The organism is Ancylobacter dichloromethanicus, from assembly GCF_018390645.1.
Taxonomy (GTDB): Bacteria; Pseudomonadota; Alphaproteobacteria; order Rhizobiales; family Xanthobacteraceae; genus Ancylobacter; species Ancylobacter dichloromethanicus.
This window is the reverse complement of sequence record NZ_JAHBGC010000038.1, coordinates 393,645-447,477: the sequence shown is the minus strand read 5'-3', so window position 1 is coordinate 447,477 and position 53,833 is coordinate 393,645. Positions and strand designations below refer to the sequence as shown.

Here is a 53,833-nt window from a genome sequence, read left to right as displayed (position 1 = left end):
CCGAGACGCCGGCGGCGCGGGCCTTCGGCTCCAGCGCGGCGACGCAGCGGCTGAAATTCGCCTCGTCGCGGGCGAGAGCGCGCGGAGTCATGTCGGGATGGCCGGCGGTTGTCGCCGGGGCGGCGGGGCGTGTCTGCGGGCGGGCCCGCGCCACGGTGTGCGGCGCGCTGACGCGGGTTTCGGTCGGCGGCGCGGAAAACGCCCCGGTGATGTCATCCGAGCTTGCGCAGCCGGCAAGACCGACGCAGACAATGGCAACGCCGGCAAAGACGCCGGCATGCCCCCGGGCGGAGGCCGTGCGATAATTCATGACGCAACCCTAACGCATTTCCGGGTGATGATTAGGCAGGCCCCATGGTTTCGAGACCCTTAACGTGACGGCAGTTTCCGTTTCGTCATTCACCTGCCCCTTGAAAATTGAACGGGATCAGCGGACCTATTCCACCACCTCCGCGTTATCCGGCCGGTGCATTGCCGGGAGCGAAGCGCTAGGCTCGTTTTCGTACCAATTTCGCTCTTTCTTCCTGACCCAACGTCATCACAAGTGGCTTAATTCCCCGATGGTAAAACCAATCCGCAAAGCGATCCTCCCCGTCGCCGGCCTCGGCACGCGCTTTCTTCCCGCCACCAAGGCCGTTCCGAAGGAGATGCTCACCGTGGTGGATCGTCCCGTCGTCCAGCACGTGGTCGACGAGGCCCGCGCCGCCGGAATCGAGCACATCGTCTTCGTGACCGGACGCAACAAGGGCGTGATCGAGGACCATTTCGACCGCCAGTACGAGCTGGAAGACACACTGCAGGAGCGCGGCAAGACCCATATGCTGAAGATGCTGCGCGAGGAGACCATGGGTCCCGGCGCCACCAGCTTCACCCGCCAGCAACTCCCGCTCGGCCTCGGCCATGCGGTGTGGTGCGCGCGCGACATCATCGGCAACGAGCCCTTCGCGCTGCTGCTGCCGGACATGCTGCACAAGCCGACCAACGGCAAGGGCTGCCTCGGCCAGATGGCCGAAGCCTACCGGCGGACCGGCGGCGGCAACCATCTGGCGGTCTATGAGGTGCCGCACGAGCAGACCGACCAGTACGGCATTGTCGGCCTCGGCGACGAGATGGCCGACGGGGTGCACAAGATCGCCCGCATGGTCGAGAAGCCGAACAAGGACGTCGCGCCTTCCAACCTCGCCATTTCCGGCCGCTATATCCTGCAGCCGGAGATCTTCGACCTGCTCGCCACCCAGGAGCGCGGTGCCGGCAACGAGATCCAACTCACCGACTCGATGCTGAAGCTCGCCCAGACGCAGGATTTCTACAGCGTCACCTTCGACGGCGCGATCTATGACTGCGGCTCGAAGCTCGGCTTCCTGATGGCCAATGTCGCCTACGCGCTCGACAATCCGGAAATCTCCGGCTCCTTCCGCCCGGAACTGGACGCGCTGCTGGCCAAGAGCTGAGCCGGCTCGTGGCTTGGTCCTGACCAATGAAAAGGGCGCCCCACGGCGCCCTTTCGCTTTTTGCCGGTCGGAGACGGTCAGGCCGCCTCGTCCACGCTGCGGGCGCGGGTGTCGAACAGCAGTTCGTTGGCCCCGCGCTCGACCCGCACGATATCGCCGTCCTTCACCGTGCCGGCGAGGATGCGGCCGGCCAGCGGGTCCTGCAGCAGCTTCTGGATCACCCGCTTGAGCGGGCGCGCGCCATAGGCGGGGTCGTAGCCCTTCTCGGCGAGGAAGTCCCGCGCCTCCGGGGTGATCTCCAGAGCGATCTTGCGCTCCTCCAGCAGCTTGTCGAGCCGCTTGACCTGGATGTCGACGATGGCGCCCATCTGGTCGCGGCGCAGCCGGTGGAACAGCACGATCTCGTCGACGCGGTTGAGGAATTCCGGGCGGAAGTGCGCACGCACCACCGCCATCACCTCCTCGCGCACCGCCTCGCTGTCCTGTCCCTCGGGCTGGTTCACCAGATATTCGGCGCCGAGATTCGAGGTCATGATGATCAGCGTGTTGCGGAAGTCGACCGTGCGGCCCTGCCCGTCGGTCAGGCGCCCGTCGTCGAGCACCTGCAGAAGGACGTTGAACACATCCGGATGCGCCTTCTCGATCTCGTCGAACAGCACCACCTGATAGGGCCGGCGCCGCACCGCCTCGGTGAGCGCCCCGCCCTCCTCATAGCCGACATAGCCGGGAGGCGCGCCGATCAGCCGGGCGACCGAGTGCTTCTCCATGTATTCCGACATGTCGAGGCGCACCAGCGCGGTGTCGTCGTCGAACAGGAACGACGCCAGCGCCTTGGTCAGCTCGGTCTTGCCGACGCCCGTGGGGCCGAGGAAGATGAAAGAGCCGATCGGCCGGTGCGGGTCCTGCAGCCCGGCCCGGGCGCGGCGCACCGCGGTCGAGACGGCCTCCACAGCCTCCCTCTGGCCGACCACGCGGGAGGAGAGCACGTCCTCCATGCGCAGCAGCTTCTCCTTCTCGCCGGTCAGCATCTTGTCGACGGGAACGCCGGTCCAGCGCGAGACCACGCCGGCGATGTGGTCGGGCGTCACCGCCTCCTCCATCATCGTGCCGGCCTTCACCTCGCCGGCCGCGTCCTTGGCCTCGATGGTGGCGAGTTTCTTCTCCAGCGCCGGGATGGTGCCATAGGCGAGTTCGCCCGCCTTCTGGTACTCGCCCGAGCGCTGGGCAATGGCGAGGTCGGCGCGGGCCTTCTCCAGGTCGCTCTTGATCTTCTGGGCGTCGCCGAGCTTCTCCTTCTCCGCCTTCCAGCGCGAGGTGATGGAGGCCGACTGCTCCTCGAGATTGGCGAGTTCCTTCTCCAGCTTCTTCAGCCGGTCCTTGGAGCCGGTGTCGCTCTCCTTCTTCAGCGCCTCCTGCTCGATGCGCAGGCGCACGATCTCGCGGTCGATGCTGTCGAGTTCCTCAGGCTTGGAATCGACCTGCATGCGCAGGCGCGAGGACGCCTCGTCGACAAGGTCGATCGCCTTGTCGGGCAGGAAGCGGTCGGTGATGTAGCGGTTGGACAGCGTCGCCGCCGCCACCAGCGCGGAATCGGTGATCCGCACGCCGTGGTGCAGCTCGTACTTCTCCTTGATGCCGCGCAGGATGGAGATGGTGTCCTCCACCGTCGGCTCGGCGACGAAGACCGGCTGGAAGCGGCGGGCGAGCGCGGCGTCCTTCTCGATATATTTGCGGTACTCGTCGAGCGTGGTGGCGCCGACGCAGTGCAGTTCGCCGCGCGCCAGCGCCGGCTTGAGCAGGTTGGAGGCGTCCATCGCGCCCTCGGTCTTGCCGGCGCCGACGAGGGTGTGCAACTCGTCGATGAACAGGATGATGCCGCCCTCGGCCGATTCCACCTCGGACAGCACGCTCTTCAGCCGCTCCTCGAACTCGCCGCGATATTTCGCGCCGGCGATGAGCGAGCCCATGTCGAGCGCGAGAAGCTGCTTGTCCTTCAGGCTCTCCGGCACGTCGCCATCGACGATGCGCAAAGCGAGACCCTCGACGATCGCCGTCTTGCCGACGCCGGGCTCGCCGATCAGCACCGGGTTGTTCTTGGTGCGGCGGGAGAGAACCTGGATGGTGCGGCGGATTTCCTCGTCGCGGCCGATGACCGGGTCGAGCTTGCCCTCGCGCGCCGCCTCGGTGAGGTCGCGGGAATATTTCTTCAGCGCGTCATAGGCGTTCTCCGCCGTGGCGCTGTCGGCGGTGCGGCCCTTGCGCAGCGCCTCGATGGCGGTGTTGATCTTCTGCGGCGTGGCGCCGGCCTTGGCGAGTATCCTGCCGGCCTCGCTGTCCTTCTCCAGCGCCAGCGCGAGCAGCAGCCGCTCGACGGTGACATAGCCGTCGCCGGCCTTCTTCGCCGCCTGCTCGGCGGCCTCGAACACCCGCGCGGTGCCGGGGGCCAGATAAACCTGGCCGGCGCCGGAACCCTGCACCTTGGGCAGCTTCTTCAGCGCCGCCTCGGTGTCGGCGAGCACGATGCGGGGATCGCCGCCGGTGCGGGCGATCAAGCCGGCACACAGACCCTCCGGATCGTCGAGCAGCACCTTGAGCAGGTGCTCGGGGGTAAACTGCTGGTTGCCCTCACGCAGGGCCAGCGACTGGGCGGACTGGACGAATCCGCGCGCGCGCTCGGTGTAGATCTCGAAATTCATTTCGCGTTGCCTCCTGGCCCGCCGTCCGCCCTGTCGGCACGAACGGTCTCTCGGGACGACGGCGCCCGTATCCCGGCCGCCGTAACGGACCCCGTTGCGGCGATCCGTCGGTCCTCATGTAGTGTGGCGAAACGGCAACGGAAGGGCGTTGCGCAGGATCAAAAGCGGATTTTCCTCAGGCCCCTGCCGGCTTCGCCGCAGCAGCTGCCCGCGCGGAACCGGTGCCGCCCGGGCAGCCGCCGATCACATAGGCGCCGGCCGCCAGCAGCGCCACCGCCCCCAGCACGAGGAAGGCGGAGGGATAGCCGAACTGCTGCGCCACCAACCCGCCGAGCAGGGTGGACAGCGAGGCGCCGATGCCCTGCGCCGTCATCGCGAAGCCGAGGCCGAGATTGAAGCGGCCCGACCCGGCGAGGATGCGCGCCACGAGGCCGGGAGTCGCCACCCCGAGCAGGCCGGCGCCGACGCCGTCGAGAACCTGCACCGGAATGAGCGCCCAGAACGCCCCGTAATGCACCGCCGCCGCCGCGATCGCCCCGCGAACCGGCAGCGCCGCGAGGGCAAGGAGCAGCACCAGACGATAGCCCCGGCGCGCGCCCAGCCACGCGGCGACCAGCGCCATCGGAATCATCGTGCCCTGCGCCACCACCACCGTGGTCGCGGTCAGCGCGCTGGGGTCCGCCCCGGCGGTCGCCACCATGGCCTGCCCGAACAGCGGCAGCATCGCCGCATTGCCGAGATGGAACAGGGCGAAGGTGATCGCCGCCGTGACCAGCGCCGGCTCGCGCAGCAGCCGGCCGATGCTCTCGCGGGCCCTGCCCGCCCCGGCCGGGGCGGCGGTGGCACCGCGCGCCGCCTCATGGTCGATGGCGTCGGCCGGAATGGCCAGCACGGACAGGGCGCCGAGAACCGCCATCGCGCCCAGCAGCGCGAACACCGCCGGCAGCCCGAACCACCAGCCCAGCACGCCCGCCAGCACCGCGGCGAGGATGTTGCCGGCGTGGTTGAACGCCTCGTTGCGCCCCAGTTGCCGGTCGAAGCCGTTCGGCCCGACAAGGCCGAGGGTGAGCCCGGCAATGGCCGGCAGCAGGGCGGCGGCGGCGATGCCGTTGACCGCCTGCGCCACCGCCACCGTCGCGAAATGGGGCACGGCGAGGATGGTCAGCGAGGCCGCGAGGATGGCGAGCGAACCGAACACGATGATCGCCCGCTTGGCGCGGCTCGCATCGACCAGCGCCCCCATCGGCATGGTCGCGAGCATGGCGACGAGCCCGCCCAGCGTCATGACGAGGCCGATCTCGGACGGGCTCCAGGCCTTTTCCTGAAGAAACACGCCGAGAAATGGCCCGAGCCCGTCGCGCACATCGGCGAGGAACAGGTTCAGTGCGGCAAGCGCCGCGAGCGGGGAGAGCAACGCGGCGGTGGGTATGGAGGCGGAGGCGCGCATGAAGGGGGTTCCGGCGGTGGCATCGCACCGATAAGCCGCCGGCGGCCGGGTGGTTCCGGCGGCCCGCGCGATCCTTGCCGGGAGGGCGATGCTAGGCGGCCGCGCGCCGCTCCGCCAGCATCATGTAGTTGACCGAGAGGTCGCTGGAGCGCCGCCATTCATCCGCCAGCGGGTTGAACACCACGCCCTCGCGGTCGATCATTTCGAGCCCGCCCGCCTCCAGCGCCGCCTGGAGTTCCTCCGGGGTGACGAAGCGGTTCCAGTCATGGGTGCCCCTAGGAAGCCAGCCCAGCACATATTCGGCGCCGACGATGGCGAGGGCGAAGGAGCGCTTGGTGCGGTTCAGCGTCGCCGCCACCATGAGGCCGCCCGGCGTCACCATCTCGGCCGCGCGGGCGAGGAACAGGCCCACATCGGCGACATGCTCCACCACTTCCATCGCCATCACCACGTCGAATCGCTCGCCGGCATCGGCCAGCGCCTCGGCGGTGGTGGCGCGGTAGTCGACGGCAATGCCGCTCTCCTGCGCGTGCAGCGCGGCGATGCGCACATTGCGCTCGGCCGGGTCGATGCCGACCACGCGGGCCCCCATGCGCGCCAGCGGCTCGCTGAGCAGGCCGCCGCCGCAGCCGATGTCGAGGATGCGCAATCCCTCCAGCGACCGGATGTCGCGCGGGTCGCGGCCGAAATGGGCAGTGATCTTCTCCCGCAGATAGGCCAGCCGGACCGGGTTGAACCGGTGCAGCACCCGCATCTTGCCGCGCGGGTTCCACCATTCGACGGCGAGCGCGGCGAAGCGTTCGACTTCGCGGGGATCGACGGTAGTGGCGGTTGCAGACATCGACGCCTCATCTTCGCCCGGCGGTGCCGAGAGGGATTCCAAGCTCGCGCAGCGGCGTTGCGGGCGCGGCGCGAGGTGGATATGTATACGCGCCTTTTGGGCCGGGAGCCCACTTTCTCCCGCCCGGCCCCACAGAAGAACACGGTACGGTTTCCCGCAATGGCACGTCTGGTGATGAAGTTCGGCGGCACCTCGGTCGCCAACATTGAGCGCATTCGCATCGTCGCGCGGCACGTCAAACGGGAAGTGGAAGCCGGCCACCAGGTCGCCGTCGTCGTCTCCGCCATGTCCGGCAAGACCAATGAGCTGGTCGGCTGGTGCCGCGAGGCGGCAATGCTGCACGACGCGCGCGAATATGACTCCATCGTCGCCTCCGGCGAGCAGGTGACCTCCGGCCTGCTGGCCATCGTGCTGCAGGACATGGGCATTTCCGCCCGCTCCTGGCTCGGCTGGCAGCTTCCCATCTCGACCGACGACGCCCATGGCGCGGCGCGCATCCTCGACGTCAATGGCGACGAGATCGTCGCCCGCTTCGCCCGGGGCGAGGTGGCGGTGATCGCCGGCTTCCAGGGCATCCACCTGCCGACCGGCCGGCTCACCACGCTCGGCCGCGGCGGCTCGGACACCAGCGCGGTGGCGGTCGCCGCCGGCATCAAGGCCGACCGCTGCGACATCTACACCGATGTCGACGGCGTCTACACCACCGACCCGCGCATCGTGCCCAAGGCGCGCCGGCTGGAGAAGGTCGCCTTCGAGGAAATGCTGGAAATGGCGTCGCTCGGCGCCAAGGTGCTTCAGGTGCGCTCGGTCGAGCTAGCCATGGTACACAAGGTGCGCACCTTCGTGCGCTCCAGCTTCACCGATCCGGACGCCCCGGAACTCAAGACCGCCGGCGACCCGCCCGGCACACTGATTTGCGACGAGGAGGAAATCGTGGAGAGTGAAGTCGTCACCGGCATCGCCTTCGCCCGGGACGAAGCCCAGGTCAGCATCCGCCATGTGCCGGACCAGCCCGGCATCGCGGCCAACGTGTTCGTGCCGCTGGCGGACGCCAACATCAATGTCGACATGATCGTGCAGAACATCTCGGCCGAGGGCTTCACCGACATCACCTTCACCGTGCCGACCGCCGATTTCGAGCGCGCCAAGGCGGCGCTGGCCGATGTGCGCGGCGAGATCGGCTTCCAGAGCATCGAGGGCGCCACCGATGTGGTGAAGGTCTCGATCATCGGCATCGGCATGCGCTCGCACGCGGGTGTCGCGGCCCGCGCCTTCAAGGCGCTTTCCGAGCGCGGGATCAACATCCGCGCCATCTCGACCTCCGAGATCAAGATCTCGGTGCTGATCGACGCGGCCTATACCGAGCTTGCCGTGCGAACGCTGCATTCGGTATACGGGCTCGACGCCTGAAGTCAGGCAACGGCGCGGCGCGAGTCGCGTCGCCTTAAGTGACGCTCCGGGATCGCGGCTCCCGGAAACCGAGGACGGCCAATGCGTGGCGCGCTCGGCGGCCCGCGCGTGCTTTTGAGGCGTCTCCGCGAGGTCATGGCGGAGCCGGTGAGCGCGCAGGACCGCCTCGACAAGATCGTGGTGCTGATCGCGGCCAACATGGTGGCCGAGGTGTGCTCGGTCTATGTGCTGCGCGTGGACGGCACGCTGGAGCTCTACGCCACCGAGGGCCTGAACCGCACCGCCGTCCATCTGACCGTGATGCGCATCGACGAGGGCCTCGTCGGCACCGTCGCCCGCGAGGCCGAGCCGATCAGCCTTTCCAACGCGCAGGCGCACCCGGCCTTCTCCTACCGGCCGGAAACGGGCGAGGAAATCTACCACTCCTTCCTCGGCGTGCCGATCCTGCGCGCCGGCAACACGCTCGGCGTGCTGGTGGTGCAGAACCGCGCCCACCGCTCCTATACCGAGGAGGAGATCGAGGCGCTGCAGACCACGGCCATGGTGCTGGCCGAGATCATCGCCTCGGGCGAACTCACCGCCATGGCGCTGCCCGGCGCCGAGCCCGCCGCCCGCCGCCCGCTGCACCTCAAGGGCCTGTCCCTGTCGGAAGGCATCGGGCTCGGCCATGTGGTGCTGCACGAGCCGCGCATCGAGGTCACCAAGGTCATCGCCGACGACCTGCCCGCCGAGCTGAAGCGGCTCGACGGCGCGGTGGAGACGCTGCGCGCCTCGATCGACATCATGCTGGAGGACGAGGGCGTCGCCCGCGTCGGCGAGCACCGCGAGATTCTCGAAGCCTACCGCATGTTCGCCCATGACCGCGGCTGGATCGGGCGCATGCGCGAGGCGGTGATGACCGGCCTCACAGCCGAGGGCGCGGTCGAGCGCGTGCAGTCGGACACCCGCGCACGCATGCTGCGCATGACCGACCCTTACCTGCGCGAGCGGATGCACGATCTCGACGATCTGGCCAACCGCCTGCTGCGCCAGCTCACCGGCCGCGCCGCCGGCTCGGAACACGCCCGGCTGCCGGACAACGCCGTCATCGTCGCCCGCAACATGAGCCCGGCGGCGCTGCTCGACTATGACCGCACCCGCATACGCGGCCTGGTGCTCGAAGAAGGCGCGGCCACCAGCCATCTCACCATCGTGGCGCGGGCGCTCGGCATCTCCGCCGTCGGCCACATGGAAAACGTGGTCGGCCAGGTCGACGCCGGCGACGCGGTGATCGTCGACGGCGTCAGCGGCGAGGTGCATATCCGCCCGCCCGCCGATGTCGAGGCCGCCTATGTCGACAAGGTGCGCTTCCGGGCCAAGCGGCTGGAGCGCTACGCCGCCCTGCGCGACGTGCCGACCGTCACCAAGGACGGCATCCCCATCGAGCTGCACCTCAATGCCGGCCTGCTGGTCGACCTGCCGCATATCGAGGAGACCGGCGCCACCGGCATCGGCCTGTTCCGCACCGAACTGCAGTTCATGATCGCCTCCGCCTTCCCGCGCACCAACGAGCAGCTCAAGCTCTACCGCTCGGTGCTGGATGCCGCCGGCGAGCGCCCGGTGGTGTTCCGCACGCTCGACATCGGCGGCGACAAGGTGCTGCCCTATATGCGGGCGATCGAGGAGGAGAACCCGGCGCTGGGCTGGCGCGCGATCCGCCTCGGGCTCGACCGGCCGGGGCTGCTGCGCAGCCAGATCCGCGCCCTGCTGCGCGCCGCCACCGGACGCGAATTGCGGCTGATCTTCCCGATGGTGTCGGCGGTTGACGAGTTCGACCGCGCCCACCACATCGTCGAGCGCGAGCTGACCCATCTGCGCCGGCATGGCCACGGCCTGCCCGAACGGGTGCTGGTGGGGGTGATGCTGGAGGTGCCGGCGCTGCTGTTCCAGCTCGACCTGCTGTTCAGCCGGGTCGACTTCGCCTCGGTCGGCTCGAACGATCTGGTGCAGTTCCTCTATGCCGCCGATCGCGGCAATCCGCGCGTCGCCGACCGCTTCGATGCGCTGGCCCCGGCGGCGCTCAGGGCGCTGAAGATGATCATCGACAAGGCGGCCGAATACGGCAAGCCGGTCACGCTCTGCGGCGAACTGGCCTCGCGCCCGCTGGAGGCGCTGGCGCTTGCCGCCATCGGCTACCGCAAGCTTTCCGTCTCCCCCGCCTCCTATGGCCCGGTGAAGGCCATGCTGCTGGAGCTCGACCTGGCGGCCGCGTCCGCCTTCGTCGAACCGCTTCTGGGCCTTCGCGGCGAGGTGGCGTCGCTGCGCCCGCAGCTCGCCGCCTTTGCCGAGAAGGCCGGCCTGCCGTTGTGAGTACCGCCGCGTGACCACCCTGCCCGATGCCCGGCTCGACCAGTTGCTCGCCCGCCATGCCGAGATCGAGCACGCCCTGTCGGGCAGCCCGGAGGCGGAGACCTATGTCCGCCTGTCGCGCGAGTTCGCCGATCTCTCGCCGCTGGTCGACAGCGTGAAGGCGTTGCGCCGCGCCGAGCGCCAGCTCTCCGAGGCCCGCGCCCTCGCCACCGACGCCCGCGGCGACCGCGAGATGGCGGCGCTGGCGCAGGAAGAGGCGGACACGCTGGAGGAGGAGGTGGAAGCCCTCTCCCGCGCCGTGCGGCTCGCTTTGCTGCCAAAGGACGCGATGGACGAGCGCGGCGTCATCCTGGAGGTGCGCGCCGGCACCGGCGGCGACGAGGCCGCCCTGTTCGCCGGCGACCTGTTCCGCATGTATGAGCGCTTCGCCGCGCTGAATGGCTGGTCGGTGGAGGTGCTGTCGCTGACCGAAGGCGCCGCCGGCGGCTTCCGGGAAATCGTCGCCGCGCTGCATGGCAACGGCGCCTATGCCAGGCTGAAGTTCGAATCGGGCGTCCACCGCGTGCAGCGCGTGCCGGACACCGAGGCCTCGGGCCGCATCCACACCTCCGCCGCCACCGTCGCGGTGCTGCCGGAGGTGGAGGAAGTGGATGTCGACATCAACGAGAACGACCTGCGCATCGACGTGTTCCGCGCCTCCGGCGCCGGCGGGCAGCATGTCAACAAGACCGAAAGCGCGGTGCGCATCACCCATATTCCCACCGGCACCGTCGTCGCCGTGCAGGACGAGCGTTCCCAGCACAAGAACAAGGCCCGCGCCATGGGCATGCTGCGCGCGAAGATCTACGAGGCCGAGCGCGAGAAACGCGACAGCGCCCGCGCCAGCGAGCGCAAGGTGCAGGTCGGCTCCGGCGACCGCTCCGAGCGCATCCGCACCTATAATTTCCCGCAGGCGCGGGTGACCGACCACCGCATCGGTCTCACCCTGCACAAGCTGCCGGAGATTCTCGCCGGCGACGCGCTGGGCGAACTGGTCGACGCGCTGACCACCGAATATCAGGCGGCGCTGCTCGCCGAGGCGGAAAGCTCCGGCTGGGGCGAGCGGTGAGGGCGACGCGATGATCCCGCGTGCCGCCCTGCTGCGCGAGATTGCCGCAGGCTTCGCGGCGGCGGGGCTGGAGGCGCCCGAGCGGGAGGCGCGGGCGCTGCTCAGGGCCGGGCTCGGCCTCACCGATCTCGACCTCGTCGCCCGCGCCGACATGGCCCTGCCGGCGGAGGACGCCGCCCGCCTGCGCGCCCTCGCCAGCCGCCGCGCCGCCGGCGAGCCGCTCGCCCGGCTGGTCGGCCGTCGCGAATTCTGGAGCCTCGATTTCGCCCTCTCCCCCGAGACGCTGGTGCCGCGCCCGGAGACCGAGACGCTGGTCGAGGCCGCGCTCGCGCTGTTTCCGGAACGGCATGCCGCGCTGCGCATCCTCGACCTCGGCACCGGCAGCGGCGCCCTGCTGGCGGCGCTGCTGGGCGAATATCCGGCCGCTGTCGGCATCGGCGTCGACCTGTCGCACGGCGCCGCCCGGCAGGCGCGGCAAAACCTTGCGGCGCTTGGGTTTGGCGCCCGCGCGGCAGTGGTGGTCGGGCACTGGGCGGAGGCGCTTGGCGGCGGCTTCGACCTCGTGGTCTCCAATCCGCCTTATATTCCAAGCACCGATATCGCCGCGCTCGACCGCGAGGTTCGCCACCACGACCCGCATCTGGCGCTGGACGGCGGCCCTCAGGGGCTCGATGCCTATCGTGCGCTCGCGCACGCCCTGCCCGGCCTGCTCGCCCCCGGCGGGCGCGCCGTGCTGGAACTCGGGATTGGCCAGGAGGACGACGTCGCCGCGCTTCTTGCCGCCGCCGGGCTGCCGGCCGATGGTGCGGCGCGGCGCGATCTTGCCGGAATCGCACGCGCCATCGTGACCCGACCGGCCAGGGTTTGATGGCATTGCAGCAAAAAAGGGCTTGGAACGAGATACCGAACCGATTAGTGTCGTTTGCAGGAATCGTCCTGAGACATCATCTGCCTTTTAGTGATTTGACTGCCGGTCGCTCCTCGATCCGAGAGACCGTGCTCATCGCTGGCAGTGGCATTCGGGCCCTTGCGGAAGGCCGGGATGCAACCCGTTTCAAAGGGGCGAACGCTCCAAGAGTTTATCGGCGCGGCTTCGGTTGCGCGATGAAACATGGGGTCGGCTGCTGCGCAAAAGCGCGCGCCGGGTCCGGGCCGGAGAAATGCGGTCAGGACGGATCGTTGTCGGCATGGCCGGCGGCGAGGCATCTTTGAGATGCGCTCCCATGGAAGAAGCCTGATGGTCGACGGCGACCTGTGGCACGACTGGAACCTCGCGGTTCCGGCCTGCGGCAGCCTTTCCCCGACTGACGGCGAGATTTCCCGCCGTGCCGTTGCCGATGGCCCCAGGCCGAAGGAGCGGAACTGCGGACCCAATGGTGATTGACCCGCCTGCACGGCACCGAACGGGGCTCGCCCCGCCGCTGTCGACCGGCACCAGAGACCCAGCTCGATGCGAAATAATAATCAGCAGAAGCGTATGCGTAGCCGCAACAACAACAATAACAACAGCGGCAATCGTCGCAGCCAGAACCCGCTCACGCGGGTCTATGAGTCCAACGGCCCGGATGTGAAGGTGCGTGGCTCCGCGCAACATGTCGTCGAGAAATACCAGCAGCTCGCGCGTGATGCCCAGGCCACCGGCGACCATGTGGCGGCGGAAAACTACCTCCAGCATGCCGAGCATTATTATCGCATCATCGCCGCCGCTCAGGCGCAGTTCGGCGTGCAGGGGCAGCCCTACCAGCGCAACGCCGACGAGGAAGATTTCGACGACGACATGGAGGAGGGCGGCGCCGAGGGCCAGCAGCCGGCCTTCCAGGCCCGCGAGCAGCAGGCCCCGCGTGACGGCGGACAACGCGACAACGGCGCGCGGGACAATGGTCCGCGCGAGGGCGGCCAGCGCGAAGGCGGGCCGCGCGAAGGCCAGCGCGACTTCTTTCGCGACCGCGACAGCCGCCGCGATCGCGGCCAGGATCGCAATCAGGACCGCACCCAGGACCGCGACCGTGGCGAACGGCAGGACCGCGACCGGCCCGACCAGCCGCGCGAGGGCCGCTGGGCGCGTGACAACCGTCCCTATCGCGACAATCGCGCCCCCCGCGAAGGCGGCGAGGCCGGCTACCGCGACCCCGCCCAGCAGCCGCAGCCGCGCCTCGGGCCGGATGTGGAGGCCGAGATCGGCCTGCCCGCCTTCATCACCCAGAGCGGCAGCGCCCAGACCGGCAGCACGACGCCGGTGAGCCCCGCTCCGGCGCGCAAGGCGGAAGCCCCCGCCGAAGCGCCGGAGGCCAGCGAGGCCAGGCCGGCCGAGGTTTCACCGGCCGCCGATCCTGCGCCGGCGCAGGCCGCGCCGGTCGCAGAGGCGCCGGCGCCCGCCCCCAAGCCAAGCCGCTCCCGCGCGGCGAAGCCGCCGGCGGCCGCGCCGGAGGAAGCCGCGGCCGAGGACGGCGAGGCACGCGCCCCGCGCACCCGCCGCCGCCGCTACCGTCGCAGCGAGACCGAAGGCGAAGGCGGCGAGCCGGCCCCGGCGGAAGTCGCCGAATAGGCCCCGCGTTCGCCATCACACGAAAAAGGCCCGGCTCAGCCGGGCCTTTTTTGTCGATGAGTAAAAACGTGCGCCGGCCGGGCGCGCCGGCATGGCGCTTCAGACGGTGATCCGCACCGAATCGCCATCGGCGATCAGCCCGCCCTGCTCGATCTCGGCGAAGATGCCGCAATCGGTGTGACCGAAGGTGCGCATCAGCGTCCCCGGCAGGTCCAGGTCGCGCCGGGCCGTCGCCGGATCGACATTGGTGGCGGCGCAGCGGAAGATGCGCTGGGTGATCTTGAGCCGCACCTGATTGCCGACCTCGATCGTATGGCCGACGAGGTCGAACTCCTCCCAGGGCTCCATGCCGTCAAGATAAAGGTTGCCACGGAAGCGCAGCGGGTCGACCGGCTGCCCGACAATCTCGCCCAGCGCCCGGCAGCTCGCCAGATTGATCAGCGACACATAGCCTTCGGTGGTGTCGACGAAGCGGAAGCCCTGAGGTGCCACCAGCACCTGCGGCGCGCCGCGCAGCTCGTAGCGCGAATAGCGCTGGAAGAACGCCTCGATCGCCTCCCGCCCTTCCGCGGTGTCGAGCTTTCCGCGCACGACCTCGGTGCCCTCGTGGCGGATCACCAGCTCGGCGCTGGCATCGTCGAAGCGGGCGTCGAGCGCGGCGAGGCGCTCATTGCGCATCAGCATCAGAAACTTGATCTTCGGCTGGAACGCCGGCGCCTCGGCGATGAAGCCGGAAGGGCCGTTCTCGATGGCGAAGAGCCGGTCGCCGGGAAAATACTTCCCCGCCTCCAGCTCGACCAGTTCGAGCCGCTCGGGCGTCAGCCCCTTGACGGGGTAACGGTAGATCGAATCGACGCTGGCGAAGCTGAGAGACTTCGCCGGCTCCGCGCCAGGGGTCGAAAGTTCGGGATCGTCGGTCGATTCGCTCATCATGCCTCACCATATCGGCTTGAGGTGCCCGCGTCAGCCGGAGACGAGCGCTTGCGCACCGCCTGAAAGCGCACGCGCCCAGCCGCAAGCCGCGTGGGCGGGCTCGTGTTCTGTCTGTCGTATTTTTGGCTTTTCCTCGACGTACGAATCCGTCTCAATCAGCGACGGGTTCCCTTGTCGGCAACATACAGGAGGGGGCATGCCGCGGCTTTTCACCGCCCTCGAAATTCCGAGCGACGTCGCCGAGCATTTGTCGATGCTGCGCGGCGGCCTGCCAGGCGCCCGCTGGATCAGCCCGGATTTCTACCATGTCACGCTGCGCTTCATCGGCGATGTCGACCATGTGGTCGCCCGCGACGCCGCCGCCTCGCTCGACGAAATCGAGCGTTTCGGCTTCGATCTCACGCTGTCGGGCGTGGACCAGTTCGGCAATCACAAGCCGCATTCGGTCTTCGTCGGGGTGAAGGCCAACCAGGCGCTGAACGAGCTTCAGGCCGAGCACGAACGGGCCATGAAGCGGATCGGCCTGCCGCCGGAGGGGCGCAATTTCCGCCCGCACGTCACCCTCGCCCGGCTGCGCGACGCCGCGCCGCGTCAGGTGGCGGACTATCTCGCCTTGCGGGGTTATTTCCGCAGCGCCACCTTCCAGGTCTCGCGCTTCGTGCTCTATTCCTCGCGCGACTCGGTCGGCGGCGGCCCCTATCGGGTGGAAGCCGCCTACCCGCTGATGTGACGGCCGGGATGTTGAAATGAGCCCCGTCGGCAACCATCTGACGGGGAGACCGGTCATTTGGCGCCGCCACCTTGCGGGGGCGTTCCGGGACGCTCCGGAGAGCTGAGACGATGTATCGATCCGACCCTTCTTTCGATGTCGATGTCGATTTCGATGTCGACGACATTGAGCGCCTCGGCGCCAGTGCCGAGGACGAGGCCCGCGTAAGGACCCGTTTCTGGCCGAAGCTGGCGGCGACGCTGTCGCGCATCCCGTTCGCAGAGGATGCCGCGGCCGCCTATTACTGCGCGCTCGACCGCCACACCCCGACCCGGGTGCGCGCGCTGCTGTTCGGCGCCCTCGCCTATTTCCTGCTCCCGACCGACGCGGTACCCGATGTTTTCCTCGGCCTCGGCTTCACCGACGATGCGGCGGTGCTCGCCACCGCGCTCAACCTTCTCGCCAGCCATATCGGCGCCGATCACCGGGAGGCCGCCCGGGCGGCCATCGCGCGGCTGCGCCAGAGCTGAGCCGATGCCCGGGCCGACGGTGTCGCGCGAGGTGGGATTGTGTGGGACAGCTTCCGCCCTGCCATCAATTTGCCGCCCGTCTTCAGCCATTTAAGCGGCGAAGTCGCCCCATCGGAATGCCAAGGGTTCACAGCCGCGGCACGCGCGGATATCCCTGAGGCGGCCGATACGGAGAATCACGGGGCCGCTCCGGCGGCCGACGATACGGAGGACAGAGACCATGGCACGACGCACCGTGCGCGCGGCGCTCGCCGGCTTGGCGCTGGCAGCGATCGGAATAGGCGGCGCCACAGCCCAGGGTGCGCCCAAGCTCGTCGGACAGTTCGGCGACTGGGGGGTTTATGTGGACACCAGCGGCAGCGGCAAGATCTGCTACGCCCTGTCCCAGCCCAAATCCCGCCTGCCTTCCGGCCTCAAGCGCGACCCGGCCTATTTCTTCATTTCCACCCGCACGGCGGAGAATGTGAAGGGCGAGGTCAGCGTGGTGATGGGCTTCCCGCTGAAGGAGGGCACCGACGCCACCCTCACCATCGGCCCGGCCAATTTCGAGCTGTATACCCGCGGCACCGGCGCCTGGGTCCGCAATGTCGCCGAGGAGACGCGACTGGTGGACGCCATGCGCAAGGGCCGGGACGTGGTGGTGAAGAGCACCTCGCTGCGTGGAAATGTCACGACCGACGCCTATTCTCTGAGTGGCGTGTCCGCAGCGGTGGACCGCGCGGCGCAGGAATGCCGCTGACGCGACGGCGGCTGACGCTGCCCGCGCGCCTGGACTAGAGTGTCGGCGGCGGCCCGCTGCCCCGCCACTTCCGTAGCGCCAATCTTCGAGGTCATCATGCCCGCCGAACTGCGGCTCATCCCCTGCCTCGCCGACAATTACGCGGTGCTGCTGCGCGACCCGGTGACGGAGGCGACCGCCGTCGTCGACGTGCCGGAGGTGGCGCCGGTGCTCGCCGCGCTGGAGCGCGAGGACTGGACTCTCACGCATATTCTCGTCACCCACCACCACACCGACCATATCGCCGGCGTCGAGGCGCTGAAGGAGCGCTTCGGCGCCACCGTCATCGGGCCGAAGGCCGAGCAGGACACCATTCCCGGGCTCGATTTCGCGGTGGTGGACGGCGACCCGGTGGCGGTTGGCGGGCTGGTGGGACGGGTGCTGGAAACGCCCGGCCACACCAAGGGCCACATCGTCTTCCTGTTCGAGGGCGAACGCCTGCTGTTCTCCGGCGACACGCTGTTCGTCATGGGCTGCGGCCGTCCGTTCGAGTGCGCCCCGCCGGTCCTGTGGGAATCGCTCGCCCGGTTGCGCACCCTGCCGGACGACATCTCGGTCTATTGCGGGCACGAATACACGCTCGCCAACGCCCGCTTCGCGCGCAGCGTCGACCCCGACAACGCGGCGGTCGCCGCCCGGCTGGAGGAGATCGAGGCGCTGCGGGCCGCGGGCCAGCCGACGCTGCCGACCACCATCGGCGCGGAGAAGGCCACCAACCCGTTCATGCGCGCCGACGACCCCGAGCTTGCCGCCCGCATCGGCCTGGCCGGCGCCGAGCCGGGCGCGGTGTTCACCGAACTGCGCGCTCTCAAGAACAATTTTCGCGGCTGAGGTGCCCATGCGGCTGGACGGACTTTCCGCGCAGGACGTGATCGCTTTCCTGGCGCTCGCGCCGCATCCGGAGGGTGGACATTTTCGCGAGACGTTTCGCGATGTGCGCCGCTCGGCCGAAGGCCGCTCCGTCTCGACCGCGATCTATTATCTGCTGGCCGCCGGCGAGGTGTCGCACTGGCACCGCGTCGATGCCGCCGAGATCTGGCACTGGTATGGCGGGGCGCCGCTGGAACTGCGCATCGCGCGGGACAGCGCCGGACCGGTCGTCCCCCATATTCTGGGACCGGGCGTCGGGGCGGGCGAGGAGCCGCAGCGCATCGTGCCGCGCGACGCCTGGCAGTCCGCCCGCAGCCTCGGCGGCTGGACGCTGATCGGCTGCACGGTGGCGCCGGCGTTCGAATTCGCCGGCTTCGAACTGGCCCCGCCCGGCTGGTCGCCGGGCTGAGGCCTCGGTGGGGGCGTGTTCCGATCAGTTGGCGCGTCGCAAGTGATCGGCACGTGCTCTAGCGCCGCGCCAGCAGCGTCGCCACGCCGGCGCCGCCGACAATGAGCGCGCAGGCAAGGCCAAGCGACCAGCTCAGCGCGGCGAAGCCCGCCAGCACCAGCAGCAGCGTCGACAGCACCGGCGCGGCATAGGACAGGACGCCGAGCAGGCGCATGTCGCCGCGCTTCATGCCGATGTCCCAGGTGTAGAAGGCGATACCGACCGGCCCGATGCCAAGCGCCAGCACCGCCAGCCACTCCCCCGCCCCGGCCGGCCACACCGCGGGCTCGAACAGCGCGTGGCAGAGTGCGGAGAGCGCCGCCGTGGCGAGGCAGAATCCCGCCACCACCTCGGTCGGCACCGTGGCGAAGCGGCGCGAGGCCACCGAATAGACCGACCAGATCACCGCGCACAGCGCCGCGGCGAGATAGCCCGGCACGAATTCCGGCGCGAAGCCGAAGCCGCCGGCGCGCCCGCCGAGCAGCACCACCGTGCCGGCGAGCCCCATCAGCGCCCCGGCAATATGCGCCGGACGCAGCCTCTCGCCGGGCAGGAAGGCGGAGAACAGCACGATCAGCAGCGGCCAGAGATAGGCGATGAGGCCGGCCTCGGCCGGCGGCGCCAGCTTCAGCGCCGAGAAATAGAAGAAATGATAGCCGAACAGCCCGCCGACGCCGTGCAGCCACACCGGCCAGGGCTGGCGCAGCACGGAGAGCCCGACGCCGCGCACCAGTGCCGTGGCCAGCCCCACCGCGCCGCCGATGGCGAAGGTCAGCGCCGTCAGCAGGAAGGGCGGCACCGCGCCGGTCGAGGACGTGGCCAGCGCCAGCGTCGACCACAGCAGGATGGCGGTGAAGCCGATGAGCGTGGCGGTACGGCGGGCGAGCGGGCGGGGGGTCGAGTGGGCGGTCGAAAGCGACATGGGGACACCTTGGATGGGGAACCCGTTATGGCCGGCACGGACGGTGGAGCCAAGGGTCTTGGCGCATGCCCGCGGCTTCGGCAGCAGCACTCGACCGATGAGGGAACCAATCGGGCCGCGACGGATTGCCCCAGAGCACGCGCCGACCCGATGGCGGCGCAGGCCGATCGGGTCGCCTCCGGCGTCACCACCGCGCTTCAGGAGTTCCCCATGACGTCGCCGACTCGCTTCCTCGCCATTGCCATCCTGCCGCTTTTCGCCTTCGCCGCCACCCCGGCGCCGGCGCAGACCCCGACGATCGGCATTGAGGAGGCGACACGCATCGCCCACGACAATGGAATGGCAACCATTGCCGAAATCGAGATGGACGATGGGAAATGGGAGGTCGAAGGCGCGAACGCCGCCGGCCGGAAGGTCGGGATGAACATCGATCCCACCAGCGGCAAGGTTCTCAAGACCGAGAGCGACTGAACCCGTCCGCTCCCCGGGCGCACAGCCTGCGCCCGGCGGCGGCGAACCGCGTCTCAGGCGAGATACTGGCCGCCATTGGCCGCCAGCGTCGAGCCGGTGATGAAGCCGGCGTCGTCGGCGGCGAGGAACACCACGCAGCGGGCGATTTCCTCCGCCTCGCCGAGCCGGCCGACCGGAATCTGCGGAAGGATGCTCTTCTCCAGCACCTCCTTGGGCACCGCCAGCACCATTTCGGTGGCGATATAGCCCGGGCAGATGGCGTTGACGGTGATGCCCTTGCGGGCGACCTCCTGGGCCAGCGCCCTGGTGAAGCCGATCTCGCCCGCCTTGGCGGCGGAATAGTTGGTCTGGCCCATCTGGCCCTTCTGGCCGTTGATCGACGAGATATTGACGATGCGGCCGAAACTGCGCTCGCGCATGCCCTCGATCACGTTGCGGCACATGTTGAACACCGAGGTGAGGTTGGTGTCGATCACCGCGTGCCAGTTCTCGGGCGTCATCTTGTGCAGCATGCCGTCGCGGGTGATGCCGGCATTGTTGACCAGCACCTCGACCGGACCGAGCGCGGCGGTCACCTCGGCGATGCCGGCCTTGCAGGCCGCGAAGTCGGCAACGTCCCATTTGAAGGCGGGAATGCCGGTCTCCGCGGTGAACGCGGCGGCCGCCGCGTCATTGCCGGCATAGCTGGCGGCCACCTCGTAGCCGGCCGCCTTCAGTGCCTTGCAGACGGCCGCGCCGATGCCGCGCGTACCCCCTGTGACCAACGCAACGCGAGCCATATATCCCCCTCTGGCGTCCCTTCCCCAGGGAACCCTCGACGTTTTGTACGTCGATTCTTGATGGCGGCAAGGCGGCGAAGCCGCCAAGCCGTCGCGCCGGTTCACGGACTGCGCGGCCTGTGCCCGATCCGCATCAGTCACGTTCCGGACGCTCAGTCGCGTTCCAGGCACATGGCGATGCCCATGCCGCCGCCGATGCACAGCGTGGCCAGCGCCTTCCTGGCATCGCGCTTTTCCATCTCGTAGAGCAGCGTGGTGAGGATGCGGGCGCCGGAGGCGCCGATCGGGTGGCCGATGGCGATGGCGCCGCCATTCACATTGACCTTCGAGGTGTCCCAGCCGAGATCCTTGTTCACCGCGCAAGCCTGCGCCGCGAAGGCCTCGTTGGCCTCGATCAGGTCGAGATCGGCGGCGCTCCAGCCGGCCTTTTCCAGCGCGCGGCGCGAGGCGGGGATCGGGCCCGAGCCCATGATCGCCGGATCGACGCCCGCCTGCGCCCAGGAGACGATGCGCGCCAGCGGCTTCTTGCCCGCCTCGGCCGCACGGGAGGCGCTCATCAGCACGATGGCGGCGGCGCCGTCATTGATGCCGGAGGCGTTGCCGGCGGTCACCGTGCCATCCTTGGAGAAGGCGGGGCGCAGCCGGGTCATGGAATCGAGGGTCGCGCCGTGGCGGGGATATTCGTCGTCGCTGACGACGACCTCCCCCTTGCGGGTGGAGATGGTGACCGGGACGATCTCATCCTTGAAGCGGCCGGCCTTCTGCGCCGCCTCGGCCTTGTTCTGCGAGCGGACGGCGAACTCGTCCTGCTCGTCGCGGGTGATCTGCCACTGGCGGGCGACGTTCTCGGCGGTGGTGCCCATGTGATAGCCGTTGAAGGCGTCCCACAGGCCATCCTTGATCATGGTGTCGACCATTTCGAGATTGCCCATCTTGGTGCCGTTGCGCAGATGCGCGCAATGCGGCGCCTGGCTCATCGACTCCTGGCCGCCCGCCACCACGATCTCGCTGTCGCCATTGGCGATCGCCTGATAGCCGAGCGCGACGGCGCGCAGGCCGGAACCGCAGAGCTGGTTCACGCCCCAGGCCGGGCTCGCCACCGGGATGCCGGCCGCCACCGAGGCCTGGCGCGCCGGGTTCTGGCCCGCGCCGGCGGTGAGGATCTGCCCCATGATGGTCTCGCTCACCGCGTCCGGCGCGACGCCGGCCCGCTCCAGCGCCGCCATGATCGCGATCTTGCCGAGCTCATGCGCCGGCAGCGAGGAAAGCGCGCCGTTGAACGCGCCCACAGCCGTGCGCGCGGCGCCGACGATGACGATGCCGTCTTTCATGAATGACGTCCTCCGGTACGTTCCGTTTATCCGGCACAGCCAGCGAGCCGATGCCGCACCTTCGTGGCTAGGTGTGACAGCATCGTGGTGGGCTCCCGTGATCCATGTCAATGGCAGGCGGCTTTTCTTGCGTCAGGTCGGCACCGCGCCGCACCATGCCGGGGCCACGCCCGCAAGCGGCCACAATTCCTGTAGCCGGGCGTCGGGAAACGTCCTAGAGTTTTCAATGGGAAACGATCAAGGCGACTGGATCACAATGGCAAAATCCAACGAACCCGTCACCATCAAGAAATACGCGAACCGCCGCCTCTACAATACCGGCACGAGCACCTATGTAACGCTGGAAGACCTCGCGCAGATGGTCAAGAACGGCGAGGATTTCGTCGTCTACGACGCGAAATCCTCCGACGACATCACCCACTCCGTCCTGACCCAGATCATCTTCGAGCAGGAAGGCAAGGGGCAGAACCTGCTGCCGATCAATTTCCTGCGCCAGATCATCCGTTTCTACGGCGACAGCATGCAGATGCTGGTGCCGCGCTATCTCGACATGACGATCGAGAATTTCAGCAAGGAACAGAACAGCCTGCGGGAGAACTTCTCCAAGACGCTGGGCATTGGCGGCTTCGGCATATTGGACGAGCATGTCCGCCGGAACATGGAAATGTTCGACCGCACCTTCAAGATGTTCCTGCCGAACGGCCGCGCCGAGGACACCCCGGCCGCGCCCGCCGGCCCGCAGCCGGACGATTTCGACGAGTTGCGCCGGCAGGTGGCCGACATGCAGAAGCGCCTCGACAAGCTCGGCGACGGCGGCAAGCCGGACTGAGGTTCAAGCCCCGAGGCGCTCGGGGAGCCGGCGCGGCCGAGAGGGGGCGCCGGCCACGCCCGGCCGATCCGCTGGAAGGCCTGCCGCCGGGCCGGCATCGGCGTGTGCGGTCTCGTCGGCCCGGTGCGCGGACGCGGACCATCTCCCCGCGCCTCAGGGCCGCGCCACGGCACCCGCGCTGACGATCGAGGTCGCTGTATCGACGACCGGGTCGTTCTGATGGGTTTCGCCGGCACTCGATTGCGAATGGGCGGGAAGCCCCGCCGCGACCTGCGCGGCCCTCATCCTGTCGAGGCCGGAAAACTGGATGCCCGCGACCTCGACCGGGGTGCCGCCATTCGATTGCGCGGCGCGCGCCAGCATGCCGCGAAGCTGCGGCGCCAGTTCGGCCAGTTGGGCGAATTTGGCGTGATTGAATCCATCGGTCGACTTCACCTTGGACATGTCGATCACCACCGCGCCGAGTTCGACCAGCTCGGTGTCGTGGGTGTACGCCCCGAGGCGCGGCTTGTCGCCGGCGATGAAGTCGGAGAAGGCCAGCGCCTTGTCGTCGCTCGAGACGATGACGATGAAGGGCTTGGGCGGCTTGCCCATGCGCTTGAGCTGGCTCTTGAACACGTCGACGTCGATGTCAGGCGCCGCCAGAATGATGTTGCCGAGCTTGTTCAGCGGCAGCGGCCTGCCGGAAATCTGGATCTGCCGCAGCGCCTCCACCGTGACCCAGTTGCCCATCGAATGGGCGAAGATGGTCACCTGGTCGGCGCCGCTGTCGAAGACGAGACGGATCGTCTCCTCTAGCCGGTCGCGGGCGGCGGTGGCGCTGTTGGTGTCATAGACATAATCGGCGATTTCGCCGCGCGAGGCCCAGGTGAACAGCACCGGCACGCCCGGCGCCTTGGAATCCTCCACCATCTGCGTCAGGCGATAGAGCGCTTCCGAGAACAGCGTGTTGTAGCCGTGCACGAAGATGACCGCCTGCCGCTTGCCGGCCGGGTACTTCGCCAGCTCGCTCTTCAGGTCGGCGGAAAACTGCTTGGGCGTGTCGCGATACTCGGCCTCGAGCACCACCATGTCCGTGGCCGGATTGGGCGGCGATCTCGTCGGCGCCTCCACCATGCCGGGCTTGTGGGTCGGCGGCACGCCGATCTCGACCTTGGCGAAGCTCAGCTCCGGGGTCCGCTCGCCATTGTAGAACACGCCGGGACGCGGGTCGCGGGCGCGGGCGGAAGCGACGAGGATGGTGTGTTCGCTGATGCTGACCGGGTCGACCTCGATGACCGAGAGCGCGTCGTCGCCGGGGCGCGAGGCGCAACCGGCCAGAGCGGGCGCCAGCACGGCGGCCACAAACAGCCAGGCGACGCCCCGGCGCGATCCACGGCTTGCTCCACGCAACACGACAGGCTCCCCGTTCGACGCGCAACACCTATCACCGTCGCCGCGCGCTGGTAAGCAACCATGCGCGCCGACGCGAGATGATACGCCTGCGATGGCTTCCGGATCGTTACCGTTGCGGGCGTCTCGAAGGCCGCACCCGGCAGGCGGCCCGGACGCGCAAAAGCCGGCCCTCGGGGCCGGCTTCAGAAACCACCGCCGAAAGGCCGGCCGGAGCCGATCAGGCCTCGGCCTTGACCTTGAGAACCTGACGGCCCTTGTACATGCCGGTCTTCAGGTCGAGATGGTGCGGACGGCGCAGCTCGCCCGAATCCTTGTCCTCGATATAGGTCGGCTTGGCGAGAGCGTCGGCGGAGCGGCGCATGCCGCGACGCGACGGGCTGGTTTTCTTCTTCGGAACTGCCATGGTCTTCTCCTGTCCCGGCCTGGCTCACGCCCAGTCGGAAGGGCCGGCGCCGGATCGTGCGTAATTCGAGTGGCGGCTTATACAGACTCATGCGCACGAGTGAAAGAGGCAGACGCAAATCTGTCGCAGAGGTTGAGCGGCGCCCGCCCGCCGCCTCCGCCCGCGCTTCAAAGGCAGGCGGTCAGCTCCGCCCCCTCGCGCGGAATGCGCGCCTGCAGATTGGCGGCCAGCCGGCTCAGCCCCCTGCCCGGCTTGCCGGCATCGCGCCGGTGCGGGTTGGGCAGCATGACCGCGAGCAGCGCCGCCTGCCGCGCCGTGAGGTCGCCGGCCCCGCGCCTGAAGGCCCGCCGCGCGCCCGCCTCGACGCCGAACTGGCCGTCGGGCCCCCATTCGGCAAGATTGAGATAGAGTTCGAGCTGGCGCCGCTTCGGCATCACCACGTTGAGATACAGCGCCAGCGGCAGTTCCAGGCCCTTGCGGATGAAGCTGCGCCCATTCCACAGGAACAGGTTCTTCACCAGTTGCATGGTGATGGTCGACGCCCCGCGCGGCGCGTTCAGCCCGTCCGATTCGTCGATCACGCCCTGCAGTTCCACCATGTCGACCCCCGAATGGGTGCAGAAGCGCGCATCCTCCGAGGCCAGCACGGAGCGGATCAGGTTCGGCGAGATGTCGTCGAGCGGCAGCCAGACGCGCTCGACCGGCTGGCCGCCCGCCCAGCGGGCCAGCATCAGCGTCGATGGCGCGGGCACCACATTATAGAGCAGGCCGAGCACCAGCGGCGTCGCCACCGCCACCAGCGCGATCTTCCACACCCAACGCCACACCCGACCCATGCTCTCTCCCCGGCCCGGCCACTCTAGCCGGGCTCACCGCGGCGGTCGACCGGCCGGCGCGTGAACCGGACCCTCGCTTGACCGCGCCGTCCACCTCGGGCACGGAACGCGCAGTTCCGGCTGCGCCAACCCTACGGACACCATGCCCGCTTCTGAGAACCTCCCCCCGCCCCTTGCCGCCGCACTCGCCCGCACCGCCGAGGCGGTGACCGCCCATATTGACGGGGCGATCGCGGAGAGCGGCGCGCCGGGCGAGAGGCTGGCGGCGGCGATGCGCCATGCGACGCTCGCCGGCGGCAAGCGGCTGCGCCCGTTCCTGGTGCTGGAGACCGCCGCGCTGTTCGGCGTGCGCGCAGACGCGGCGATGCCGGCGGCGGCGGCGCTTGAATGCATCCATTGCTATTCGCTGGTCCATGACGACCTGCCGGCGATGGACGACGACGAGCTGCGGCGCGGCCAGCCGACCGTGCACCGCGCCTTTGACGAGGCGACCGCCATCCTCGCCGGCGACGGGTTGCTGACCCTCGCCTTCGAGATCCTCGCCCGCGAGGACACCGGCCCCTATGGCGACGTTGACGCGCGCGTGCGCCTCGCCCTCGTCGCCAGCCTCGCCCGGGCGGCCGGCGTCGCCGGCATGATCGGCGGCCAGATGCTCGATCTCGCCGCCGAGGGGCGATTCGGCGAGGGGGGGCTCGACCCCGCGCCGCTCGACCTTCCGGCAGAGGCCATCATCGAGTTGCAGGCGATGAAGACCGGCGCGCTGCTGCGCCAGGCGTGCGAGGCCGGGGCGCTGCTCGGCGGCGCCAGCCCGGCCGAGCGCGCCAGCCTCGACCGCTACGCCCGCGCGGTCGGGCGCGCCTTCCAGATCGCCGACGACCTGCTCGATGTCGAGGGCGAGGCGGCTCTGGTGGGCAAGGCATTGGGCAAGGACGCCGCCGCCGGCAAGGCCACGCTGGTCGGCAGGCTCGGCATTGACGGGGCGCGTTCGGAGCTCGCCCGGCTGGTGGGCGAGGCCGAGGCGGCGCTTTCCGGCTTCGGCACGGCGGCCACACTTCTGGTGGAAGCGGCATATTTCGTCGCCTACCGGCGCAATTAGTACTTCCCTCATCTCGACGGAACGATAAGTTGCGGGCAATGTTGTACCTGACGAGACCGTTCGCGCCATGCGACGCGACCGTTGCCTGGAGGTTGAGATGCGTGTCGCTCTGTTTGCCCTTGCCGCTCTCGTAGCTGGCTCCGCCGTCGTCGCCACGGCGCCCGCCAACGCGCAGGACTCCACCCGCATCATCATCCGCAAGCTGCCGCCGCGCTCCTATCTCGATCCCGGCCCGGTAGTGAAGCCCGGCACCTCGCGCGACCTCAACTATGTCTACGTCGCCCAGCCGCTCTATCCGCAATATGGCGACGATGGCGGCATCACCGGCATTCGCTGGCCGCTGCCGAGCCGCTTCGACCTGCCGGGCTACTGATTCGCGCCTTCGCCGGTTGCCCTGACGACGTCGAAGCCCGGCCTTTGCCGGGCTTTTTCATGAGCTCTTACCAGCCCACGACAACAGAAAGCCCGGCCGAAGCCGGGCTCTCTCGTCACGAAGAACGGGTCGTCGCCGCTCAGGCCGCCTTGTCGAGCTCGGCGAGGATGGCATCGCCCATGCCTGCTGTGCCGACGCGGGTCTTGCCCTCGGAATAGATGTCCGCCGTGCGCACACCACCGGCCAGCACCCCGGCGATCGCCGCCTCGATGCGGTCGGCCGCTTCCAGCTCGCCGAAGGAATAGCGCAGCGCCATGGCGAGCGAGCCAACCATGGCGATCGGATTGGCCAGCCCCTTGCCGGCGATGTCGGGGGCCGCACCGTGCACCGGCTCATAGAGCGCGCGGCGGCGGCCGGAGACCTCCTCCACCCCGCCGAGCGAGGCGGAGGGCAGCATGCCGAGCGAGCCGGTGAGCATCGCCGCCACGTCGGAAAGGATGTCGCCGAACAGATTGTCGGTGACGATGACGTCGAACTGCTTGGGCGCGCGCACCAGCTGCATGCCGCAGGAATCGGCGAGCTGGTGCTCCAGCGCCACGTCCTCGAAGCTAGAACCGTGCACCTCGCTCACCACCTGCTTCCACAGCAGGCCGGTCTTCATCACATTGTGCTTCTCGGTCGACACCACCTTGTTGCGGCGGGTGCGGGCGAGTTCGAAGGCGACGCGGGCGATGCGCTCGATCTCGTAGGATTCGTAGATCTGCGTGTCGATGGCGCGCTTCTGCCCGTCACTGAGATCGGTGATGGTCTTGGGCTCGCCGAAATAGACGCCGCCGGTCAGTTCGCGCACGATCAGCACGTCGAGCCCCTCTACCAGCTCGCGCTTGAGGCTGGAGGCATCGGCGAGCGCCGGGTAGCACACGGCGGGGCGCAGATTGGCGAACAGCTGCAGGTCCTTGCGCAGGCGCAGCAGGCCGGCCTCCGGGCGCACCTCATAGTTCACATGCGCCCATTTGGCGCCGCCCACGGCGCCGAGCAGGATGGCGTCGGCGGCGAACGCCTTGGCCATCGCCTCCTCGGAGATCGGCAGGCCGCAGGAATCATAGGCGGCGCCGCCGACGAGGTCCTCCTCGATGGCGAAGGAGGCGACGCCGCGCCTGTCGAGCCAGTCGATGACCCGCTTCACCTCGGCCATCACTTCGGGGCCGATGCCGTCGCCGGGGAGAAGAAGAAGCTTGTGGGTGGCCATGATATGCCTCGCAGGCGCTGTGGGGAGAGCGTCTTTGCCGGGCGGCCGCCCGGCGAGCGAGTGCTAATCGCTGGCGCCCTTGCTGGCAAGCGGTGCGCGGTCGGCGGCGGGACAACCGGCAAGGAAAAGCCGCCGGCAGGGCGCCGGCGGCGGAGGGAGGGAGGCGGCCTTCATCGGCCGGACCGTGGAGGGCCGGGAAAGGCCCGGCCCTGACAGGAGGCAGGCGTTTCTCAGATGGTCTTTCGCGTCATCTCGCCGGCGATGAAATCGGCCTGCCGCAGCGCCAGCGCCACGATGGTCAGCGTCGGGTTTTCGGCGCCGCCGGTGGTGAACTGGCTGCCATCGGCGATGAACAGGTTCGGGATGTCGTGGGTCTGGCCGTGCTTGTTCACCACGCCGTCGCGGGCCTTCTCGCTCATCCGGTTGGTGCCGAGATTATGCGTCGAGGGATAGGGCGGCGTCGGCAGGGAGCGCGTCGCGCCGACCGAATCATACATCGCCGCGCCCTGCGCATAGGCGTGGTTGCGCATGGCGACATCGTTCGGGTGGTCGTCGAAATGCACATTCGCCACCGGCAGGCCGTACTGGTCCTTCACATCAGTGTTGAGCGTGACGCGGTTGGTCTCCTGCGGCATGTCCTCGCCCACGATCCACAGCCCGGCCATGTTCACATAGCCGTCCATCGCCGAGGCGAAGGAGCGGCCCCAGCCGCCCGGATCGAGGAAGGCGGCCATGAACGGCACGCCGATCGAGAGCGTCTCCATCTCGTAGCCGCCGACGAAGCCGCGCTTGGTGTCGAAGCCCGCCTCATCGCGCACGATGCCGGCCATGGTGGTGCCGCGATACATGTGCACCGGCTTCTCGAAGATCGCGTAGACCGAGCCGGTCATGTGGCGCATGTAGTTGCGCCCCACCTGCCCCGAGGAGTTGGCGAGACCGTCCGGGAACAGGCTGCTGGCCGAGTTGAGCAGCAGGCGCGGGCTTTCGATCGAATTGCCGGCCACCGCCACGATGCGCGCCTTCTGGCGCTGGGTCTTGCCGTCCTTGTCGACATAGACGACGCCGGTCGCCTTGCCGGAGGCATCGTGCTCGATCTTCTGCACCATGCTCTGCGGCCGCACTTCCAGATTGCCGGTTTCCTCGCCGCGCGGAATCTCGGCGATCAGCGTCGACCATTTCGCCCCCGACTTGCAGCCCTGGAAGCAGAAGCCGATCTGCTGGCAGGAGCCCCGGTCGGCGCGCGGCTCGCTGTTGATCGCCATCCTTCCGGTGGAAACCTCCTTGTAGCCGATGTTCTTGGCCCCGGCCTCGAACACCTTGAAGTTGTTGTTGCCCGGCAGGCCGGGGATACCGTTGGTGCGGGTCACGCCCATGCGGTCCTCGGCCTTGGCGTACCAGGGCTCCAACTCCTTCAACGTGATCGGCCAGTCGAGCAGGTTGGCGCCATCGAGGCCGCCATAGGTCGACGCCGTCTTGAACTCATGCTCCTGCAGGCGCAGCGAGGCGCCCGCCCAATGGACGGAGGAGCCGCCCACCGCCTTGACGATCCAGGCGGGAAGGTTGGGGAAGTTCTTGTGCACCCGCCACGAGCCGGAGGTGGTGCGCATGTCGGTCCAGGCGAGTTGGGAGAAGCTCTCCCACTCATTATTGACGAAGTCTTCCATGTTGTGGCGCTGGCCGGCCTCAAGGATCACCACCTTGATGCCCTTGAGCGCCAGCTCGGTGCCCAGAGTGCCGCCGCCGGCGCCGGAGCCGACGATGACGACGACGGAATCATCATTCAGATCGAAGGGTGCAGACATGGTTCGCTCCTACCCTCACAGCCAGGCGATGTCGTCGAAGCCGCGGTCGATGTAACCGCCCTTGTCGGCCGAGGCGCCCTCATAGCCGAAGATCGGCCATATCTCCTCCTGGTTGTAGAGACCGACCACGAGGCCCCCGCGCACCTTCTCGAAGAAGGCACTGTCCTCGATCTGGCGCAGCAGCGCCACGCGCTGGTCCTCCCAGCCGACATCGGCATAGGGCACGCCGTAATTGGCCCTGGCGAGCGTATTGAGGGTGACGACGCCGTCCTCGACCAGCGCCTTGAGCGCGGGGTCCTTGGCCGCGTCCGTCTCATAGGGCTTCATCGCGATGGCGTAGAAACGGTCGGGGACACGGTCATGCGGGTAGACGTCGCGCGCCATGACGATGAGCGTGCGCATGGTCTCCGGCTTGAGCGCGGTGACCTCCAGGCCCCACGCCTCGCGCGGGTTCAGCACCGCCGCGCCGCTCACCATCAGCGCGCCGGCCGCGCCGATGCCGGCGAGCACGGCGCGGCGTGACGGACCACGCCTGTCGATCAGTGTTGCCATTGTTACCTCCCAGAAATTCTTATGTATTATTAAGATATTACGCACCGATTGGCGTGCCGGCGCGGTCGTTCAACGATACCTTCCGTGCTTCTGCAGCACCTCAATCTTGTAACCGTCGGGATCGGTGACGAAGAAGAACTTGGCCAGCAGCGCGCCGTCATGGTTGAATTCCTTGACTGGCTGCGGATTGAGGCCGGATTCGGTGAAGCGCACATGCTCGGCATCGAGGTCGTCCACCACGAAGGCGATGTGCCCATAGCCGTCGCCCAGCGCATAGGGCTCGGTGCGGCCGTGATTGACGGTCAGTTCGACCTCGAAATCGGCTTCCGCATTGCGCAGGTAAAGCAGCGTGAAACCGTCAAACGGCAGGCGCTGCGCCACCTCCAGCCCGAAGGCGCGCGCGTAGAAATCCACCGAGCGCGCCTCGTCGAGCACGCGGATCATCGAATGTATGGCCTTCGCCACCTGTTCCTCCGGCCTTGAACCCCATTGCGGCGACACCCGTCGCCTTGATGAGGATGCTAGGCCGCGCGGCGGGCGGCAGGTGGTAGACCGCTAACACATCACCACGATGTGCATTACGGCATTCCGGGCGAAGGACGGCGCTTCCGCCGGGTGCACCTGCTATTCGGCGGCGGCGAGGTGGATTCGCCCGCTCTCGCACAGATAGCGCTCGCGCGCGGCGGCGGGAGCGACGCCGGCGGGGCGGACCTCGGCGAGGTAGATGAGGCAGGAACAGCGCAGCAGCGAGGCGAAGTTGCGCACCTCGCCATGCAGTTCCAGCACCTCGTCATGCAGCTTGGTGACAAATTTGCCGAGGCTCATGCCTTGATGGACCGCGACCTCCTCGAGCACGGTCCAGAAGGCGGCCTCCAGCCGGATCGAAGTCGAATGACCGCCGATCCGCACCGAGCGCGTCTGGCTCTCATAGGTTTCGGGCGCTTGGCCCGCGAAGATGTGGCACATGGGGCGTCTCCCGGATGTTCTCGTTTTGAACGATTCCATCCCGGGAAAGCGGCGCTGTAAAGCAAAAACGCTGCGAAGCCGGTTCCCGGCCTCACCGGCACGCCACGATGACGATGAAGTCGCGGCCACTCGGCGCCCATTCAACGTCGTCATCCCGGCCGGAGCCGGAGAGCCGGGATCGAGTCCCGGTTCGGCGGCCCTCACCCGGACCAGCCTGCGGCGGCCCGGGACGATGCGGGGGCGCGTCACGCCCAGGGGCGATCCTCGGCGAGTTTAGACTCGAAGGAGGTGATCTTGTCCGCCTTCACCTGGGTGAGGCCGATATCGTCGAGCCCGTTGAGCAGGCAGTGCTTGCGGAACGGGTCGATCTCGAACGAGATGCTGCCGCCATCCGGGCCGGTGATGGTCTGGCTTTCCAGATCGACGGTGATCTTGGCGTTGGCGCCACGGCCGGCATCGTCGAACAGCGCGGCGAGCTGTTCCGGGGTCACCTTGATCGGCAGGATGCCGTTCTTGAAGCAGTTATTGTAGAAGATGTCGGCGAACGAGGTCGAGATCACGCAGCGTATGCCGAAATCCAGCAGCGCCCACGGCGCGTGCTCGCGCGACGAGCCGCAGCCGAAATTGTCGCCGGCGACCAGTATCTGCGCGCCCTTGTAGGCGGGCTTGTTGAGCACGAAATCGGGATTGTCCGACCCGTCGTCCTTGTAGCGCATCTCCGAAAACAGCCCGGTGCCGAGCCCGGTGCGCTTGATCGTCTTCAGGTACTGCTTGGGGATGATCATGTCGGTGTCGACATTGACCATGTGCAACGGCGCCGCGACGCCGGTCAGGGTGGTGAACTTGTCCATCTCTCACATCTCCTGGACGCCGGGGCGCCCGTCAACTTCAATTCGGTACGGCGCGGTCACCCCGCCTCCTCCTCGATCCGCTCCATGTCCTCGTCCGACAGGCCGAAATGGTGGCCGATCTCGTGCACCAGAACATGGGTGACGATGTCGCCCAGCGTCTCGTCGTTCTCCGCCCAATAGTCGAGGATCGGGCGGCGGTAGAGGAAGATCATGTTCGGCAGCACCCCGGTGACGGTCTCGTAGCCCTGCGCCAGCCCGATGCCGTGGAACAGGCCGAGCAGGTCGAACGGCGTCTCCGCCTCCATCTCCTTCAGCACCTCGTCGGTGGGGAAATCCTCCACCCTTATGACGAGATTGCCGCACAGGGCACGAAACGCGTCCGGCAGCCGGGCATAGGCCTCCTCGGCCATCGCCTCCATCTCGCCCAGCGAGGGCGCCCCGCGCTTCAGCCAGTTCCCGCTCGCGGTCATCATTCACCTCAGATAGGTCGCGAACAGATAATAGGCCAGCACAAGCCCCGCCACGACGGCGAGGCCGCGCCCGATGCGGCGGCCCCACACTTCCATCGGGTCGTCCTCGGGGGGAAACTCGTTGGGCGCCCGGCTCATGCGGCCGGTCCGCCAGGGTGCCCATTTCCGACTCGCACGGCTTTCTGCACATGACGCTGGGTCAGATCCGGGGCCACCGGGCGCGCCGCTCCCCACATGTCCATCGGGCGACGTCCTAGAAAAGGACGACGATGATGACCACGATCACGTCCCGCGCGGCCGGCGCGGTCAAGACCGGCCTTGTTGCACTCACCTTGCTCACGGCGAGCGTCGGCCTTGCCGCCGCACATGGCGGCGGGTTCGGCGGCGGCGGCTTCCACGGCGGTGGGGGCTTCCATGGTGGCGGGTTTGGCGGGGGCGGCTTCCACGGCGGCGGCTACATTCCGCACGGGGGAGGCTTCCACGGCGGGGGCTTCCACGGGGGAGGCTTCCCCGGCGGATTCCACGGCGGCGGCTTCCCTGGAGGATTCCACGGCGGCTATTTTCCGCACGGCGCTCCCTTCCACTTTGCCCACCATGGCCATCACGACCATCGTGACTTCGTCTTCTTTCCGTTCTTCGACGATTATGCCTTCGGGCCCTATTCGTCCTATCTCGACGATGGCCCCTATTGCGGCACCTATCTCGTGAAGGTCGGCAGGCCGCACCATTACCGCTATGTCCGCGAAACCAATTGCGGTTGAGCCGCCCCGGTGCAGGCCACCCCGGCCGGGCGTGACGCCCGGCCGGGGGACAGACCCTACACGGCGCCGGGCCACCGGCGCACGTCGACGAAGCGCCCGGCGATCGCCGCCGCCGCCGCCATGGCGGGGGAGACGAGATGGGTGCGGCCCTTGAAGCCCTGCCGTCCCTCGAAATTGCGGTTCGAGGTGGAGGCGCAGCGCTCCTCCGGGCCGAGCTTGTCGGCGTTCATGGCGAGGCACATGGAGCAGCCCGGCTCGCGCCAGTCAAACCCGGCCGCCTTGAAGATGGCGTCGAGCCCTTCGGCCTCGGCCTGCAGCTTCACCAGGCCCGAGCCCGGCACGATCATGCCGGAGACGCCCTCGCGGATGGTGTGGCCGGTGACGATCTTCGCCGCCGCGCGCAGATCCTCGATGCGGGCATTGGTGCAGGAGCCGATGAACACCTTGTCGACGGCGATGTCGGTGATCCGGGTGCCGGCGACGAGACCCATATAGGCCAGCGCGCGCTTCTTCGCCTCGCGCTTGTCCGGGTCGTCGATCAGGTCCGGATCGGGCACCAGACCTTCCACCGAGATCACGTCCTCCGGGCTGGTGCCCCAGGAGACGATGGGCGGCAGCGAGGCGCCGTCGAGACGGACTTCCTTGTCGAAGAAGGCCCCCTCATCGGTGCGCAGCGTGTCCCAGTAGCGCAGCGCGGCGTCCCAGGCGGCGCCCTTGGGCGCGCGCGGACGGTCCTTCACATAGGCATAGGTGGTCTCGTCGGGAGCCACCATGCCGGCCCGCGCCCCGCCCTCGATCGACATGTTGCAGACCGTCATGCGGCCTTCCATGCTGAGGTTGCGGAATACCTCGCCGGCATATTCGATGACATAGCCGGTGCCGCCGGCGGTGCCGGTGGCGCCGATGATGGCGAGCGTCACATCCTTGGCGGTCACACCGTCCGGCAGCCTGCCGTCGACCGACACCCGCATGTTCTTGCTCTTCTTCTGGATCAGCGTCTGGGTGGCGAGCACATGCTCCACCTCCGAGGTGCCGATGCCATGGGCGAGCGCGCCGAAGGCGCCATGGGTCGAGGTGTGGCTGTCGCCGCACACGATGGTGGTGCCCGGCAGGGTGAAGCCCTGCTCGGGGCCGATGACGTGGACGATGCCCTGGCGCTTGTCGAGTTCGTTGAAATACTCGACGCCGAACTCGCGGGCATTCTCGGCCAGCGTCTCCACCTGGAGACGGCTCTCGGGATCGTCGATGCCGAAGCGGCGGTCGGTGGTCGGCACGTTATGGTCGACCACGGCCAGCGTCCTCGACGGCGAATGCACCCGGCGGCCGGCCACGCGCAGGCCCTCGAAGGCCTGCGGGCTGGTCACCTCATGCACCAGATGCCGGTCGATATAGAGGAGGCAGGTGCCGTCCTCCTGGCGGTCGATGACGTGGTCGTCGAAAATCTTGTCGTACAGGGTACGGGGAGCGGACGTGCTCATCTGGGCGTCTCACGGAAAAGGGAAAAGGCAGGGCGGGGCAGCAGCGCGGCCGGGAGCGTCGAGCCAGAGGCTCGCTCCGGGGGCGCTCAGCTAAGCCCGGCGACCGCGCAGGCGGTGAAGCGCCCGAAGAAGCGCGCCGGCATGCGGACATGGTCCGGCACGGCGGCGAAGCCGATCGTCGTCGGCAGGCGACGGCGGGCCTCCGGACGCGCGGCACCGGGCGCCGACGAGACCGTCGCGCCACAGGAAGCCGCCATCGCAATGCCTTCCGCCATCATGGAACCCTTCTAGCAAGAGCTGTTCTAGCAAGTCTTCGCCGCGCAAACAATCGGTCACGGCATCCGGCCGCCTCGCGCCGTCGCACGAGCGCGTGACGGAAGAACGGCCGGCCGTCGGAAGCACTGTAATAATGTATTTTAAAGTAAAAGCCGGCCACACATTTCGGCCACACAGATCAGACGCACCTTGAATCGCATATGGCGCAACGTAAATCACCGCGCTAAGCTGTGGCAGCGAATGGAGAGAACGATGCGCCTGTCCGACATCGCCCTGATCGCCGCCACTCTCGGCCTCTTCGCCGCTGCGGAAGCGAGCAACCGCGTCGAGATGACGCCGCAGGTCGCGCGGGCCGAGCCCGCCCCGCGCCGCCAGCTGATCACCTGCCCGTTGCGCAAGCCGGACTTCGCCACCGTGATGCAGGCCGCCATGCTCGGCGACGGCACCATCCTGGTCGAGCAGCAGACCAATACCCGCGTCCTCCACATCAAGGATTGCTGACCGGCGGCCACTCCGCGCCCACCCGCGCGTCGCCGCCCGCCGGCAGGGTCCCGCCGGCGAGACCCCGCTGGACAGGCCGGGTGGCCGATGGCACATCGCCGGCCGTCCCCGCCGCTCAAGGTTCCGCCATGCTCAGAATTGCCCTGCTGACATTCGCCGTCGCGGCCGTGCCTCTCCCCGCCCGTTCCGCCGACCTGCCGGAAGGTTTCGTCCGGCTTGAAACCGTGGCGCCGGCGATCGAGCGCGATATCCGCTATGCCCGCAGCCACAATTTCGTCGGGCGCCCCATCGCCGCCTATGCCGCGCCGGCCTGTATCCTGACCCGTCAGGCCGCCGAGGCCCTGGCCGCGGCCGCCCGCGACCTCGCCGCCGAGGGGATGGGGCTCAAGGTCTATGATTGCTACCGCCCGGCACCGGCCGTCGCCGATTTCGTCGCCTGGGCCAGAGACCTGTCGGACGAGACGATGAAGGCGGAGTTCTATCCCCGCGTGCCCAAGAACGAGCTGTTCGCGCGCGGCTATATTGCCGAGAAGTCGGGCCACAGCCGCGGCAGTACGGTCGACCTCGCCATCGTCACGCTCGGCCGGCCGCCGGCAGTGCCCTGGACGCCCGGCGACCCGCTGGCCGACTGCGCCCTGCCCGCCGGCCAGCGCCGCGACGACGCCACGCTCGATTTCGGCACCGGCTATGATTGCTTCGATGCGAGGGCCCATCACGGCGCCGCGGGCCTCGCCGCCGAGGCCACCGCCAACCGCGCGAAGCTGAAGGCGGTGATGGAGCGCCACGGCTTCAAGCCCTACCCGGAAGAATGGTGGCACTACACGCTGGCGGGCGAGCCCTTCCCCGACACCTATTTCGATTTCCCGGTGACGGCCGGCCCCTGAGCGCCCGGCGCGGCGTCAAATGAAAAGGGCGGCCGAAGCCGCCCTGAACGTCATCGAAGGCCCGGCTCATGCCGGCGCCACTTTCACGCGGCCGAACTCACTCGGCGGCGGCGACCGGGGCGGCAGCGCCCTTCTTCTTGCGGTTGCCGGCGTTCTTGTCCTGGCGCTCGGCGATACGGGCCGATTTGCCGCGACGGTCGCGCAGGTAATAGAGCTTGGCGCGGCGCACCTTGCCGCGACGGACAACCTTCAGGCTGTCGATGTTCGGCGAGTAGAGCGGGAACACGCGCTCGACGCCCTCGCCGTAGGAAATCTTGCGGACGGTGAAGCTCTCGTTGATGCCACCGCCATTGCGGGCGATCACCACGCCCTCATAGGCCTGAACGCGGGTGCGCTCGCCTTCCTTCACCCTCACATTGACGATGACGGTATCGCCCGGCTGGAAGTCGGGGATGGCGCGCGCTTCGGAGAGCCGGGCGGCCTGCTCGATGTCGAGCTCGCGGATAATATCGACCATTTCTATCACCTCAGGCGGGATCGGCCGTGATACGTCAGACCCGGCCGCCCGCATCTTGCTGTTGTCAGTTGGTAGTGACGGCGCGCCCTATACGCGAAACCGCAGGGTTTGTCATTCCCCCTTCGTCGCAGGACCGTCATGCGCGGCCCGAAAGGCCGCCCAGAGGTCGGGCCGGCGCGCCCGGGTGGCGGCCTCGGCCTGTTCCCGCCGCCAGCGCGCGACCTTCGCATGGTCGCCGCCGGTCAGCACCGCCGGGATCTCCAGCCCCTCGAAATTCTGCGGGCGGGTATATTGCGGGTATTCCAGCAGGCCGCCGGAAAAGCTCTCCTCGGTGCCGGATTCGGGGTGCCCCATCACACCCGGCAGCAGCCGCACGCAGGCGTCGAGCAGCACCAGCGCGCCGATCTCGCCACCGGACAGCACCACGTCGCCGACCGATACTTCCTCCAGCCCGCGCGCGGCCACGAGCCGGTCGTCGACCCCCTCGAAGCGCCCGCACACGATCACCACCCCCTCGCCGGCGCTGAGTTCGCGCACCCGCTTCTGCGTCAGCGGCGCGCCGCGCGGCGTCATCAGCAGGCGCGGGCGGGTGTCGCCCGGCGGCGCGGCGGCATCCACCGCGCGAGCCAGCACGTCGACCCGCATCACCATGCCCGGCCCGCCCCCGGCCGGCGTGTCGTCGACCGAGCGGTGGCGGTCGGTGGCCTGCTCGCGCGGGTCCACGGTCTCAAGGCCCCAGCCGCCCTGCCCGAGCGCCCGCCCGGCCAGCGACAGGCCGAGTGGGCCGGGAAACATCTCGGGGAAGATGGTGACAATCGAGGCGCGCCACATGGCAGGGGTTCCGTTCATCGTCATCCCGGATGGCCGCAAGGCCGATCCGGGATGACGGCCTGTTCCGTCTTATGCCGGGCGTGCTCGGGCGGCGCGGGCTGCCGGTTGGGTCTCTTACCCCTGATCGGCGTCCGGCGGCGGGGCTTCCTCGCGCACCCATTCGCCGGGATCGACGGTGAGGCGGCCGGCCTTGAGGTCGACGCCCGGCACCACCGCCTTGGTGAAGGGCAGCATCAGCGTCCTGCCGCCGCCCTTGCCGCCGCCTTCCTGAGCGATCTCAAGGATATCGCCGGCGCCGAAATCATGCACGGCGACGACCTTGCCGAACGGCGCGCCGTCGGTGGTGACGGCGGCGAGCCCGATTAGGTCGGCATGGTAGAAATCGTCTTCCTCGTCCGGCTCCGGCAGCAGGTCGCGGGCGATGTAGATACCCGCATTGGTCAGCGCCTCGGCGGCCTCGCGGGTGTCGACGCCCTCCAGCCGGGCGACGAAATGCTCCTTGCCCGGCCGCATCGAGCCGATGCGGAAAATGCGCGCGCCCGCCTCGTCGGTCAGTGGCGCGTAGTCCATGAGCGAGGCCGGGTCGTCGGCGAAGACGAACAGCCGCACCTCGCCGCGCACGCCGTGCGGGGCGCCGATACGGGCAAGGAGGATGCGGTCATGGGGCATCGAAAGTGTGCTCTGAAAGGACCATTCTTCGAGGCTCGCTCACGCTCGCACCTCAGGATGACGTCGTTCCCGACACGAGAACCGCGTCATCCTGAGGTGCCGCGAAGCGGCCTCGAAGGAGGCTCAAGCAGGGCGACGCAAGGTCGCCCCGCCAAACTCACTCGGCCGAGGGGGCTGCGGCGGCGGCAGCGGCAGCTTCGGCGGCCTTGGCGGCCTCGGCGGCACGCTCCTGCGCCTTCTTGCCGGGAAGGGCCTTGTTCGGGTTGTTGCGCGCGGCGCGCTTGACCAGTTCGAGGCTGTCGAGGAAGCGGGCGACGCGGTCGGTCGGCTGCGCGCCCTTGGCGAGCCAGGCCTTGGCCTTCTCGACGTCGAGGGTGAAGCGGTCTTCGGCGTCCTTGGGCTTCAGCGGGTCGAAGGTGCCGATCTTCTCGATGAAGCGGCCATCGCGCGGCGAGCGCGAATCGGCGACGACGATGCGGTAATAGGGACGCTTCTTGGCGCCGCCACGGGCGAGACGGATCTTGAGGGACATTCGGGTCTTCCTTTCAGGTAGTTCGGTTCGTGTCGTCTGGTTGCTTCCGTCATTCCGGGCCGGGCCCGGGGATGACGGCGTGAAATGTTATCGGGCCGTCATTTCTTCTTCGGCGGGAAGCCCGGCAGGCCCGGAAGGCCACCCGGCTTGGTTCCCAGCCCCGGCAGGCCGCCGGGAAGGCCGGGCATGTTGCCGGGAAATTTCGCCGGCAGGCCGCCGCCGCCACCAAGCCCGCCGGGCATCTTCTCGGCCATCTGCTTGAGCTGGTCGGGGCTCGGCATGCCGCCGCCCATGCCGCCCCCACCGAGGCCGAACATGTTGGCGAGGCCGGCCATCGGGCCGCGCTTGGCGCCGGGCGCACCCATGGCCTTCATCATGTCGGCCATCTGGCGATGCATCTTCATCAGCCGGTTGACCTCCTCGACCTTGGTGCCGGAGCCGGCGGCGATGCGCTTGCGGCGCGAGCCGTCGAGCAGCTTGGGGTTGCGCCGCTCCTTCTTGGTCATCGAATCGATGATCGCCTTCTGGCGCTTGAGCACCCCGTCATTCATGCCGGAGGCGGCGAGCTGGTTCTTCATCTTGCCGACGCCGGGCATCATGCCCATCAGCCCGCCGAGGCCGCCGAGCTTCTCCATCTGGTCGAGCTGCATGCGCAGATCGTTGAGGTCGAACTGCCCCTTGCGCATGCGCTCGGCGGCGGCCATCGCCTTCTCGGCGTCGATGTTCTCGACCGCCTTCTCGACCAGCGACACCACGTCGCCCATGCCGAGAATGCGCCCGGCGACGCGGCGGGGATCGAAATCCTCCAGCGCGTCCATTTTCTCGCCGGTGCCCAGCAGCTTGATCGGCTTGCCGGTGACGGCGCGCATGGAGAGGGCGGCACCGCCGCGCCCGTCGCCATCGGCGCGGGTCAGCACGATGCCGGTGAGCCCGACGCGCGCGTCGAACGCCTTGGCGGTGTTGACCGCGTCCTGGCCGGTGAGGCTGTCGGCGACGAGCAGCACCTCGTGCGGCTTGGTCGCCGCCTTCACCTCGGCCACCTCGGCCATCAGCGCCTCGTCGAGGGTGACGCGGCCGGCGGTGTCGAGCATCACCACGTCGTAGCCGCCGAGGCGGGCGGCTTCCATCGCGCGCCGCGCGATCTGGACAGCGGATTGCCCGGGAACGATCGGCAGGGTGGCGACGCCGACCTGCGTGCCGAGCATGGCCAGCTGCTCCATCGCCGCCGGGCGGCGGGTGTCGAGCGAGGCCATCAGCACCTTGCGGTTGCCCCGTTCGGTCAGGCGCTTGGCGATCTTGGCGGTGGAGGTGGTCTTGCCCGAGCCCTGCAGGCCGACCATCAGCACCGGCACCGGCGGGGCGGCTTCCAGGTCGATCGGCTTGGCGTCGGAGCCGAGCATGGCGACGAGTTCGTCATTGACGATCTTCACCACCATCTGGCCGGGGGTCACCGACTTGATCACCTCGGCACCGACCGCGCGGGTGCGCACCTTGTCGGTGAAGGAGCGCACCACGTCGAGCGCGACATCGGCCTCGATCAGCGCCCGGCGCACCTCGCGCATGGCCTCGTTCACGTCGGCCTCGGTGAGGGCGCCGCGTCGTTTCAGCCGGTCGAGTATGCCGCCGAGGCGGTCCGTCAGTGAATCGAACATGCGTTCGCTCAGCTCCATTTCCCGCGGTTCACAACGCAACGCCGAACGGCGCCCGAGGGCGCAGCGCGCTGTCGGGCGTTGACCTCCGGCCTCAGGGACCGGGCGGCGGATCGGCTCGCGGGTTCTGCGAGGATGCCGGGCTAGTAAGCGCCGCCCGCGGGTAAGTCAAGTTTTGACGCCCTTTTGAGGGAGACTACGGAGGTCACAGCCTCGTAACAGCGCCATTCTAGCCTGCCGCGGCTTTGCGAGGAAACCCCGGCGAGGAAACTCCGGCAATGAACATCGACACCGCGCCAATGTCTGCCGCCGGCGAGGATGCGGCCAATGACGACAACGCCCTGTTCGAGACGCTGCTCTCCCTGCGCGCCGCCGTGGTCGAGGAAGCCGCCCCGCTGGCGGAACGGTTCCGGCGCGAGGCCGGCCGCGAGGACGCCGCGCTGGACAATCTCGCGCACTATCTCGCCCTGCGCCGGCACGAACTGCGCCCGCTGCAGCGCCAGTTGATGCGGCGCGGCCTGTCGTCGCTGGGCCGGCTGGAGGGCCGCGTGCTGTCCACCCTCGACGCGGTGCTGGCGGCGCTCGCCGCGCTCGCCGGCCGCCCCGCCCCCTTCCCGCTGCCGGAGGAAACCGCCTTCTTCGCCGGCGAAGCCCGGCTCGACGCGGCGGCGCTGGCGAGCCTCGGCCCGGAACCACAGGACCGCTACACCCGCATCATGGTCACCCTGCCGGGCGAGGCGGCGGAGAATCCGGGGCTGATTCTGGCGCTGGCCAAGGCCGGCATGGACGTCGCCCGCATCAACTGCGCCCATGACACGCCCGAGGCCTGGAAGGCGATGACCGACCATGTGCGGAGGGCCGGCGCGGCGGTCGGCCGTCCCATCGCCGTGCTGATGGATATTGCCGGGCCGAAGATCCGCACCGGCGCCGTGCTGCCGATGCGCAAGGACAAGCCCTCCGGCCGGCTGCTGCCCGGCGACACGCTGCGCCTTGTCGCCCATGGCGAGCCCCGCGTCGACGAGGCGGCGCTGTTCAGTGCCGCCGTCTCGCTGCCGGAAATCGTCACCCGCCTCGCGCTCGGCCACCGCGTCCGCTATGACGATGGCAAGGTCGAGGCCGTGGTCGAGAGCGTGCGCGAGGGCGAGGCGATCCTGCGCATCCTCCACACCCGCCCCGGCGGCACCAAGCTGAAGCCGGAAAAGGGCATCAACCTGCCCGACACCGCGCTCGGCCTCTCCCCGCTCACCGCCAAGGACGATGCCGACCTCGCTACCGTGATCGAATGCGCCGACCTCATCGGCTATTCCTTCGTCAGCCGGCCCGAGGACCTCGACCTGCTCGACGCCGCCATCGCCCGCCACGGCGCCGGCCGCGAGCGCCCGCTCGGCCTGATGGCCAAGATCGAGCGGCCGGAGGCGGTGAAGAACCTGCCCGACCTGATCGCCCGTGCCGCGCGGCACGGCCTTTTCAGCGTGATGATCGCGCGCGGCGACCTCGCCGCCGAGATCGGTTTCGAGCGGCTCGCCGAGATGCAGGAAGAACTGCTGTGGATCTGCGAGGCCGCCGCCGTGCCGGCGATCTGGGCGACGCAGGTGCTGGAGGACCTGGTGCGCGACGGCATCCCCTCGCGCGGCGAGATGACCGACGCCGCCATGGCCGCCCGCGCCGAATGCGTCATGCTCAACAAGGGGCCGGCGGTGGTGGAGGCGGTGGAGCTTCTCGACCGGCTGCTCGGGCGCATGTCCGACCATCTCGACAAGAAGACGCCGACGCTGCGCGCCCTGCATTCGTGGTGACGCGCCTCTACGGCGCGACGAGATAGTGCCCGGACCATTCCGAAGTCGGGATCGCCGCGCCGAGCGTGTAGCGGAATCTCTTCACGTCCAGCCCGTCATGAGTGGTCTCGCACTCATAGGCGATGTGGTACCAGGTGCTGCCGCTGCGCACCGCCGCGCCCGGCGCCTTGATCTTCCAGCCCTTCACCACCGGGTCGCGATAGGCATAGGCGACGAGTTCGTCGGGACGCATGCCCTTGCGGGCGCGCTGGACCTCGCCCATGGCGCGCGTGTTGCACACCTGTTCGATCCGCTCGGAAGGCTCCAGTCGCATCATCTGGTCCCGCGTCGAGCTTGCCTGCGCCCCGGACATGCCGGCGGCGGGCATGGCGACCAGCGCGAGGAGAAGGAGGGCGGGTGCGGTGGAGATGTGCGGCATAAGCGCTCGAATCCTCTTCGGTCGGTGATGCGCCCGTTCAATACCGTAGTTTTGGCCATCCTGTGGCTTCACATCCGCGTTTCGACGCAGGGCCGGCATGTTGCCGGGCCCCGCGCGGCAGATTAGAACCGCCCCATGGCGTTGATGGACCTTGCCAACCCGACCCGCTTCCTCGCCCTTTCCGGGCGCGTGCTGCCATGGCTGACCGGCCTTGCGCTGGCGACGCTGGCGCTCGGCTTCTTCCTCGCCTTCCGCGCGCCCGCCGACTACCAGCAGGGCGAGACGGTGAAGATCATGTACATCCACGTGCCCTTCGCGTGGCTGGCCATGTTCGGCTATTCCATGCTGGCGGTCTCGGCGCTGGGCATCCTGGTCTGGCGCCACCCGCTGGCGGATGTGGCGCACAAGGCGATGGCGCCGATCGGCGCGGTGTTCGCCTTTCTGTGCCTGTTCACCGGCTCGCTCTGGGGCCGGCCGATGTGGGGCACCTACTGGGTCTGGGACGCGCGGCTGACCTCCATGCTGGTGCTGCTGCTGCTCTATCTCGGCCTGCTGGCGCTGCGCTCGGCGATCGAGGACCCCAACCAGGCGGGCCGCGCGGCGGCGGTGCTGTCGCTGGTCGGCTTCGTCAACGTGCCGATCGTCAAGTTCTCGGTCGACTGGTGGAACACGCTGCACCAGCCCGCCTCGGTGTTCCGCATGGACGGGCCGACCATCCATCCCAGCCTGCTCTGGCCGCTGATGATCTGCGCGCTGGGCTTCACCCTGCTCATGCTGGCGCTGCACATGGCGGCGATGCGCACCGAAATCCACCGTCGACGCCTGCGCGTGCTGGAAGCGCGCGCCGCCGCCGAGGCGGCCTATGCGTGAGGCGTCCTGATGCTCGGCGAGCACGGCTTCTTCATCCTCGCCTGCTACGGCGTGAGCGCGCTGGTGCTCGGCGCGCTGGCGCTGTGGATCATCGTCGACGGCCGCCTGGTACGCCGCCAGCTCGAGGAGCTTGAGGCGCGCGGCGTGCGCCGCCGCTCGGCCGGGCGTGCCGACACATGAGCGAGCCCCGCCCCATCGACACCCCCGCCGCCCCTGCCGGCCGCCGCCGGCTGCTCGTGCTGCTGCCGCTCGTCGCCTTCCTGGCGCTGGCCGCGCTGTTCTACGGCCGGCTGTTTTCCGGCGACCCCTCCCGCGTGCCCTCGGCGCTGATCGGCCGGGAGGCCCCCGCGCTCGACCTGCCGGCGCTGGAAGGCCTGACGCATGAGGGCCAGCCGGTGCCGGGCCTTTCGTCCGCCGCGCTCGCGGGCGAGGTGACGGTGCTCAACGTGTTCGCCTCCTGGTGCGTGCCCTGCCGGGACGAGCATCCCTATCTCGTCGAACTCTCGAAGATGCCCGGCTTCCGCCTGGTCGGCCTCAATTACAAGGACGACGCCGGCAATGCCCGCCGCTTCCTCGGCCGCTTCGGCAATCCCTATGCGGCGGTCGGCGTCGACGCCAATGGGCGCACCGCCATCGACTGGGGCGTCTATGGAGTGCCGGAGACCTTCGTCATCGGCAAGGACGGGCGCATCGCCTACAAGTTCATCGGCCCGATCGACGCGCAGGGGCTGAAGACGCGCCTGCTGCCGGAAATCGAAAAGGCGCGGAAGGCGGACTGAAGCCGGCAAGGCCCGGCCTCCCGGACAAATTGCACGAGGTGCGGCGCCGATCCGGGATCAGTGATTGGCTTCGGCGACGCTTCGCCTTCGGCCCCGCCGGGCCGGGAAGCCGCCGCCCCCTCAGTTCCGCTCGTCCGGCAGCACGGGAAGCGGCAGCACCTCGATCTCGTCCTCGATCAGCGCCCGCACCTCGTCGGGCGTCGCCGCGCCGCGAATCGCGCGCTTCTCTTCGTCACCCTCATGCATGCGGCGGGCGAGCGTTGCGAATTCGTCGCCGACATCGACCGAATTGGCCACCACATGCGCCCGCACCGCGCGCAGCATGGCGCGCAACTGCTGCTCCGGCTCCGACACCAGCGCCACCGGCTGCGCCATCGCCGGCACCGGCGGAGCCGCCACGGGCGCTTCGGTGGTTTCGGACGTACCGGAAGGCTCGGGGGAAGCCGCCCCGGTGGCGGGCTCAGCGGCGGATCTGCGCGCCGCGCGGCCCAGCGCCGGCGCCATCAGCGCCTTTTCCACCTCCGGCGAGCCGCAGACCGGGCAGGTCACGAGGCCGCGCGCCCGCTGGTCGTCATAGGCGGCGGAATCGCGGAACCAGCTCTCGAACTCGTGCTCCCCGGCGCAGCACAGGCGGTAGAGGATCATTCGGCGCCACCGGACACGAGATGCAGCCGTCCCTGGTCGGCCGGCGCCACGATCTCGAAGCGCCGCCCGTTGGACAGCGACGGAATGCGCCCGCGCACCGCCGCCACCTTGGCCGGGTCGATCTCGGCGGCGATGATGCCGGGCTCGGTGCCGCCCTCGGCAAGAATGGTGCCCCACGGGTCGATGATCAGGCTGTGGCCGAAGGTCTTGCGCCCGTTCTCATGGGTGCCGCCCTGCGCCGCCGCCAGCACGTAGCAGCCGGTCTCGATGGCGCGGGCGCGCTGCAGCACATGCCAGTGCGCTTCGCCGGTCGACTGGGTGAAGGCGGCCGGCGCCGCGATCATTCCCGCCCCGGCCTCGGCCAGCGCGCGGAACAGCGCGGGAAAGCGCAGGTCGTAGCAGATGGTGAAGCCGAGCCGGATCTGCGGCAGGTCGGCCACGACGGCCAGCTCGCCCGGCCGATAGGCGGCGGATTCGCGGTAGACGTCGCCATTGGGCAGGTCGACGTCGAACATATGAATCTTGTCGTAGCGGGCGGCGATCGACCCGTCGGGGGCGAGCAGAAAGGAGCGGTTGGCCGCCCGGTGCTCGCTCGCCCGCACCGCCAGCGAACCGATATGCAGATGCACCTTCAGTTCGGCGGCGAGCGCACGGAACGCGGCAAGCGCCGGATCGTCCTCCTCCGCGTGCAGCACCTTGAACAGCGCCTCGCGATTCTCCTCCATCGTGCCGGTCATCTCCGGCGTCTGGATGTAGCTGGCCCCCTCCGCCGCCGCCTCGCGGATCATCGCGGAGGCCGCCTTGACATTGGCGGCGACGCTCTTGGCGGTGCGCATCTGCACCAGCGCGGCGCGGAACGGGGTTCCGAGCGGCGGGGCGCCAGGGGTGTGGGTGTCGGAAGCAGCGGTCATGCGTTCGGTCTCGTTCAACTCGCCAGAAGCGCGTCCAGCTCGCCCGCCTCCTCCAGCGCGTAAAGGTCGTCGCAGCCACCGACATGACGCCCGTCGATGAATATCTGCGGTACACTGGTGCGCCCGTTGGCCCGGCTCGACATCGAAGAGCGCGCCACCGGGTCCCCGGTCACGTTGACCTCGGAGAAGCCGGCCCCCTTGCGCGCAAGCAGTGATTTGGCGGCATGGCAATAAGGGCAGGTATAGGTGGTGTAAATCTCGATCTTCGCCATCGAACCGTCCTTGCCTTCGGCTGCCGACGCACTCGGCTTCCGGTCCCTCATGATATGGGTGCCTCGTCCCCCGCAGCAACCCGCGCGAACACCAGCACGTCCACCTGTCCCGCGCCGGCGCGCAGCAAAGCCTTGACGCAGGCGTCGATGGTCGCACCGGTGGTGAGGACGTCGTCCACCAGCACGACGCGGCGGCCGCGCAGCTCGCCCTTCGCCATCTCCGGCACCGCGAAGGCGCCCTGCACGTTGCGCGCCCGCGCCGCCCGGTCGAGCCCCACCTGCGGCACGGTCGCCCGACGGCGCTCCAGCCACAACGCCCGGACCGGCACGCCCGTGCGCCGCCCGACGACGCGGGCCAGCGTCGCCGACTGGTTGAAGCGCCGCCGCCACAGCCGCAGCCGGTGCAGCGGCACCGGCACCAGCGCCTCGGCATCGGCGAGGATGTCGGCCCCGGCCCGCGCCATCATCGCCGCCATGGGTGGGGCAAGGTCGAGCCGATCGGCATATTTCAGCCCGTGGATCAGGTCCCGCGCCACATCGCCGAACAGGGCCACCGCCCGCGCCCGGCCATAGGCCGGCGGCGCGTCGAGCGCGGCCGCCGAGACCGGCCGCGCCTCGCCGGGTACATAGGGCAGCGGCGTGCCCAGCCGGTCGCAGAAAGGCGGAGCGATGAAGCAAAGGCGGCTCCAGCAGCTCCCGCACAGGCAGCCCGGCGCGTCCACCGCCGCCCGGCAGGCCATGCAGACCGGCGGCAGGGCGACATCGGCCAGCGCGCGCAGCATCCACCGCCCGAAGGCGCGCCCCCGCGCCGCGGCAGCGGGCCGCGGCGGATCGGTTTCGCGGGCGGGATCGACAGACGGGTCCATGCCACCAGCCTAGCATGGGGCGAGGCGGTCCGCCGCGCCGGCGCGGGGAGCAACCACCTTTGACCTGACGCCGCCGCCGCCCTATGGCTCTCGCCCGAGGAGCATCCCCATGTCAGCTTCGCCGACCTCCGGCTCGCCGCTCGCCGTCTTCGATCCGCTGGCACTGGCGCGCCGCCGTGCCCGCGCCCGGGCGCTTGGGCCGGAGACCTTCCTGCTGGAGCGCGTGGCGGAAGACCTCGTCGACCGCCTCGGCGCGGTGAAGCGCCATTTCGGCACGGTGGCCGATCTCGGCACCCCGACGCGCGCGCTGCGCGATGCGCTTGCCGGCACCGGCATGATCGATGACTACATCGCCTTCGGCCCGGCGGAGCGGGACGATACCGACATCGTCACCGACCCGGAAATCCTGCCCTTCGCGCCGGCCTCGCTCGATCTCGTGATCTCCGCCCTCGCCTTGCAGAGCGTGAACGACCTGCCCGGCGTGCTGGCGCAGATCCGCCGCGCGCTCAGGCCCGACGGGCTGCTGCTGGCCGGCTTTCTCGGCGGCGGCACGCTCGGCGAATTGCGCGAGGCCTTCGCCATCGCCGAGAGCGACACGCTGGGCGGCATCTCGCCGCGTGTGGCGCCCTTCGTCGACCTGCGCGACCTTGGCGGGCTGTTGCAACGCGCCGGCCTCGCGCTTCCGGTCACCGATGTCGACCGGGTGGTGGTGCGCTATGGCGACCCGCTGGCGCTGCTGCACGATCTGCGCCGCATGGGCGCGACCAACCCGCTTACCGACCGGCGCCGCGCGCCGCTGCTGAAGAAGACGCTGATACGGCTGTTCGAGGTCTATGCCGAGCGCTTCGCCGACGCCGACGGGCGCCTGCGCGCCACCTTCGAGATCGTGTGGGTATCCGGCTGGGCGCCGCATGAGAGCCAGCAGAAGCCGCTGCGCCCCGGCTCGGCCAAGACCCGGCTGGCGGACGCGCTGAACGTGCCGGAGGGCAGGCTGAAGCGCGACGGCTGACTTCGCTGGGAACGGCCGGAGATGTCGTGCGCTATCGCCCCGGCCCAAGCAGGTCCAGCAGCACCGGGATCAGCGGCTCGTCGGCCGGCGGCATCGGGTAGTCGCGCAGCGCGCCGGGCTTCACCCAGGCGAGCCGTTGGCCCTCGCGGCCCTGCGCCTGTCCCTCCCAGCGCCGGCAGATCCACAACGGCATCAGCAGCTGGAACGCCTCATAGGTATGCGAGGCGAAGGAGAGCGGGGCGAGGCACGGCTCCTGCACCGCGATGCCGAGTTCCTCGGCAAGTTCGCGGATCAGGCACTCTTCCGGCCGCTCACCGGGCTCGACCTTGCCGCCGGGAAACTCCCACAGCCCCGCCAGCTGCTTGCCCGCCGGCCGTTCGGTCAGCAGCACGCGGCCATCCGCATCGACAAGGGCGGCGGCGGCGACAAGGACGAGTTTCATGGCGTTCGCCCTTCGCCGTTCAGGAGCGGTAATCGCCATTGATGGCGACATATTCCTTGGTGAGGTCGCAGGTCATCACCCGGTCCTTGCCGCGCCCCAGCCCGATATCGACGGTGATGTCGATCACGTCGTTCTTCATGTAGGCGGAGGTTTCCGCCTCGTCATAGGCGGGGTCGCGCGCGCCTTCATGGGCCACCCGGATCGGCCCGAAGGAGATCGACAGCCGGTCGCGCTCGGCCGGCTCGCCGGCCTTGCCCACCGCCATGACGACCCGGCCCCAATTGGCGTCCTCCCCCGCCACCGCCGTCTTCACCAGCGGCGAATTGGCGATCGACAGGGCGATGCGCCGGGCCGACCTCTTGGACACCGCGCCGGTGACATGGATGCGCACCAGCTTGCGCGCGCCCTCCCCGTCGCGCGCCACCTGCTCGGCGAGGTCCGCCAGCACGCCGGTGAGCGCCCGGCGGAAGCGCGCCAGGCGCGGGTCCCTGGCATCGCTGACGAGCGGGGCACCGGAGGCGCCGGTGGCGAACAGCATCAGCGTGTCGGAGGTCGAGGTATCGCCGTCAATGGTCACGGCGTTGAAGCTGTCCACCACGCCCTTGGACAGCAGCGCCTGCAGCGCCGGCGCCGCGATGGCGGCGTCGGTGAACACGAAGGACAGCATCGTCGCCATGTCCGGCGCGATCATGCCGGCGCCCTTGGCGATGCCGGCGATGGTCACCTCGACGCCCTCGATCTTCACTTTCGCCGTCGCCAGCTTGGGGAAGGTATCGGTGGTCATGATCGCCCGGGCCGGCTCGATCCAGGGCAGCGGCGCGAGCCGCGTCGCGGTCTCTTCCAGCACGCCCTCGAACTTCGTCGCGTCCAGCGGCTCGCCGATAACGCCGGTCGAGGCGAGGTAGATTTCGTCCTCCCGGCAGCCGAGCGCCCTGGCGGCGATCTTCGCGGTGATGGCCGTCGAGTCGCGCCCCTTGCCGCCGGTGAAGGCATTGGCATTGCCGGAATTCACCACCAGCGCCCGCGCCGTGCCGTTGGGCAGGTTGGCGCGGCACCACTCGACCGGCGCCGATGGGCATTTCGAGCGGGTGAACACGCCGGCCACCGTGGTGCCGGCGTCGAGCGCGAGCAGCAGCACATCGGTGCGGCCCTTGTAGCGGATGCCCGCCTCGGCGGTGGCGAAGCGCACACCGGCGACCGGGCCGGGCTCGGGCGTGGTGGCGGGGGCAAGCGGAGAGACGGGAGAAGCGTGGGCCATCGTCGGGGACTCTGCGCGGGAAAGGGCCCGACGGGTGTGCCCGAGATGGGCAACATCCGCAAGACGAGGCGGCAAATGCCGGGCCCTGTCGTGCGACCGGTCGCGACACCAGGCACCGCCCCCCGCCTTGACCGGCCGCGGCGGCGTGCGCCCGCCCACGGCGCGCGTGTCCACGGCTTCGGCTTTCGCGCAACGCCATCAACGCCGCCGCTCCCCTCGCGCAGCCCGCGCCGGCGGCGGGCAGGGGCCAACATCGCGGCGGCCCGGGACCCCGGCGGCGGCGACTTGCGAGTCTCCGGGGAATTGCGTGCAGCGCGGTCAGGATGGTTCAAATATGTAGCCGGCATTCTTTATCGGCTCGAATTTTCGGCGACGCGGGAAATGCCGGACCGTTTCATCGCGCAAGATATTAATAAGTCGTCGTTTTTGACTGTATGCAAAATTATGAGCCGGCATCTTATTTTTCGGCACCAATGCCATTCTACCGAGGCCGGCCGCCGCCCCGACCTTACCTCGGCACCATCTGCGCGGCCGTTAAGGCGGAGGCGCGGACCCGTAAGCGTGGGCGAACGAAGCCCGATGGCGGGGCAAGGGCGGATCTCACCGGGCCCGGCAGGTGCAGGCGTGCCCGGCGCGGCGATGTCCACCTCGGGGGACACGACCTGCCCAGGCAGCGGACTTATGATGCGTCGATCCAGATGCGGAAGGCGCGAGTTTGAGGCTGCGAGGGAGTCATCCCGGCGTCGGTGGCGGCGGCTGGCGAGGCCCCGCATCTGCTTGATCCTGTTGAAGAAGCGTTCGACGCGGTGCCTTTGGCGGTAGAGCCACGGGCTGAAGGCGAAGTGACGTTCCGGATCGTGCGCGGCGGCACATTGGCAAATACGCCGCGCGCCGCCGTCTCGCTGCGGATGGCGGCACTGTCATGGGCCTTGTCGGCGAGCAGGACGCCGCCCGGCGCGAACCGGGTCGGCCGTCCGCGCTCCACCGGCGCATCGCCCGCCTGCCCGTCAGTGGGCAGCGGGTGGATCGGCCGGCCTTCGGCGTCGACCAGAGCGCGGATCTTGGTGCCACCCCGAAGCGTCCCATGCGCTGATCGTCGGTGCCATCCTGGCCCCTTTTTGATGGCGGCAGCATGTGGGGGCACGAACACAGAATGCGTCGATCATCACGCTCTCGCCGTCAAGGTGGCGGAGACCGCTTCCAGCAACCTGTCCCAGACCCCGGTCGGTCGCCCGCCAGCGCACGAAACGATTGTGGAGGGTCGGCGCGGACCCTAGCGCTGCGGCACGTCCGGCCACGGCGGCCGGTGCGGAACCGCCAGAGAATGCCGTTGATCACCTCGCGGCCATCCATCCGCGCGGCTTGTTCGGTAACAATGGGGCGATGATCACCCATTCCTCGTCGGTCAATTCGCGGCGGCGCATCACTCTCGCCCCTGTCGGGCGAGGTTGAGCCACCTCGCCAAAGACTGATTTACGCTCAATCCAATCCATCAAATGCCGGGACCGAACACCTAGGCTGTCCGCAGTTTATGGACTACTGCCGAGGGTCGACAGGGCCGGCGCAAGGCCGGGGAACCTTTCGGCTCGCCAGCCGCCATGGAATTGCCGGCGCCCTCTGGCCGCCACGGCACTGCTGCCCTTCTGCCGATGATTTCTCCCTTTTCGGCCGTTCGACTGTCGCCCTGCCCCTCCCCGGCAACGAAAGACAGTCGGCACGCGGCATTTGCCCGCCGATTGCCGCGGTCCCGTTTGGGGCGCCAGGCTGTCGTCCGAATGCCCGCCACGGGGGCGAACCCGTCGCCTTCCTCGACAATGCGACCACCCGCCAGCCCCGGGGCTGGCGCCGAGAACCGCGCCTCGCCGGCCTCGGGACGAATGGCGGGCACGGCGCGCCTTGTTGTCGCGCCGCGTCGGGCCTTCCAGTCGTCGCGAACGCGTCCGGCCGCGATCGGCCGTCGGGACGCGTTAACGGACCGATGGAGAGTGTTAACGCTTGCGCCCGAGTCCCGGCATGGAGCACCCTTTCCATGTTGGCTGATTCGCACCGGCTGCCGCTGGAGGATACACCCACCGGGTGGACGCGGGCTTCCCTGCCGACAACAGCGAGCCGGCAAAAGTCTCATTAGATTCCGACATTTGTTATCGAAACGAAACGTTCCGTTCATACAAACGTTCCGTTCCGTATCGTTATTTTCTCGGCTATGATGACGGTGGACAGGCGCGCTCTCGATGAGAGCGAATTTGGTTAACGGGCATGGTTAACGGCGTTCCACGGCAAAAGCCAGCACCGCTCTCCACCGGGCTCGGGCGGCGTAGCTCGGCCGGCCCGCGCCGCAGCAAGGCGGCGGCGGAAGCCATTCTGGATGCCGCAGAAGCCGTTCTCATGGAGGCCGGTTATGCCGGTTTCACCATCGAGCAGGTCGCGCGCCGCGCCGGTGCCGGCAAGCCGACCATCTATCGCTGGTGGAGCGGCAAGCCCGCCCTGTTGCTGGAAATCTACGCTCGCCAGCGGCTCGATCTGTCGGGCACGGATACCGGCTCGCTGGAAGGCGATCTCGTGGCCCTGCTGCGCCGGCTGTTCCGTTTCTGGGGGGCGACACCCGCCGGGCAGGCATTCACCGCCATATTGGTTGAAGCCCAGCACGACCCGGCGGCCTTGCAGGCTCTGCGCGCCTTCCTGGCCGAGCGCACCTACCCCCTCGCCGAACCGTTCGACCGCGCCGCGCGGCGCGGCGAACTGGCGTCGGATTTCGACCTCGCCACCACTCTCGACCTGGTCAGCGGCTATGTCTGGGCACGCCTTCTCACGCGGCGCCTCGACGACGACGATCCCGCCCTCCCCGCGGCGGCGCGGACAATCGCGCGCGGCAGCCTCCGGAGCTGAACGCACCGGCAAGAGCTCACCGGTACGATCCGGCGCCATCCGCCTGGCGATATCTGACGCGCGGCCCCGTCGAAACGCCGCGCGCCAGCGCGGTGAGCGAACCCGGGGCGTTCCGGCCCGCGTGAGCCGGGCGAATGCAAGGCGGGCCACGCCCGCAGCAGCGCCCTACCTTCACCCCGCATAGGCGAATGGTTACCGTGTCGGGCAGCCCGGTCGCGGCCACCTCCTGCACCGCGACCGCTCATCATCCGCCGCGGCAAACGCCGCCGGGCATTGGGGCACCGCGACCTTCACCGGCGCGCCCCGCTTCACGGATATGACCGCATGCTTCGTCTACGACGGCGCCATGAACGGGGCCGTGTTCCGGCTTACGTCGAGCAGGTGCGGGCGTCGAGCGGGTGCGGGCCCCCACGCTCCAGCCCGGTGACATCGTCGCCATCGACAACCGGCCGGCCCACAAGGCGGTGGGCGTGTGCGATCCCGTCGAGCAGCTCGGCGGTAGGCTCCTGTAGCTGCCGCCCTACAGCCCGGACTTCAAGCCGGTCGAGAATGCCTGCGCCAAGCTCAAGGCGCTGCTGCGGGCCGGAGCTGAACGCACCATAGGTGTCTTATGGGACGCCATCGGTGCGCGCCTCGACGCCTTCACGCCAGCCGAATGCGCAAACGACTGCGCTGCTGGATATGAAACGGATTAAAACGGACGCGGTCCAGCCGCATGCATGGGGTCGGGTGCGGCGAAATGCACGCTCGCGAACGGCTGAAGGAGAGAGGCGCCACGCCGACGCGATGGACGACACCACAACCTCATGCACATCGGTCACCAGCGGAAAGCGCAGGCTGAAACTCGGCCCGCGCCCGGCGACCTCGACGGCTTGAGAGCCGCCCGCCCCTTTCCGAAACCGGGGCGCGCCAGCATCTTCCCGAACCCCTCGCCGATCCCGTGCCGCGGCTGCCGGAGGAGGCCGCCGCACACCGACGGATGACCACGCCGAGACGTGACAGGGGCCCGGACCTCTCGATCCGGGACCCTGTCGATCGTTTCATGCTCCCGGGGCCGGCGAGGAGCGATCAGCCAGAAGCCGCAGGCGGTGAGGGCCGCCGCGCGGCGGCGCGGCGGGAGGGCCCGGAGCTTCCCCGATTCAT

At 69.0% G+C, this 53,833-nt stretch carries 58 protein-coding genes and 2 pseudogenes (1 of these 60 running past the window's edge); 26 read left to right on the top strand and 34 right to left on the bottom strand.

The genetic code is table 11. The annotated features are described in order from the left end of the window. Positions 1–310 carry the 5' portion of a lytic murein transglycosylase gene (locus tag KHC23_RS18425; RefSeq protein ID WP_213374436.1) on the bottom strand. The gene continues 1,064 nt to the left of window position 1, outside the view, so the window shows 310 of its 1,374 coding nt (coding positions 1–310); its start codon is at positions 308–310; its stop codon lies beyond the left edge, outside the window. 250 nt (positions 311–560) lie between these two features. On the opposite strand from KHC23_RS18425, the gene KHC23_RS18420 reads away from it, so the two are divergent. Next, on the top strand, positions 561–1,451 hold the full coding sequence (locus tag KHC23_RS18420; protein WP_213374434.1) for a UTP--glucose-1-phosphate uridylyltransferase: 891 nt from the start codon (positions 561–563) through the stop codon (positions 1,449–1,451). A gap of 77 nt (positions 1,452–1,528) precedes the next feature. On the opposite strand, the gene clpB is transcribed toward KHC23_RS18420, so the two are convergent. From clpB to ubiG, 3 genes are all read right to left on the bottom strand, one after another. Continuing rightward, positions 1,529–4,147: an ATP-dependent chaperone ClpB gene (clpB, locus tag KHC23_RS18415; RefSeq protein WP_213374432.1), complete on the bottom strand. Its 2,619-nt coding sequence runs from the start codon at positions 4,145–4,147 to the stop codon at positions 1,529–1,531. A 175-nt stretch (positions 4,148–4,322) separates the two neighbouring features. Beyond that, the gene (locus KHC23_RS18410) at positions 4,323–5,594 is read right to left on the bottom strand and encodes an MFS transporter (RefSeq protein ID WP_213374430.1); all 1,272 of its coding nucleotides are present in this window, start codon (positions 5,592–5,594) and stop codon (positions 4,323–4,325) included. Between the two features lie 91 nt (positions 5,595–5,685). Then, positions 5,686–6,435 carry a bifunctional 2-polyprenyl-6-hydroxyphenol methylase/3-demethylubiquinol 3-O-methyltransferase UbiG gene (gene ubiG, locus KHC23_RS18405; RefSeq protein WP_213374428.1) on the bottom strand — a complete coding sequence of 250 codons (750 nt, stop codon included), beginning with the start codon at positions 6,433–6,435 and terminating at the stop codon, positions 5,686–5,688. 159 nt (positions 6,436–6,594) lie between these two features. Here ubiG and KHC23_RS18400 point away from each other — a divergent pair, with 159 nt between their 5' ends. From KHC23_RS18400 to KHC23_RS18375, 6 genes are all read left to right on the top strand, one after another. Then, on the top strand, positions 6,595–7,845 hold the full coding sequence (locus KHC23_RS18400; RefSeq protein ID WP_213374426.1) for an aspartate kinase: 1,251 nt from the start codon (positions 6,595–6,597) through the stop codon (positions 7,843–7,845). Between the two features lie 81 nt (positions 7,846–7,926). Next, a complete protein-coding gene (gene ptsP, locus KHC23_RS18395) occupies positions 7,927–10,194 on the top strand; it encodes a phosphoenolpyruvate--protein phosphotransferase (RefSeq protein WP_213374424.1) in 2,268 nt (755 codons plus the stop codon). Between the two features lie 10 nt (positions 10,195–10,204). After that, the gene (gene prfA, locus KHC23_RS18390; protein ID WP_213374422.1) at positions 10,205–11,302 is read left to right on the top strand and encodes a peptide chain release factor 1; all 1,098 of its coding nucleotides are present in this window, start codon (positions 10,205–10,207) and stop codon (positions 11,300–11,302) included. Between the two features lie 10 nt (positions 11,303–11,312). After that, on the top strand, positions 11,313–12,170 hold the full coding sequence (gene prmC / locus KHC23_RS18385; RefSeq protein ID WP_213374420.1) for a peptide chain release factor N(5)-glutamine methyltransferase: 858 nt from the start codon (positions 11,313–11,315) through the stop codon (positions 12,168–12,170). Between the two features lie 369 nt (positions 12,171–12,539). Then, positions 12,540–12,686: a hypothetical protein gene (locus KHC23_RS18380; protein WP_213374418.1), complete on the top strand. Its 147-nt coding sequence runs from the start codon at positions 12,540–12,542 to the stop codon at positions 12,684–12,686. Between the two features lie 93 nt (positions 12,687–12,779). After that, entirely contained in the window at positions 12,780–13,847 is a 1,068-nt protein-coding gene (locus KHC23_RS18375) for a DUF4167 domain-containing protein (RefSeq protein ID WP_246544721.1), read from the top strand. 99 nt (positions 13,848–13,946) lie between these two features. Here the strand turns inward: KHC23_RS18375 and KHC23_RS18370 are convergent, their stop codons facing one another. Further along, entirely contained in the window at positions 13,947–14,780 is an 834-nt protein-coding gene (locus tag KHC23_RS18370; protein WP_213374414.1) for an MOSC domain-containing protein, read from the bottom strand. A 196-nt stretch (positions 14,781–14,976) separates the two neighbouring features. Between KHC23_RS18370 and thpR the strand changes: the two genes are divergently transcribed. The 5 genes from thpR (at position 14,977) to KHC23_RS18345 (ending at position 18,076) form a co-directional block, all read left to right on the top strand. After that, positions 14,977–15,510, top strand: a complete 534-nt coding sequence (gene thpR, locus KHC23_RS18365) for an RNA 2',3'-cyclic phosphodiesterase (RefSeq protein ID WP_213374412.1) — start codon at positions 14,977–14,979, stop codon at positions 15,508–15,510. A gap of 110 nt (positions 15,511–15,620) precedes the next feature. After that, positions 15,621–16,019 carry a YkvA family protein gene (locus tag KHC23_RS18360; protein ID WP_213374410.1) on the top strand — a complete coding sequence of 133 codons (399 nt, stop codon included), beginning with the start codon at positions 15,621–15,623 and terminating at the stop codon, positions 16,017–16,019. A gap of 220 nt (positions 16,020–16,239) precedes the next feature. Then, on the top strand, positions 16,240–16,758 hold the full coding sequence (locus KHC23_RS18355) for an invasion associated locus B family protein (RefSeq protein ID WP_213374408.1): 519 nt from the start codon (positions 16,240–16,242) through the stop codon (positions 16,756–16,758). 96 nt (positions 16,759–16,854) lie between these two features. Then, on the top strand, positions 16,855–17,628 hold the full coding sequence (gloB, locus tag KHC23_RS18350; protein ID WP_213374406.1) for a hydroxyacylglutathione hydrolase: 774 nt from the start codon (positions 16,855–16,857) through the stop codon (positions 17,626–17,628). 7 nt (positions 17,629–17,635) lie between these two features. Next, positions 17,636–18,076, top strand: coding sequence for a cupin domain-containing protein (locus tag KHC23_RS18345; RefSeq protein ID WP_213374404.1), 441 nt, complete (start codon positions 17,636–17,638; stop codon positions 18,074–18,076). Between the two features lie 58 nt (positions 18,077–18,134). Here KHC23_RS18345 and yddG read toward each other — a convergent pair whose 3' ends face one another. After that, entirely contained in the window at positions 18,135–19,037 is a 903-nt protein-coding gene (yddG, locus tag KHC23_RS18340; RefSeq protein ID WP_213374402.1) for an aromatic amino acid exporter YddG, read from the bottom strand. 210 nt (positions 19,038–19,247) lie between these two features. On the opposite strand from yddG, the gene KHC23_RS18335 reads away from it, so the two are divergent. Then, positions 19,248–19,508 carry a PepSY domain-containing protein gene (locus tag KHC23_RS18335; protein ID WP_213374400.1) on the top strand — a complete coding sequence of 87 codons (261 nt, stop codon included), beginning with the start codon at positions 19,248–19,250 and terminating at the stop codon, positions 19,506–19,508. 53 nt (positions 19,509–19,561) lie between these two features. On the opposite strand, the gene phbB is transcribed toward KHC23_RS18335, so the two are convergent. Together phbB and KHC23_RS18325 are read right to left on the bottom strand one after the other, a co-directional pair. Then, positions 19,562–20,287, bottom strand: coding sequence for an acetoacetyl-CoA reductase (gene phbB / locus KHC23_RS18330; RefSeq protein WP_213374399.1), 726 nt, complete (start codon positions 20,285–20,287; stop codon positions 19,562–19,564). Positions 20,288–20,439: 152 nt separating this feature from the next. Further along, positions 20,440–21,618: an acetyl-CoA C-acetyltransferase gene (locus tag KHC23_RS18325; RefSeq protein ID WP_213374398.1), complete on the bottom strand. Its 1,179-nt coding sequence runs from the start codon at positions 21,616–21,618 to the stop codon at positions 20,440–20,442. A 256-nt stretch (positions 21,619–21,874) separates the two neighbouring features. Between KHC23_RS18325 and phaR the strand changes: the two genes are divergently transcribed. After that, positions 21,875–22,447 (top strand): polyhydroxyalkanoate synthesis repressor PhaR, encoded by a 573-nt coding sequence (gene phaR, locus KHC23_RS18320; protein WP_213374545.1) that lies wholly within the window; start codon positions 21,875–21,877, stop codon positions 22,445–22,447. 153 nt (positions 22,448–22,600) lie between these two features. On the opposite strand, the gene KHC23_RS18315 is transcribed toward phaR, so the two are convergent. From KHC23_RS18315 to KHC23_RS18305, 3 genes are all read right to left on the bottom strand, one after another. Beyond that, entirely contained in the window at positions 22,601–23,842 is a 1,242-nt protein-coding gene (locus tag KHC23_RS18315; RefSeq protein WP_271188596.1) for an alpha/beta hydrolase, read from the bottom strand. A 217-nt stretch (positions 23,843–24,059) separates the two neighbouring features. After that, the gene (gene rpmF, locus KHC23_RS18310) at positions 24,060–24,245 is read right to left on the bottom strand and encodes a 50S ribosomal protein L32 (protein ID WP_018387408.1); all 186 of its coding nucleotides are present in this window, start codon (positions 24,243–24,245) and stop codon (positions 24,060–24,062) included. A gap of 167 nt (positions 24,246–24,412) precedes the next feature. Next, a complete protein-coding gene (locus KHC23_RS18305) occupies positions 24,413–25,081 on the bottom strand; it encodes a transglycosylase domain-containing protein (protein WP_213374397.1) in 669 nt (222 codons plus the stop codon). Positions 25,082–25,223: 142 nt separating this feature from the next. Here KHC23_RS18305 and KHC23_RS18300 point away from each other — a divergent pair, with 142 nt between their 5' ends. Next, positions 25,224–26,177: a polyprenyl synthetase family protein gene (locus tag KHC23_RS18300; protein WP_213374395.1), complete on the top strand. Its 954-nt coding sequence runs from the start codon at positions 25,224–25,226 to the stop codon at positions 26,175–26,177. A gap of 97 nt (positions 26,178–26,274) precedes the next feature. Next, complete coding sequence (locus tag KHC23_RS18295; protein ID WP_213374394.1) at positions 26,275–26,550, top strand: hypothetical protein; 276 nt, start codon at positions 26,275–26,277, stop codon at positions 26,548–26,550. Positions 26,551–26,689: 139 nt separating this feature from the next. Here the strand turns inward: KHC23_RS18295 and leuB are convergent, their stop codons facing one another. The 8 genes from leuB to KHC23_RS24695 all read right to left on the bottom strand — a co-directional run bounded on the left by leuB (position 26,690) and on the right by KHC23_RS24695 (position 32,578). Beyond that, positions 26,690–27,799, bottom strand: coding sequence for a 3-isopropylmalate dehydrogenase (leuB, locus tag KHC23_RS18290; RefSeq protein ID WP_213374393.1), 1,110 nt, complete (start codon positions 27,797–27,799; stop codon positions 26,690–26,692). Between the two features lie 230 nt (positions 27,800–28,029). Continuing rightward, complete coding sequence (locus tag KHC23_RS18285) at positions 28,030–29,601, bottom strand: GMC family oxidoreductase (protein WP_213374392.1); 1,572 nt, start codon at positions 29,599–29,601, stop codon at positions 28,030–28,032. 15 nt (positions 29,602–29,616) lie between these two features. Beyond that, a complete protein-coding gene (locus KHC23_RS18280) occupies positions 29,617–30,153 on the bottom strand; it encodes a Twin-arginine translocation pathway signal (RefSeq protein ID WP_213374390.1) in 537 nt (178 codons plus the stop codon). Positions 30,154–30,222: 69 nt separating this feature from the next. Continuing rightward, on the bottom strand, positions 30,223–30,618 hold the full coding sequence (locus tag KHC23_RS18275; protein ID WP_213374388.1) for a VOC family protein: 396 nt from the start codon (positions 30,616–30,618) through the stop codon (positions 30,223–30,225). Positions 30,619–30,777: 159 nt separating this feature from the next. Continuing rightward, positions 30,778–31,119 (bottom strand): ribbon-helix-helix domain-containing protein, encoded by a 342-nt coding sequence (locus KHC23_RS18270; RefSeq protein WP_213374386.1) that lies wholly within the window; start codon positions 31,117–31,119, stop codon positions 30,778–30,780. 245 nt (positions 31,120–31,364) lie between these two features. After that, positions 31,365–31,970 (bottom strand): 3-isopropylmalate dehydratase small subunit, encoded by a 606-nt coding sequence (leuD, locus tag KHC23_RS18265; RefSeq protein WP_213374384.1) that lies wholly within the window; start codon positions 31,968–31,970, stop codon positions 31,365–31,367. Between the two features lie 56 nt (positions 31,971–32,026). Beyond that, positions 32,027–32,440 (bottom strand): metallopeptidase family protein, encoded by a 414-nt coding sequence (locus tag KHC23_RS18260; protein WP_213374382.1) that lies wholly within the window; start codon positions 32,438–32,440, stop codon positions 32,027–32,029. A gap of 3 nt (positions 32,441–32,443) precedes the next feature. Further along, positions 32,444–32,578 carry a hypothetical protein gene (locus KHC23_RS24695; protein ID WP_271188595.1) on the bottom strand — a complete coding sequence of 45 codons (135 nt, stop codon included), beginning with the start codon at positions 32,576–32,578 and terminating at the stop codon, positions 32,444–32,446. 134 nt (positions 32,579–32,712) lie between these two features. Here KHC23_RS24695 and KHC23_RS18255 point away from each other — a divergent pair, with 134 nt between their 5' ends. Then, entirely contained in the window at positions 32,713–33,201 is a 489-nt protein-coding gene (locus KHC23_RS18255; protein WP_246544720.1) for a hypothetical protein, read from the top strand. Positions 33,202–33,257: 56 nt separating this feature from the next. Here KHC23_RS18255 and leuC read toward each other — a convergent pair whose 3' ends face one another. Both leuC and KHC23_RS18245 read right to left on the bottom strand, forming a co-directional pair. Continuing rightward, positions 33,258–34,679, bottom strand: a complete 1,422-nt coding sequence (leuC, locus tag KHC23_RS18250) for a 3-isopropylmalate dehydratase large subunit (RefSeq protein WP_213374380.1) — start codon at positions 34,677–34,679, stop codon at positions 33,258–33,260. Positions 34,680–34,765: 86 nt separating this feature from the next. Next, positions 34,766–34,957 carry a hypothetical protein gene (locus KHC23_RS18245; RefSeq protein WP_213374378.1) on the bottom strand — a complete coding sequence of 64 codons (192 nt, stop codon included), beginning with the start codon at positions 34,955–34,957 and terminating at the stop codon, positions 34,766–34,768. Between the two features lie 250 nt (positions 34,958–35,207). On the opposite strand from KHC23_RS18245, the gene KHC23_RS18240 reads away from it, so the two are divergent. Next, positions 35,208–35,456 (top strand): hypothetical protein, encoded by a 249-nt coding sequence (locus tag KHC23_RS18240; protein ID WP_213374376.1) that lies wholly within the window; start codon positions 35,208–35,210, stop codon positions 35,454–35,456. A gap of 128 nt (positions 35,457–35,584) precedes the next feature. Next, positions 35,585–36,340: a M15 family metallopeptidase gene (locus KHC23_RS18235; RefSeq protein WP_213374374.1), complete on the top strand. Its 756-nt coding sequence runs from the start codon at positions 35,585–35,587 to the stop codon at positions 36,338–36,340. Between the two features lie 97 nt (positions 36,341–36,437). Here KHC23_RS18235 and rplS read toward each other — a convergent pair whose 3' ends face one another. From rplS to ffh, 5 genes are all read right to left on the bottom strand, one after another. Further along, positions 36,438–36,857: a 50S ribosomal protein L19 gene (rplS, locus tag KHC23_RS18230; protein WP_213374372.1), complete on the bottom strand. Its 420-nt coding sequence runs from the start codon at positions 36,855–36,857 to the stop codon at positions 36,438–36,440. Positions 36,858–36,968: 111 nt separating this feature from the next. Then, on the bottom strand, positions 36,969–37,688 hold the full coding sequence (trmD, locus tag KHC23_RS18225) for a tRNA (guanosine(37)-N1)-methyltransferase TrmD (protein ID WP_213374538.1): 720 nt from the start codon (positions 37,686–37,688) through the stop codon (positions 36,969–36,971). 114 nt (positions 37,689–37,802) lie between these two features. Next, entirely contained in the window at positions 37,803–38,357 is a 555-nt protein-coding gene (gene rimM / locus KHC23_RS18220; RefSeq protein WP_213374370.1) for a ribosome maturation factor RimM, read from the bottom strand. A 157-nt stretch (positions 38,358–38,514) separates the two neighbouring features. Then, the gene (rpsP, locus tag KHC23_RS18215) at positions 38,515–38,889 is read right to left on the bottom strand and encodes a 30S ribosomal protein S16 (RefSeq protein ID WP_213374368.1); all 375 of its coding nucleotides are present in this window, start codon (positions 38,887–38,889) and stop codon (positions 38,515–38,517) included. 98 nt (positions 38,890–38,987) lie between these two features. Further along, on the bottom strand, positions 38,988–40,541 hold the full coding sequence (ffh, locus tag KHC23_RS18210) for a signal recognition particle protein (RefSeq protein ID WP_213374366.1): 1,554 nt from the start codon (positions 40,539–40,541) through the stop codon (positions 38,988–38,990). 275 nt (positions 40,542–40,816) lie between these two features. Between ffh and KHC23_RS18205 the strand changes: the two genes are divergently transcribed. Then, positions 40,817–42,334, top strand: a complete 1,518-nt coding sequence (locus KHC23_RS18205; protein WP_213374364.1) for a pyruvate kinase — start codon at positions 40,817–40,819, stop codon at positions 42,332–42,334. 7 nt (positions 42,335–42,341) lie between these two features. Here the strand turns inward: KHC23_RS18205 and KHC23_RS18200 are convergent, their stop codons facing one another. After that, entirely contained in the window at positions 42,342–42,752 is a 411-nt protein-coding gene (locus KHC23_RS18200; protein ID WP_213374362.1) for a DUF930 domain-containing protein, read from the bottom strand. Between the two features lie 135 nt (positions 42,753–42,887). Here KHC23_RS18200 and KHC23_RS18195 point away from each other — a divergent pair, with 135 nt between their 5' ends. From KHC23_RS18195 to KHC23_RS18185, 3 genes are read left to right on the top strand one after another with little or no spacing between them, the layout of a single operon-like run. Then, positions 42,888–43,622 carry a heme ABC transporter permease gene (locus KHC23_RS18195; protein ID WP_213374360.1) on the top strand — a complete coding sequence of 245 codons (735 nt, stop codon included), beginning with the start codon at positions 42,888–42,890 and terminating at the stop codon, positions 43,620–43,622. Between the two features lie 9 nt (positions 43,623–43,631). Further along, on the top strand, positions 43,632–43,802 hold the full coding sequence (gene ccmD, locus KHC23_RS18190) for a heme exporter protein CcmD (RefSeq protein WP_213374358.1): 171 nt from the start codon (positions 43,632–43,634) through the stop codon (positions 43,800–43,802). Further along, positions 43,799–44,401 (top strand): DsbE family thiol:disulfide interchange protein, encoded by a 603-nt coding sequence (locus tag KHC23_RS18185; protein ID WP_213374356.1) that lies wholly within the window; start codon positions 43,799–43,801, stop codon positions 44,399–44,401. Before ccmD ends, KHC23_RS18185 begins: the two co-directional genes overlap by 4 nt. Before the next feature lie 120 nt (positions 44,402–44,521). On the opposite strand, the gene KHC23_RS18180 is transcribed toward KHC23_RS18185, so the two are convergent. From KHC23_RS18180 to KHC23_RS18165, 4 genes are read right to left on the bottom strand one after another with little or no spacing between them, the layout of a single operon-like run. After that, positions 44,522–45,046, bottom strand: coding sequence for a DUF1178 family protein (locus tag KHC23_RS18180; RefSeq protein WP_213374354.1), 525 nt, complete (start codon positions 45,044–45,046; stop codon positions 44,522–44,524). Next, positions 45,043–45,957, bottom strand: coding sequence for a carbon-nitrogen hydrolase family protein (locus KHC23_RS18175; protein ID WP_213374352.1), 915 nt, complete (start codon positions 45,955–45,957; stop codon positions 45,043–45,045). The genes KHC23_RS18180 and KHC23_RS18175 overlap by 4 nt, the downstream gene beginning before the upstream one ends. A 14-nt stretch (positions 45,958–45,971) precedes the next feature. Beyond that, positions 45,972–46,229 (bottom strand): glutaredoxin 3, encoded by a 258-nt coding sequence (gene grxC / locus KHC23_RS18170; protein WP_213374350.1) that lies wholly within the window; start codon positions 46,227–46,229, stop codon positions 45,972–45,974. A gap of 47 nt (positions 46,230–46,276) precedes the next feature. Next, a complete protein-coding gene (locus KHC23_RS18165; RefSeq protein ID WP_213374348.1) occupies positions 46,277–47,095 on the bottom strand; it encodes a ComF family protein in 819 nt (272 codons plus the stop codon). 109 nt (positions 47,096–47,204) lie between these two features. On the opposite strand from KHC23_RS18165, the gene KHC23_RS18160 reads away from it, so the two are divergent. Next, the gene (locus KHC23_RS18160; protein ID WP_213374346.1) at positions 47,205–48,104 is read left to right on the top strand and encodes a methyltransferase domain-containing protein; all 900 of its coding nucleotides are present in this window, start codon (positions 47,205–47,207) and stop codon (positions 48,102–48,104) included. A 31-nt stretch (positions 48,105–48,135) separates the two neighbouring features. Here the strand turns inward: KHC23_RS18160 and mutT are convergent, their stop codons facing one another. The 3 genes and pseudogenes from mutT to KHC23_RS18145 all read right to left on the bottom strand — a co-directional run. Continuing rightward, on the bottom strand, positions 48,136–48,546 hold the full coding sequence (gene mutT, locus KHC23_RS18155; RefSeq protein ID WP_213374344.1) for an 8-oxo-dGTP diphosphatase MutT: 411 nt from the start codon (positions 48,544–48,546) through the stop codon (positions 48,136–48,138). 19 nt (positions 48,547–48,565) lie between these two features. Then, positions 48,566–49,804, bottom strand: coding sequence for a bifunctional glutamate N-acetyltransferase/amino-acid acetyltransferase ArgJ (gene argJ, locus KHC23_RS18150; RefSeq protein ID WP_213374342.1), 1,239 nt, complete (start codon positions 49,802–49,804; stop codon positions 48,566–48,568). 719 nt (positions 49,805–50,523) lie between these two features. Further along, positions 50,524–51,228: pseudogene (locus KHC23_RS18145) on the bottom strand (IS5 family transposase); the annotation flags it as partial. An 832-nt stretch (positions 51,229–52,060) separates the two neighbouring features. Between KHC23_RS18145 and KHC23_RS18140 the strand changes: the two are divergent. Both KHC23_RS18140 and KHC23_RS24500 read left to right on the top strand, forming a co-directional pair. Then, positions 52,061–52,690, top strand: a complete 630-nt coding sequence (locus KHC23_RS18140; RefSeq protein ID WP_213374340.1) for a TetR/AcrR family transcriptional regulator — start codon at positions 52,061–52,063, stop codon at positions 52,688–52,690. A gap of 214 nt (positions 52,691–52,904) precedes the next feature. Further along, positions 52,905–53,385: pseudogene (locus KHC23_RS24500) on the top strand (transposase); the annotation flags it as partial. Positions 53,386–53,833 lie beyond the last annotated feature (448 nt).

What these genes read in the sequence shown, in the direction of transcription:
- KHC23_RS18420 (WP_213374434.1), top strand. Translation starts at nt 561, where the DNA reads ATGGTAAAACCAATCCGCAAAGCGATCCTCCCCGTCGCCGGCCTCGGC.
- clpB (WP_213374432.1), bottom strand. Translation starts at nt 4,147, where the DNA reads ATGAATTTCGAGATCTACACCGAGCGCGCGCGCGGATTCGTCCAGTCC.
- KHC23_RS18410 (WP_213374430.1), bottom strand. Translation starts at nt 5,594, where the DNA reads ATGCGCGCCTCCGCCTCCATACCCACCGCCGCGTTGCTCTCCCCGCTC.
- ubiG (WP_213374428.1), bottom strand. Translation starts at nt 6,435, where the DNA reads ATGTCTGCAACCGCCACTACCGTCGATCCCCGCGAAGTCGAACGCTTC.
- KHC23_RS18400 (WP_213374426.1), top strand. Translation starts at nt 6,595, where the DNA reads ATGGCACGTCTGGTGATGAAGTTCGGCGGCACCTCGGTCGCCAACATT.
- ptsP (WP_213374424.1), top strand. Translation starts at nt 7,927, where the DNA reads ATGCGTGGCGCGCTCGGCGGCCCGCGCGTGCTTTTGAGGCGTCTCCGC.
- prmC (WP_213374420.1), top strand. Translation starts at nt 11,313, where the DNA reads ATGATCCCGCGTGCCGCCCTGCTGCGCGAGATTGCCGCAGGCTTCGCG.
- KHC23_RS18380 (WP_213374418.1), top strand. Translation starts at nt 12,540, where the DNA reads ATGGTCGACGGCGACCTGTGGCACGACTGGAACCTCGCGGTTCCGGCC.
- KHC23_RS18375 (WP_246544721.1), top strand. Translation starts at nt 12,780, where the DNA reads ATGCGTAGCCGCAACAACAACAATAACAACAGCGGCAATCGTCGCAGC.
- KHC23_RS18370 (WP_213374414.1), bottom strand. Translation starts at nt 14,780, where the DNA reads ATGATGAGCGAATCGACCGACGATCCCGAACTTTCGACCCCTGGCGCG.
- thpR (WP_213374412.1), top strand. Translation starts at nt 14,977, where the DNA reads ATGCCGCGGCTTTTCACCGCCCTCGAAATTCCGAGCGACGTCGCCGAG.
- KHC23_RS18360 (WP_213374410.1), top strand. Translation starts at nt 15,621, where the DNA reads ATGTATCGATCCGACCCTTCTTTCGATGTCGATGTCGATTTCGATGTC.
- KHC23_RS18355 (WP_213374408.1), top strand. Translation starts at nt 16,240, where the DNA reads ATGGCACGACGCACCGTGCGCGCGGCGCTCGCCGGCTTGGCGCTGGCA.
- gloB (WP_213374406.1), top strand. Translation starts at nt 16,855, where the DNA reads ATGCCCGCCGAACTGCGGCTCATCCCCTGCCTCGCCGACAATTACGCG.
- KHC23_RS18345 (WP_213374404.1), top strand. Translation starts at nt 17,636, where the DNA reads ATGCGGCTGGACGGACTTTCCGCGCAGGACGTGATCGCTTTCCTGGCG.
- yddG (WP_213374402.1), bottom strand. Translation starts at nt 19,037, where the DNA reads ATGTCGCTTTCGACCGCCCACTCGACCCCCCGCCCGCTCGCCCGCCGT.
- KHC23_RS18335 (WP_213374400.1), top strand. Translation starts at nt 19,248, where the DNA reads ATGACGTCGCCGACTCGCTTCCTCGCCATTGCCATCCTGCCGCTTTTC.
- phbB (WP_213374399.1), bottom strand. Translation starts at nt 20,287, where the DNA reads ATGGCTCGCGTTGCGTTGGTCACAGGGGGTACGCGCGGCATCGGCGCG.
- KHC23_RS18325 (WP_213374398.1), bottom strand. Translation starts at nt 21,618, where the DNA reads ATGAAAGACGGCATCGTCATCGTCGGCGCCGCGCGCACGGCTGTGGGC.
- phaR (WP_213374545.1), top strand. Translation starts at nt 21,875, where the DNA reads ATGGCAAAATCCAACGAACCCGTCACCATCAAGAAATACGCGAACCGC.
- rpmF (WP_018387408.1), bottom strand. Translation starts at nt 24,245, where the DNA reads ATGGCAGTTCCGAAGAAGAAAACCAGCCCGTCGCGTCGCGGCATGCGC.
- KHC23_RS18305 (WP_213374397.1), bottom strand. Translation starts at nt 25,081, where the DNA reads ATGGGTCGGGTGTGGCGTTGGGTGTGGAAGATCGCGCTGGTGGCGGTG.
- KHC23_RS18300 (WP_213374395.1), top strand. Translation starts at nt 25,224, where the DNA reads ATGCCCGCTTCTGAGAACCTCCCCCCGCCCCTTGCCGCCGCACTCGCC.
- KHC23_RS18295 (WP_213374394.1), top strand. Translation starts at nt 26,275, where the DNA reads ATGCGTGTCGCTCTGTTTGCCCTTGCCGCTCTCGTAGCTGGCTCCGCC.
- leuB (WP_213374393.1), bottom strand. Translation starts at nt 27,799, where the DNA reads ATGGCCACCCACAAGCTTCTTCTTCTCCCCGGCGACGGCATCGGCCCC.
- KHC23_RS18285 (WP_213374392.1), bottom strand. Translation starts at nt 29,601, where the DNA reads ATGTCTGCACCCTTCGATCTGAATGATGATTCCGTCGTCGTCATCGTC.
- KHC23_RS18280 (WP_213374390.1), bottom strand. Translation starts at nt 30,153, where the DNA reads ATGGCAACACTGATCGACAGGCGTGGTCCGTCACGCCGCGCCGTGCTC.
- KHC23_RS18270 (WP_213374386.1), bottom strand. Translation starts at nt 31,119, where the DNA reads ATGTGCCACATCTTCGCGGGCCAAGCGCCCGAAACCTATGAGAGCCAG.
- leuD (WP_213374384.1), bottom strand. Translation starts at nt 31,970, where the DNA reads ATGGACAAGTTCACCACCCTGACCGGCGTCGCGGCGCCGTTGCACATG.
- KHC23_RS18260 (WP_213374382.1), bottom strand. Translation starts at nt 32,440, where the DNA reads ATGACCGCGAGCGGGAACTGGCTGAAGCGCGGGGCGCCCTCGCTGGGC.
- KHC23_RS24695 (WP_271188595.1), bottom strand. Translation starts at nt 32,578, where the DNA reads ATGAGCCGGGCGCCCAACGAGTTTCCCCCCGAGGACGACCCGATGGAA.
- KHC23_RS18255 (WP_246544720.1), top strand. Translation starts at nt 32,713, where the DNA reads ATGACCACGATCACGTCCCGCGCGGCCGGCGCGGTCAAGACCGGCCTT.
- leuC (WP_213374380.1), bottom strand. Translation starts at nt 34,679, where the DNA reads ATGAGCACGTCCGCTCCCCGTACCCTGTACGACAAGATTTTCGACGAC.
- KHC23_RS18245 (WP_213374378.1), bottom strand. Translation starts at nt 34,957, where the DNA reads ATGATGGCGGAAGGCATTGCGATGGCGGCTTCCTGTGGCGCGACGGTC.
- KHC23_RS18240 (WP_213374376.1), top strand. Translation starts at nt 35,208, where the DNA reads ATGCGCCTGTCCGACATCGCCCTGATCGCCGCCACTCTCGGCCTCTTC.
- KHC23_RS18235 (WP_213374374.1), top strand. Translation starts at nt 35,585, where the DNA reads ATGCTCAGAATTGCCCTGCTGACATTCGCCGTCGCGGCCGTGCCTCTC.
- rplS (WP_213374372.1), bottom strand. Translation starts at nt 36,857, where the DNA reads ATGGTCGATATTATCCGCGAGCTCGACATCGAGCAGGCCGCCCGGCTC.
- trmD (WP_213374538.1), bottom strand. Translation starts at nt 37,688, where the DNA reads ATGTGGCGCGCCTCGATTGTCACCATCTTCCCCGAGATGTTTCCCGGC.
- rimM (WP_213374370.1), bottom strand. Translation starts at nt 38,357, where the DNA reads ATGCCCCATGACCGCATCCTCCTTGCCCGTATCGGCGCCCCGCACGGC.
- rpsP (WP_213374368.1), bottom strand. Translation starts at nt 38,889, where the DNA reads ATGTCCCTCAAGATCCGTCTCGCCCGTGGCGGCGCCAAGAAGCGTCCC.
- ffh (WP_213374366.1), bottom strand. Translation starts at nt 40,541, where the DNA reads ATGTTCGATTCACTGACGGACCGCCTCGGCGGCATACTCGACCGGCTG.
- KHC23_RS18205 (WP_213374364.1), top strand. Translation starts at nt 40,817, where the DNA reads ATGAACATCGACACCGCGCCAATGTCTGCCGCCGGCGAGGATGCGGCC.
- KHC23_RS18200 (WP_213374362.1), bottom strand. Translation starts at nt 42,752, where the DNA reads ATGCCGCACATCTCCACCGCACCCGCCCTCCTTCTCCTCGCGCTGGTC.
- KHC23_RS18195 (WP_213374360.1), top strand. Translation starts at nt 42,888, where the DNA reads ATGGCGTTGATGGACCTTGCCAACCCGACCCGCTTCCTCGCCCTTTCC.
- ccmD (WP_213374358.1), top strand. Translation starts at nt 43,632, where the DNA reads ATGCTCGGCGAGCACGGCTTCTTCATCCTCGCCTGCTACGGCGTGAGC.
- KHC23_RS18185 (WP_213374356.1), top strand. Translation starts at nt 43,799, where the DNA reads ATGAGCGAGCCCCGCCCCATCGACACCCCCGCCGCCCCTGCCGGCCGC.
- KHC23_RS18180 (WP_213374354.1), bottom strand. Translation starts at nt 45,046, where the DNA reads ATGATCCTCTACCGCCTGTGCTGCGCCGGGGAGCACGAGTTCGAGAGC.
- KHC23_RS18175 (WP_213374352.1), bottom strand. Translation starts at nt 45,957, where the DNA reads ATGACCGCTGCTTCCGACACCCACACCCCTGGCGCCCCGCCGCTCGGA.
- grxC (WP_213374350.1), bottom strand. Translation starts at nt 46,229, where the DNA reads ATGGCGAAGATCGAGATTTACACCACCTATACCTGCCCTTATTGCCAT.
- KHC23_RS18165 (WP_213374348.1), bottom strand. Translation starts at nt 47,095, where the DNA reads ATGGACCCGTCTGTCGATCCCGCCCGCGAAACCGATCCGCCGCGGCCC.
- KHC23_RS18160 (WP_213374346.1), top strand. Translation starts at nt 47,205, where the DNA reads ATGTCAGCTTCGCCGACCTCCGGCTCGCCGCTCGCCGTCTTCGATCCG.
- mutT (WP_213374344.1), bottom strand. Translation starts at nt 48,546, where the DNA reads ATGAAACTCGTCCTTGTCGCCGCCGCCGCCCTTGTCGATGCGGATGGC.
- argJ (WP_213374342.1), bottom strand. Translation starts at nt 49,804, where the DNA reads ATGGCCCACGCTTCTCCCGTCTCTCCGCTTGCCCCCGCCACCACGCCC.
- KHC23_RS18140 (WP_213374340.1), top strand. Translation starts at nt 52,061, where the DNA reads ATGGTTAACGGCGTTCCACGGCAAAAGCCAGCACCGCTCTCCACCGGG.